The organism is Acinetobacter sp. YH12052 (assembly GCF_013419835.1).
Taxonomy (GTDB): Bacteria; Pseudomonadota; Gammaproteobacteria; order Pseudomonadales; family Moraxellaceae; genus Acinetobacter; species Acinetobacter amyesii.
The window spans coordinates 57,672-112,711 of record NZ_VOZI01000014.1; the positions used below are offsets into that span (position 1 = coordinate 57,672).

Below are 55,040 nucleotides of genomic sequence, written 5' to 3' on the forward strand. Positions count from 1 at the left end.
TGTTGTTCTGTACAAATTTCTTTCCAATACTGATGTCCTGCGGAAGCTTCATCAGCAGGATGTAAAACCTGTACAAAGGCTGGCTGTTGTTTTAGCCAATTTAATAAAGTTAAAGCACTTTGTGACTGGTGTTCATAGCGCAGGCGCATAGAAGCCAGACTGCGTTGTATTTGCGCGGCATCATCACCAGAGATGCTAATGCCTTGAATGGCGTGCGCACGAAACAGTTTGTGATGAAGCTTTTTATCTCGTGTAATTACCGAACCCATCAAAATATCCCCGCCGCCACTTGGGTATTTGGTCAAGGCATGCACACTGATATCGACACCCAGGTGCTCAGCACTAAAATCAAAAGCATTAAAGGCAAGTCCTGCGCCCCACGTATTGTCCAGTGCAGTGAGAATGTTCTGCGCTTGAGCTTTTTTGACCAAGCCGACTAAATCTGGAAACTCTAAAGTGACAGAACCCGCCGCTTCTAACCAGATAAGCTTGGCTTGCGCTGAAGGGCTAAATGAATCGACATCAATAGGGTTATAAACCTTGATCACGATGCTATAGCGGGTTTCTAAATTGCGTAAATGGTCCATATTTGGGCCATAGATATTATCTGCGACCCACACTTCATCCCCTTGACTTAAAAAACATGAATTGACCAAATTAATTGCAGATAAACCGCTTGGTGCGAGTAAGTGATACAAGCCACCTTCAATCTGAGCAATCTGATCGCCTAGGGTAAATGTAGTGGGTGTGCCATGTGTTCCATAGCTATAGTCATAATCATCAGTCCAATGGCGATTAAATAGCGCATCTGTATTTTCGAAAATTATAGTGGATGCACGAAACAGGGGAGGTTGAACACTATTGATGTATTGCGGTGCCTTTCTTGGTGCATGAATGAGTTCGGTTTGAGGATTCTTTTTCACGTGGCGCTCTGAAATGATCAAAATAATAATGAATGTTCAAAAGAATACGACTAAAACGCATGGATTTACGATGCTTTTGTATAGAAAATTAAGTGAAAAGCAAAGTTGGCTTCATTCTTGCAAAACCGATAACAGAGCAACAACAATAGGTTTAGCGCATGAAGTCGCATTTAAAAGTACATTATTTTCAGCATATTGCTGGTGAAGGGTTCGGCAGTTGTTATGAATTTTTAAAACAGCATCAGGCCAAAATTACGGCCACAGAATTCTTTGCATTACCTGTCGATCAAGCCTTAGATCTCGAGGCTTTGCCGCATGTTGAAGATGTCGATTTACTTATCATTATGGGTGGAACCATGAGCGTAAATGATGAGGCAAATTTCCCATGGTTAAAAATAGAAAAGCGTTGGCTGCGACGCTATTTAGCCCTCGGTAAACCCGCAATCGGGCTTTGTTTAGGTGGGCAATTGATTGCCAATGCCTTGGGTGGGGCGGTGAGTCGAAATGCACAACAAGAATTGGGTTGGACGACCATCCGTAAGGTCGCAAACGTACCGCATGACTGTTTCAAACTACCTGAAGAGTTTAAAGTCATGCAGTGGCACAGTGAAACATTTGAAATTCCCAAAGGAGCGGTATTACTGGCGGAAAATGATGCATGTCGTAATCAAATGTATCAAATTGGACAAAATATTTTGGGCTTTCAATTTCATCCTGAAATTACCCCTGAAGTACTCGATTTATTTTTGGAAAATGATGAAGAGGTGGCATTTTTTTCAGGAACACATGTACAGCCAGTACATGATCTGCGGAAAAGCGCAAAAAACAAATTTATTGAGGGAAATCAAATACTAAACCAAGCAATAGAGTATGTATTAAGAAAAAATGCCTATTGATTAAAAGTTAAGCAATTGATCTTGCATAAAAAATGAAAAATATAAGAAAAACAGCAAAAGGGATTTGCTTATGCATTAAACAATAGCTATAATGGGCGACCCTTTGATGAAGGGGGTTAGCTACGAATAAAGTAGTTAACATCGTGACAGTCACGGCATCGATCGTGACCTTAGTGATATTTCACTGCTCTTGACACTTGCCTCTTTTAAAGTGGGGTGAGATGCGTCAAGGGTGATTCTTTATATATTTGGCTTGGAGTTAACTGGTATGTCTAACCAGAGAATTCGTATCCGTCTTAAGTCTTTTGATCACCGTCTAATTGATCAATCAGCTCAAGAAATCGTAGAAACAGCAAAACGTACTGGTGCACAAGTTTGTGGTCCAATCCCGATGCCTACACGTATCGAACGTTTTAACGTTTTAACATCACCACACGTTAACAAAGATGCGCGTGACCAATACGAGATCCGCACTTACAAACGTTTGATCGACATCGTTCAACCTACAGATAAAACTGTTGATGCATTGATGAAGTTAGATCTTGCAGCTGGTGTTGATGTTCAGATCGCTTTGGGTTAAGGCTTTCGGTTAATTAACGCTCTAAGTTAATTAGGCCGCTTTTTTAGAGGTTTATGCACATGGCTATTGGTTTAGTCGGTCGCAAGTGCGGTATGACACGTATCTTTACAGATGCTGGTGTTTCTGTACCTGTAACAGTGATTGAGGTTGATCCTAACCGCATCACACAAATCAAAACGCTTGAAACTGATGGTTATCAAGCGATTCAAATCACTACTGGTGAACGTCGCGAATCTCGCGTAACTAACGCTCAGAAAGGTCACTTTGCGAAAGCTGGTGTAGCTGCTGGTCGTCTAGTTCAAGAATTCCGCGCTACAGAAGCTGATCTTGAAGGTCGTGAAGTTGGCGGAACTATCGGTGTGGATGTGTTCACAGTGGGTCAAATTGTTGACGTTACTGGTACATCTAAAGGTAAAGGTTTCCAAGGTGGTGTTAAACGTTGGAACTTCCGTACTCAAGACGCTACACATGGTAACTCTGTATCTCACCGTGTTATCGGTTCTACAGGTCAAAACCAGACTCCTGGTCGCGTGTTCAAAGGCAAAAAAATGCCTGGTCACTTAGGTGCTGAACGTGTAACTACACAGGGTCTTGAAATCGTTGCTATCGACGCAGAACGTTCAGTTCTAGTTGTTAAAGGCGCGGTTCCTGGTGCTACTGGTGGCGACGTTACTGTTCGTCCTACTATCAAGGCCTGAGGGGAAATAACGTGAATTTAAATACTGTTTCCGGCTCTGCTGTTGAGTTATCTGAAGTTGCGTTTGGTCGTGATTTTAACGAAGCTCTTGTACACCAAGTTGTTACAGCTTACTTAGCTGGTGGTCGTCAAGGTTCTAAAGCGCAAAAATCACGTGCTGACGTTTCTGGCGGTGGTAAAAAACCTTTCCGTCAAAAAGGTACTGGCCGCGCTCGTGCTGGTTCTATTCGTAGCCCAATCTGGGTTGGCGGTGGTAAAACTTTTGCTGCTCGTCCACAAGACTGGTCTCAAAAAGTAAACCGTAAAATGTATCGCGGTGCTATGCAATGCATCCTGGCTGAGCTTGTTCGTCAAGATCGCCTTGTTTTAGTTGAAGAGATTGCTGTTGCAGCTCCAAAAACTAAAGAATTGCTTGCAAAACTTAACGACTTGAATGCACCTCGTGCATTAATCGTTACAGATGCTGTTGATGAGAACTTGTATCTTGCTGCTCGCAACATTCCACACGTTGATGTGGTTGATGCTGCTGCAATCGATCCTGTTAGCTTGATCGCGTTCGATAAAGTTGTTATGTCTGTTGCTGCTGCTAAGAAAATTGAGGTAGAACTCGGATGAACAACGAACGTATCTATCAAGTCCTACAAGGACCTGTATTCTCAGAAAAAGCACAAGTTTTAGGCGAAACTGCTGGTGTTCAAGTGTTCAAAGTTGCACTAGATGCAAACAAACTTGAAATCAAAAAAGCTGTTGAGCAACTATTTGGTGTTCAAGTTGTTAAAGTTAACACAACGATCACTAAAGGTAAGACTAAACGCTTTGGTAAAACATTAGGACGTCGTTCTGATGTTAAAAAAGCATACGTCACCCTGAAAGCTGGCCAAGATGTTGAAATGGCTGACTTGGGCGATACCGCTGAAAACGCAGCGGAATAAGGACGAAAATTATGCCGATTCAAAAATGTAAGCCAACGTCTCCAGGACGTCGCTTTGTAGAGAAAGTGGTTCATAACCACCTTCACAAAGGCGCGCCATATGCTCCGTTGGTTGAAGCTAAAAAACGTACTGGCGGTCGTAATAACAACGGTCACATTACAACTCGTCACGTTGGTGGTGGTCATAAACAGCACTACCGTATCGTAGACTTCAAACGTAACAAAGACAGCATCCCTGCTGTAGTTGAGCGTATTGAATACGATCCAAACCGTACAGCTCATATTGCTTTATTGAAATATGCTGACGGTGAACGTCGCTATATTATTGCACCTAAAGGCCTTCGCGCTGGTGATCAAGTTCAATCTGGTAACGATGCTCCAATCCGTCCAGGTAACTGCTTACCACTTCGCAATATGCCTATCGGTTCTACTCTTCACAACATCGAGCTTAAAATCGGTAAAGGCGCACAATTAGTACGTTCTGCTGGTACATCTGCTCAATTGTTGGGTCGTGACGGTTCTTACGCTATCATTCGTCTTCGTTCAGGCGAAATGCGTAAAGTACACGTTGAATGCCGTGCTGTGTTAGGTGAAGTTTCTAACTCAGAAAGCAACCTTCGTTCACTTGGTAAAGCAGGTGCATCACGCTGGCGTGGCGTTCGTCCTACCGTACGTGGTATGGCGATGAACCCAGTAGACCATCCACATGGTGGTGGTGAAGGACGTAATAAAGGTATTCAACCTGTAAGTCCATGGGGTCAAAAAGCTAAAGGGTACAAAACACGTACCAACAAGCGTACGACTAAGATGATCATTCGCGACCGTCGCGTTAAGTAACAAGTAAAGGAATCTGACAATGCCTCGTTCTCTGAAAAAAGGCCCATTCGTCGATGCGCACTTGTTCGCTAAGGTTGAAGCGGCTATCGCGGCTAATAACCGTAAGCCGATCAAAACTTGGTCGCGTCGTTCGATGATCTTACCGGATTTTGTTGGTCTAACAATTTCTGTACACAATGGCCGTAACCATGTTCCAGTGATCGTATCTGAGCATATGGTTGGTCATAAATTAGGTGAATTCGCGCCAACTCGTACCTATCGTGGTCACGGTGTTGACAAGAAGTCTAAACGTTAATAGGTGCTATGATGGAAGTAACTGCTAAATTACGCGGTGCCGCTATCTCGGCACAAAAAGCACGTTTGGTTGCAGACCTAATTCGCGGCAAATCTGTTGCGCATGCTTTAAATATCTTAAACTTCAGCAACAAAAAAGCTGCAGTTTTAGTTAAAAAAGCATTGGAATCTGCGATTGCAAACGCTGAACACAATAACAGTTTAGATGTAGACGACCTTAAAGTTTCTACGATCTACGTTGATGAAGGCATGAGCCTGAAACGTATTTTGCCACGTGCTAAAGGCCGTGCAGATCGTATTACTAAGCGTACTTGTCACATTACCGTTAAGGTAGGGGTTTGATATGGGTCAGAAGGTTCATCCAATCGGTATCCGCCTAGGTGTTGTGAAACGTCATAACGCTAACTGGTATGCGAATCCGAAACAATATGCTGAATATTTGCTAAAAGATCTTCAAGTTCGTGAGTTTTTAACTAAAAAACTTAAGAATGCGATGGTAAGCAATATTCTTATCGAACGCCCTACAGGCGCAGCTAAAGTAACTATTAGCACTGCACGTCCTGGTATCGTGATCGGTAAAAAAGGCGAAGACATTGAGAAATTACAACGCGAATTAACAGCCATTATGGGTGTTCCTGCGCAAGTAAGTATCAACGAAATCGATCGCCCAGATTTAGACGCTCGTTTAGTTGCTGAAGCAATCGCTTCTCAATTAGAAAAACGTGTAATGTTCCGTCGTGCTATGAAGCGTGCGGTTCAAAACTCTATGCGTGCTGGTGCTAAAGGTATCAAAGTAGAAGTTTCAGGCCGTCTAGGTGGTGCTGAGATTGCTCGTACTGAATGGTATCGTGAAGGTCGTGTACCTCTTCATACTCTTCGTGCTGACATCGACTATGCTACTATGCGTGCTGAGACTACTTACGGTACGATCGGCGTTAAAGTATGGATCTTCCGTGGTGAGATCTTGGGCGGCATGAAACAAGTCATGAACCCAGCTCCAGCTGAAGAACGTCCAGCTAAACGTGGCCGTGGTCGTGGTGAAGGTCAAGAGCGTCGTGGTCGTCGCAATGATCGTTCTGCTGAAAAAGGAGAATAATCCATGTTACAACCTAAACGTACTAAATTCCGTAAAGTGCAAAAAGGCCGTAACACTGGTCTAGCACATCGCGGTAGCTCAGTATCTTTTGGTACTATTGCACTTAAATCAGTTGAACGTGGTCAAATGACCGCACGTCAAATTGAAGCAGCGCGTCGTACAATCAGCCGTCGTATTAAACGTGGTGGTAAGATCTTTATCCGTGTTTTCCCAGACAAACCAATTACTGAAAAACCATTAGAAGTTCGTATGGGTAAAGGTAAAGGTTCTGTGGAATACTGGGTTTGCCAAATCAAACCAGGTAAAGTCTTATACGAAATTGATGGTGTTAACGAAGAACTTGCTCGCGAAGCGTTTACGCTTGCTGCTGCAAAACTTCCGTTTAAAACCACTATCGTGACTCGGACGGTAATGTAATGAAAACTAATGATCTACGTGAAAAGTCGGTAGAAGAGTTGACAGCTTTGCTTGATGAGCAACAGCTTAACCAATTCCGTCTTCGTATGGCGAAAGCAACTGGTCAATTGGGTAAATCGCACGAAGTTGCGCTTACTCGTAAGACAATTGCTCGTATTAAGACCCTCCTTACCGAAAAACAGGGGAACGGACAATGAGTGAACAAACAGTTCGCACGTTAACCGGTAAAGTAGTTAGCGACAAGATGGACAAGTCTATCGTTGTTCTTATCGAACGCCGCGTTCAACACCCGTTGTATGGCAAATCAATCCGCCGTTCAACTAAATTACACGCTCATGATGAAAATAATGTTGCTAAAGTTGGCGACGTAGTAAGCATCAAAGAAAGCCGCCCAATTTCTAAAACTAAGTCTTGGACTTTAGTTGAAGTTGTTGAAGCTGCTGCTGAGTAATTAAACGTTCTTGCATCATCGGTCAATTTCGAGTACTCTTTGAGCCTTTCGAAATTGCGACCGGTGATGCTCGGTTTTGGAGTAGGGCAATGATTCAAACCGAAAGTATGCTCGACGTAGCAGACAACAGTGGTGCTCGCCGCGTACAATGTATTAAAGTACTTGGTGGTTCACATCGTCGTTATGCTTCTGTTGGCGACATTATTAAAGTTACTGTAAAAGAAGCTATTCCACGTGCACGTGTTAAAAAAGGTGACGTGATGAATGCTGTAGTTGTACGTACAAAATTCGGCATCCGTCGTGCAGATGGTTCAGTTATTCGTTTCGACGATAACGCAGCTGTTATTTTGAACAACAACAAAGCGCCGATTGCAACTCGTATTTTCGGACCAGTGACTCGTGAACTTCGTACTGAACAGTTCATGAAAATTATTTCATTGGCTCCTGAAGTTCTATAAGAGGCACTCATGGCTAAGATTAAAAAGGGCGATCAAGTAATTGTGATCGCAGGTAAAGAAAAAGGCAAACAAGGTACTGTTTTGTCTGTTTCAAATGACCGTGTTAAGGTTGAAGGCCTTAACTTGGTAACGAAGCATCAAAAGCCTAACCGAGCTACTGGCGCTGAAGGCGGCATCGTAACTCAAGAAGCTGAGCTTCATATCTCTAACGTGGCAATTTTTAATGCTACAACCCAAAAGGCTGACCGTGTTGGTTACCAAGTGATTGAAGGCGTGAAAACTCGCGTATTCAAATCTAATGGTGAATCAGTGGCGGTAGCGAAGTAATAGGTTGACTAGGCAATGGCCAGACTTAAAACGCGTTACAACGACGAACTTAAGGCTCAATTAAAAGAAACATTGGGCGTTAAGAATGTGATGGATATTCCTCGCATTACAAAAATCACCATCAACATGGGTGTTGGTGCTGCATCAGCTGACAAGAAATTGTTAGATGGCGCTCTTTCTGATATGCAAGCAATTGCTGGTCAAAAACCAGTACTTACTTTAGCTCGTAAATCTATCGCTGGTTTCAAAATCCGTGATGGTTGGCCGATCGGCTGTAAAGTTACTTTACGCGGCGAACGTATGTACGAATTCTTAGACCGTTTGATCTCTATCGCGATCCCTCGTATCCGTGACTTCCGTGGTTTCTCTGCGAAATCATTCGATGGTCGTGGTAACTACTCAATGGGTCTTAAGGAACAAATCATGTTCCCTGAAATCGATTTTGATAAGATTGATCGTATTCGTGGTATGGACATTACCATCACTACGACTGCTCGCACCGATGACGAAGGCCGTGCGCTTATGCGTGCATTCGGCTTCCCGTTCAAATAAGAGGTCGATATGGCTAAGAAAGGTATGATTAATCGCGAATTGAAACGCGAAGCTACTGTTGCTAAATACGCTGCGAAACGTGCTGAATTAAAAGCAATTATCGCAAACGTTAATGCATCAGACGAAGAACGTTTCGAAGCGATGATGAAATTTCAAGCATTACCACGTAATGCGTCTCCAGTACGTCTACGTAACCGTTGTGGTTTAACTGGTCGTCCTCATGGTTACTTCCGTAAGTTCGGCTTAAGCCGTAACAAATTACGTGAAACAGTAATGCAAGGTGATGTACCGGGCGTTGTTAAGGCAAGCTGGTAAGGAGCACTATAAATGAGTATGCAAGATACCGTTGCCGACATGCTAACACGTGTTCGTAACGCACAAATGGCAAAGAAACAAACTGTTTCTATGCCAAACTCAAAGTTGAAAGTTGCGATTGCTAACGTACTTCAACAAGAAGGTTATATCGCTGATGTAGCTGTTGCTGACAATGAAGGCAAAGCGACTTTAACGATTACTTTAAAATATTTCGAAGGCAAACCAGTTATCGATACTGTGAAACGCGTAAGCCGTCCTGGTCTACGTCAATATCGCGGTAAAGATGCACTTCCTAGCGTTAAGCAAGGTTTAGGTATTGCAATTGTTTCTACAAGCAAAGGCATCATGACTGATCGCGCTGCACGTGCTGCAGGTATCGGTGGTGAAGTTATTGCTTTTGTTTCTTAATAGGTGATTCCTCATGTCTCGTGTGGCTAAAGCCCCAGTAACTGTACCTAACGGTGTTACAGTTACTCAGAACGGCCGGCAGGTCGAAGTGAAAGGCAGCAAAGGTACATTGTCTTTCAACCTGCATGCGCTGGTCGAGCTAAAACAGGAAGACGGTACTCTAGTTATTGCTCCTAAAGCTGAATCTAAAGATGCTTGGATGCAAGCTGGTACTGCTCGCGCTGTGCTTAACAACCTTGTAAAAGGTGTTAACGAAGGTTTCGAACGTAAGTTACAGCTTATCGGTGTTGGTTATAAAGCTGCGGTTAAAGGTAACATTGTTAACCTTAACCTTGGTTTCTCTCACCCGATCGACTACAACCTTCCTGAAGGTGTAACTGCAGAAACTCCTACTGCAACTGAAATTGTACTTAAATCTGCTGATAAAGCTAAATTAGGTCAAGTTGCTGCAGAAATCCGTGGTTACCGTCCGCCAGAGCCTTATAAAGGTAAAGGTGTTCGTTATTCTGACGAAGTTGTACTTCGTAAAGAAGCTAAGAAGAAATAAGGCGCGAGGTTCTTATGAACGAAAAGAAACAATCCCGTTTGCGTCGTGCGAAAAGCACACGCTTGCACATCCGTGCATTGGGTGCGACTCGTTTGTGTGTAAACCGCACTCCGCGTCACATCTATGCTCAAGTTATCTCTGCAGATGGTGGCAAAGTATTAGCGCAAGCTTCTACTTTAGACGCTACTCTACGTGCTGGTACTACTGGTAACGTTGAATCGGCTCAGAAAGTTGGTGCTTTAATTGCAGAACGTGCTAAAGCGGCTGGTGTAACTAAAGTTGCATTTGACCGTTCTGGTTTCAAATATCATGGTCGTATCAAAGCCTTGGCTGATGCTGCTCGTGAAAACGGCTTGGAGTTCTAATCATGGCTAAAGTTGAACAAAACGAAGGTCTTGTTGAAAAGCTGGTTGCCGTTGATCGTGTAGCCAAAGTTGTTAAGGGTGGTCGTATCTTCTCTTTCACAGCATTAACTGTTGTGGGTGATGGTAATGGTCGCGTAGGTTTTGGTCGTGGTAAAGCACGTGAAGTTCCAGCTGCTATTTCTAAAGCACTTGAAGCTGCTCGTCGCAACATGATTACTGTTGACCTTGTTGACGGTACTGTTCAGCACCCTATCAATGCTCGTCACGGTGCAAGCCGCGTTTACATGCAACCTGCTTCTGAAGGTACTGGTGTAATTGCTGGTGGCGCTATGCGTGCAGTTTTAGAAGCTGTAGGTGTACGTAACGTATTAACTAAGTGTTATGGTTCTACTAACGCTGCTAACGTAGTAAACGCAACTTTTAACGGTTTGCGTGATATGACTTCTCCTGAGAAAGTTGCTGCGAAACGTGGTTTATCAGTAGCACAAATTCAAGGGTAATCAATCATGAAAACGATTAAAGTTACCCAGACTAAATCTTCATCGCACCGCTTGAAAAATCACAAGCTTAGCCTTAAAGGTTTAGGTCTGCGTCGTATTGGTCATACAGTTGAAGTGCAAGATACGCCTTCTAACCGTGGTATGATCAACCAAGTTTACTATATGGTTAGTGTAGAGGAATAAGCCATGACTCTGCGTTTAAATACAATTGCACCTGCAGAAGGTGCTAAGCGTGACAACCTTCGTTTAGGCCGTGGTATCGGTTCTGGCGTTGGTAAGACTGGTGGCCGTGGTGTCAAAGGTCAAAACTCACGTAAGAGCGGTGGTACACGTCCTGGTTTCGAAGGTGGTCAAACTGCGTTATACCGTCGTTTACCTAAATTCGGTTTCACTAGCCAAATGGCTTTGAAAACTGCTGAAGTACGTTTATCAGAACTTGCTAAAGTTGAAGGCGACATCGTGTCTCTTGAAACTTTAAAAGCTGCTAACGTTGTACGTAAAGATATGTTGCGTGCACGCATCGTACTTTCTGGTGAAATTACTCGTGCATTCACTGTTCAAGGTGTTGCATTGACTAAAGGCGCTAAAGCTGCTGTTGAAGCTGCTGGCGGTAAAGTCGAGGAGTAATCCCCAGTGTCTATGACTCCTAGTTCGACAGGTCATGTTAACATGATGAAAGGCCAACCTTTTCATGTGAAATATCGTGAAATTATTCGCCGTATGATGTTCCTCATCGGGGCGTTGTTGGTTTTTCGACTGGGAGCACATATTCCAGTACCGGGCATTAACAATGCCGCACTAGAGAATCTGTTTAATGCAAACCAAGGTACGATCCTTGGTTTGTTTAACATGTTCTCAGGTGGTGCATTAGAGCGTATGTCAATTCTTGCTCTTGGGATTATGCCGTATATCTCTGCATCGATTATCGTGCAGTTAATGTCTACGGTTGTTCCTTCGCTGGAAGCTTTAAAGAAAGAAGGCGAACAAGGTAAGCGTAAGATCAATCAATATACGCGACAAGGCACATTGTTTCTTGCACTTGTGCAAGCCGTTGGGATGTGTGCAGGTCTGATTAGTCAAAATATTACTTTGACTAGTGGACTTGCTTTTTACGTTCCTGCTGTAACTTCTTTGGTTGCAGGTACAATGTTCCTGATGTGGTTAGGTGAGCAAATTACTGAGCGTGGAGTAGGGAATGGTATTTCCATGATCATCTTCGCTGGTATCGTTGCTGGTTTGCCGAACTTGGTTCTGCAATCTTTAACCTCAGTAGATAATGGCCAATCAAGTTTAATTGGTCTTGCAATCTTTGCATTGCTATCTGTTGCAGTGTTAGCAGCAATTGTGTTTATTGAGAAGGCGCAGCGTCGCATTCCAGTAAACTATGCTCAAAAACAGCAAGGTCGTCGTGTATTTACTGCTCAGCAAACACATTTGCCATTAAAAATTAATATGGCGGGTGTGATTCCTGCAATTTTTGCGAGTTCATTGCTATTGTTCCCAGCGAGCTTAGGGCAATGGGTTGGCAGTGCAGACCCAAATGCTGGCGTGATTAAACGTGGCCTACAAGATTTGGCACTCGTATTGTCGCCGGGTCAACCGATGTATTTGGTGCTATTTGGTGCATTAATTATCTTCTTCTGTTACTTCTATACTGCGCTAGTATTTAGTCCGAAAGAAGTGTCAGAGAATTTAAAACGTAGTGGTGCTTATGTACCGGGTATTCGTCCTGGTGAGCAAACTGCACGCTATTTAGATCATATTTTGAATCGTTTGACTTTTATTGGCGCGGTTTATATCACAATCATCTGTTTAATGCCGATGATTCTACAAAGCTCATTTGGTATTCCATTTAGCTTAGGTGGTACGTCTTTACTGATCGTAGTGGTGGTGGTGATGGACTTTATGGCTCAGCTCCAAGCTCATCTCACATCGCATCAATATGACAATCAATCGTTAATGCGTAAAACGACTGCTCATCCGAAAGGATAAGCGCACTTAGAGGTTTCATTATGAAAGTTCAAGCTTCTGTAAAGAAAATTTGTGGTAGCTGTAAAGTTATCCGTCGTAATGGGGTTATTCGCGTAATTTGCAGCGCAGAACCTCGTCATAAGCAGCGTCAAGGTTAATCTGATCAAGACCTGTTGATTTCAGTAGGCTAATTAGGTTATTATCCGCCCCTCAAAGATTTTGTCGGGCGGTTGATTATCTTAACTGCCTTTTTGGAGAAAATTGAATGGCTCGTATTGCCGGTGTAAACATTCCGGATAACAAGCATGCTGTTATCTCTCTAACGTACATTTTTGGTATTGGTCGCCACACTGCAAAAGCTATCTTAGCTGCTGCTGGTATTGCACCAACAACTAAAATTCGTGAATTAGATGACGCTCAGCTTGATGCGATTCGTGCAGAAGTTACTAAGGTTCCTACCGAAGGTGATTTACGTCGCGAAATTTCCATGAACATTAAACGTTTAATGGATTTAGGCTGCTACCGCGGTCTTCGTCATCGTCGCAGCTTGCCTGTCCGTGGTCAACGCACCAAAACTAACGCACGTACCCGTAAAGGTCCGCGCAAACCTATTAAGAAATAAGATTTCTGGAAGCTAAAAGATGGCTAAAGATACTCGCACACGCAAGAAGGTCACTCGTACCGTCTCTGAAGGTGTTGCACACATTCACGCTTCTTTTAATAACACCATTGTGACTATTACCGATCGTCAAGGTAATGCACTGGCTTGGGCTACCTCTGGTGGACAAGGCTTCCGTGGATCACGTAAATCAACTCCGTTTGCTGCTCAGGTAGCTGCTGAAGTTGCTGGTAAAGCTGCTTTAGATTACGGTTTGAAAAACTTGGACGTCCTTGTAAAAGGTCCTGGTCCAGGTCGTGAATCTGCGGTTCGTGCTTTAGGTGCAGTGGGTTATAAAATTAACAGCATTACCGATGTGACGCCAATCCCGCACAACGGTTGCCGTCCACCTAAAAAACGTCGCGTGTAAGGAGAAACATTCATGGCTCGTTATATTGGTCCAAAATGCAAACTCTCTCGCCGCGAAGGGACAGACCTGCAATTAAAATCTGGCGTTAAACCATTTGACGTCAAAACAAAAAAAGCTGCTAAAGCACCTGGCCAACATGGTGGCGCTCGTGGCGGCAAACAATCTGAGTACTCACTACAATTACGTGAAAAACAAAAAGTACGTCGTATGTACGGTGTTTTAGAGCGTCAATTTAGTAACTACTACAAAGAAGCTGCTCGTGTTAAAGGCGCAACAGGTGAAAACTTGTTGAAACTTCTTGAAAGCCGTCTAGATAACGTTGTTTATCGCATGGGTTTTGGTTCTACACGTGCAGAAGCTCGTCAGCTTGTATCTCACCGTTCAATCACTTTAAATGGTCGTCGTGTTAACATCGCGTCTATCCAAGTTAAAGCTGGTGACGTTGTTGCAGTTCACGAAGGTGCTAAACAACAATTGCGTATCAAAAACGCAGTTGAGTTAGCGACTCAACGTGGCATTCCAGCTTGGATTGAAATTGATCATTCTAAATTGGAAGGTACGTTCAAAGCTGCACCAGATCGTTCTGATTTACCTGCTGAAATCAACGAAAGCTTGATTGTAGAATTGTATTCTAAATAATCCTTGAGGTAGCAATAATGACGCGTACTGCAAATGAGTTTCTAACTCCGCAAGCGATCAAGGTCGAAGCGGCAAGCGGGACCTCGGCAAAAGTTATTCTAGAACCATTAGAGCGTGGCTTTGGTCATACTCTTGGTAATGCTTTACGTCGTATCCTTTTGTCTTCTTTACCTGGCGCAGCCGTGGTTGAAGTAGAGATTGAAGGTGTCGAGCACGAGTACAGTACTTTGGAAGGCTTGCAGCAGGACATCGTCGAGCTCTTGCTGAACCTAAAAGGATTGTCTATTAAGCTGTTCGATCAAAATGAAGCTTATCTGACATTGGAAAAACAAGGTCCTGGCGACGTTACAGCCGCTGACCTTCGTTTACCACACAATGTTGAAGTGGTTAACCCTGAACACTTGATCGGTACTTTAAGTGCTTCTGGCTCATTAAAAATGCGCCTGAAAGTTTCTCAAGGTCGTGGTTATGAGACTTCTGATTCACGCTTCCCTGAAGGCGAAACTCGCCCAGTGGGTCGTTTACAATTAGATGCTTCTTACAGCCCAATCAAACGTGTGTCTTACACAGTGGAAAACGCTCGTGTAGAACAACGTACTGACCTTGATAAATTGATCATTGATCTTGAAACCAACGGTACTGTTGATCCTGAAGAAGCAATCCGCAAAGCGGCAACAATCTTGCAACAACAAATTGCAATTTTTGTTGATCTTCAGAAAGATCAAGCACCAGTTGCTCAAGAACCTCGTGAAGAAGTTGATCCGATTTTGCTTCGTCCAGTAGATGATCTAGAGCTTACTGTTCGTTCTGCTAACTGTTTGAAAGCAGAAAATATTTACTACATTGGCGATCTTGTTCAACGTACTGAAGTTGAGTTGCTTAAAACTCCTAACTTAGGTAAAAAATCGTTGACTGAGATTAAAGATGTTCTGGCATCGAAAGGCTTGCAATTGGGCATGCGTTTAGAGAACTGGCCACCGGCTAGCCTCCGCATGGACGATCGCTTTGCTTATCGTAGCCGTTAATTAAGTAGGACTATCACCATGCGTCATCGTAATAGTGGTGTGAAATTAGGCCGTACAAGCAGTCATCGTAAAGCGATGTTCCAAAACATGGCTAATTCTTTGTTCGAACACGAGTTAATTAAAACTACTGTTCCTAAAGCAAAAGAATTACGTCGTGTTGCTGAGCCTTTAATCACTTTAGCTAAAGTCGATTCTGTAGCAAACCGTCGTTTAGCGTTTGCTCGTACTCGTTCAGCTGCAACTGTTGGTAAATTATTTACCGTTCTTGGCCCTCGTTACAAAGAACGTAACGGCGGTTATCTACGTGTTCTTAAAGCGGGCTTCCGTGCAGGTGATGCTGCACCGATGGCTTACGTTGAGCTAGTAGATCGCGAAGTTAACTAATTTCGTGAAGAGCAGCGTACGTTGTTCTAAAAAAGGTCGGTTTTTAACCGACCTTTTTTAATGCCTGCAGTTTTGTTTTGGCTGTATATTGTTAGACAATAATTCAATTTGTCCTTAAAAGATAAAAATAAATCGCATTTTGCTTAAACTTGACATTGTGCATTGTCAAAAATGTGATTTAATAAATATAAATCTAAGATAGTTTAAAAGAACAACATGGAAAAACAAGTTGATATTCTCATTGTAGGTGCAGGGATCTCTGGTGTAGGTTTGGCTGCTCATCTTTCAAAAAATTGTCCAAATCGTTCATTTGAAATTATTGAACGACGTGAAAGTTTCGGTGGTACATGGGATCTTTTTAAATATCCGGGTATTCGTTCTGATTCGGATATGTCAACTTTTGGCTTTAATTTTAAGCCGTGGAAAAAATCTAGTGTGCTTGCTGATGGGTCTTCGATTAAAGGCTACCTTTCTGAAGTGATTGACGAATATAAGATCAAAGAAAAAATTCATTTTCAGCAGCGTGTTATGAGTGCGAACTACGATTCACAAACTCGTAAATGGTCTGTTGTTATTGAAGATGCGAAGAAGAAACAACAAACCTGGGTTGCAAATTTCGTCTTTGGCTGTACGGGTTATTATAATTATGACCAAGGTTTCCAACCTGAGTTTAAAGGGCAGGAAAACTTTAAAGGTACCTTCATTCATCCACAACATTGGCCTGAAAATTTTAATTATGCAGGCAAAAAAGTGGTGATTATTGGTAGTGGCGCAACAGCAATTACCCTTGTGCCAGCTATGGCAAAAGGCGGTGCAGGGCATGTGACTATGCTACAGCGCTCTCCGACCTATATTGCCTCAGTACCTTCTATTGACATCATTTACGACAAAATGCGTAAAGTATTACCTGAAGATGTTGCTTATAAACTTACCCGTGCACGAAATATCGGTGTCCAACGGGCTGTTTATGCTGTTGCACAAAAGCAACCTAAATTACTCCGTAAATTTTTATTAAAATCAATTGAGTTGCAGTTGAAAGGTAAAGTGGATATGAAGCACTTTACCCCAGATTACAATCCTTGGGATCAGCGCCTTTGTGTGGTGCCAGATGGTGATTTGTTTAAAATTTTACGCGAAGGCCGTGCATCTGTTGAAACCGATCAAATTGAAAGTTTTACTGAAAATGGCATTCAATTGAAATCAGGTAAACATCTTGATGCAGATGTGGTGATTTCAGCTACAGGTCTCAACATTCAAATTTTAGGTGGCATCAGTGCCACAATCGATGGTCAGCCATTAAATACCTCTAAGCATATGCTGTACCGTGGTGTCATGGTAAGTGATGTACCAAATATGGCGATGATTATTGGCTATATTAATGCTTCATGGACATTAAAAGTCGATATTGCTTCTGAATACATCTGTAAATTGATTAACTATATGGATCAAAATGGTTATAACCAAGTGATTCCACAAGGCGATGCGACCGAGTTGTTAGAAGATACAGTAATGGGAAGCTTGACTTCAGGCTATATTGCACGTGCAGCAGATGTGATGCCAAAACAGGGTAAACATGCACCGTGGAAAGTCAGCAATAACTATTTGGCAGATCGTAAAGAATTAAAGCATGCTTCATTTGAAGATGGGGTGCTGAAATTTGAAAAAAAGTCTGATCAACTAGCGGCTAAACCCAGATTAGTTTCTTAAGTCAGTTACATAAAAAAGGAGCATCATGCTCCTTTTTTTTGCTTTAGATATGTGACTTTAGGGTTTTATTTGATGCGCATTATTTGTTGAAAAATATATCATGTTGAAATAAGGAAAAGTACACAGGGTTAATGTGAATATTCAAGAACATTCAGAATTTATAAAATTAAATGCTTATGAGCTATATACCAAAGCTTGGCAGCCTGAAACTACAGATAAAGATGCAACTTTGGCTCCGATTATATTGATGCATGATTCACTAGGCAGTGTTGATTTGTGGCGTGATTTTCCTGCGCAATTGGCTGCTGAGTCTTGCAGAACGGTGATTGCCTATGATCGGTTGGGCTTCGGGAAATCATCAGCGAACCCTGATCCATTAAGTACTGATTTTGTCTATGCTGAAGCACAGCGGAGCTTTAGGGCGCTTCTTCAATATTATTCCATTCAACAGTTTATTGTGATGGGACATAGTGTCGGTGGGGGAATGGCAGTCGTCATTGCCAGTGAATATACTGAACAATGTCGAGGTCTGATTACCATAGCAGCACAGTATGAAGTGGAAGAACTCACATTATCGGGTATACGTGAAGCTAAAACAGGGTTTGCGCAGCCGGGACAGCTTGAACGCTTGGCTAAATACCATGGGGATAAAGCCCAATGGGTTTTGGATGCTTGGACGGAAACTTGGCTTTCACCGAGTTTTCGTCAATGGAACCTTGAGCATTATGTTGGAAAAGTACAGTGTCCAAGCTTGGTCATACATGGAGAACTGGATGAATACGGGACGACAGCACAAGCTCAGAAACTTTTTTCGGGTATACAAGGTGATGCTGAGCTAGAGATTTTGGAAGGGCTTCATCACATGCCGCACAAAGAGCAACCCGCATTGGTCGCTGCACTCATCTGTGATTTTGTGAATGATTTAAGTTGATATCGAAAGAATATAAAAGCCCATCCGATGATGGGCTTTGTTGTTATAAAGAGCGGGAAATCAGCTCTTTCATAATTTCATTGGTACCGGCATAGATACGATTGGCACGGTTGTCGATATAAGCCCGTGCAATTGGATATTCAAGCATATAGCCATAGCCGCCATGCAACTGCAGACATTCATCCACGACTTTGGAGAACATTTCTGAAATTTTGTATTTAGCAGCTGCGGCTGCGTCAATACCGAGCTGTTCCTCAAGTTGCAGCTCCATACAACGGTCTAGATAAGTTCGACAAAAATCGATTTCAGTGCGTAGCTCTGCCAATTTAAAACGGGTGTTTTGGAAACTAGATACGGTCTTGCCAAATGCCTTACGCTCTTTGGTGTATTGAACAGTGTGCGCAAAGGCTGCTTCTGCACCGGCTTGGCAAATAATCGCGACCAACATACGTTCCCAAGCCAATTCCTTCATCAGCATCATAAAGCCCATACCTTGCATGCCAAGTAAGTTGCTTTTAGGGACGCGGACATTGTCAAAGAACAGTTCACAGGTATCCTGACCTTTCATGCCAATTTTGTTTAAAGGTTTGCCTTTACTAAAACCGACGCGATCTGCCTCGACGATAATTAACGATAAATTGGCAGAGCCTTTTTCACTATTGCCTGTCTTACAGACCACAATCGCCATGTCACATAAATAGCCATTGGTGATAAAGATTTTTGACCCATTAATAATATAGTCATCACCATCTTCTGTAGCTGTCGTGCGTACGGCTTGTAGGTCTGAACCTGTGCCCGGTTCGGTCATTGCAATGGCAGTCACGGTTTCGCCAGATGCCATTTTCGGCAGCCAATGCAGCTTTTGTTCTTCATTGCCAAAGTTATGAATATAATTGGCCACAATGTCGGAATGCAGTGAAAAGCCGGTAGAGGAGTCCATAGCATAGGCCTGCTCTTCAATCAGAATCATGCTATAGAGTCGGTCTACACCATAGCCACCGTAAGCTTCGGGCATGGTCGGGCAAAGCAAGCCCATGGCACCAGCTTTATTCCATAAGTCACGGTCAACATGTTGTTGTTTTTCATATTTTTCGATATTGGGTACAACTTCTTTTTCATAAAATTTTCGTACTGTTTCACGAAATGCATCATGCTCTGCATTAAATAATTGACGTGGCAGCATGTTATTGAGTGGGCGAATCGCTCCAGATTGCATTTTGAATATCCTATTCATTTTTATGGCTTTGTCTTCAAGTTATAAGATGCAGCGTGTGACTGCAATGTGCAGAACATTCAAAAGCAAGAATTGCGTTGAAGCATTCGGTCAATCTTTGAAAACACTCCACTTCAATGGGGTGGATGAGTTACACTAGACGGGTTCAACGATTGGGGAAGACAATGACTGATGAAATCAGCTTAGAAGAGCGTAAAGTGATCTACCGCGCACGTCGTGGTTTAAAAGAGATTGATGTTTATTTTGATCCCTACGTCAAAAATTACTATTTACAAGCCGATGCAGCTGAAAAAGACATGTTTGCAGAACTCGTTGCTGCAGAAGATCCAGATTTGTTGGATTGGTTTATGGAAGTTAGTGAACCGCCACGTCCTGAATTAAAAACGTTTATTCAAAAATTAAAACATTACGTTCATGGATAATCGGCAATTCAAACTGAAACGCAGTTTTTTATCGCATGCGTTTCAGTTTTTTATTTTTGCGGTATTGATGACGCTGCTTTATCAGTTACTAACACCTATGCTTTGGGGGGTATTTTTCCTCATTGGACTAGTGGTTTATGTACTGTTTTTCCGTAAGCATTTACACGTCACCAGTCTAGATTATTTGGATGGAACTTATTGGTCTTTGCAACGACTCAACCGTCCGGTGCAACGCGTTCAAATTAGCCATATTTTGGATCATCAAATGTATATCGTGGTGTATTTTATGCATGCGCGTGCAAAACCAGTGATTATTTGGCGCGATCAATTGTCCTTGAAACAGTGGAAATCACTCAAAGTATTGGCCAAAATGATCTAATTGTTAGACAGCCTTAATTTTTAAAATTCAATAAAATGAAAATATTTCATTATCTTATATTGCAGGTAAAATAATCTTGTCTGACAGGATTGGATTTTATTGGCAAAATATTTAAATTGTCTGACAATTTTAAGCTGTGCGGTGATTCTCTGCCTATATATTAGCCTTACCAACAGCCGTTAAATGAAATCATCATGATGATGCCAACTTGGATGTTTCTGGTAATAGCGATTGTGTTAGCAATTGTTATAGGACGACTAGGAACAGTGCTGAAGGAACAGTTAACTCAAAAATAAGCAGTCAAACGCTTTCACAGTTAATAAGTAGCATGTGCCGAACCGTCGCTATGCTACTTTTTTTTTGCCTAAAATTTAGTCTTTCTAAAAAATCAGTCAATTGCATTCAGCGTGATTCATGGCACAGTGTGTCGTTCAAATTAGAGCAAATACTCTTTTATTCATTTTTTGCTTCTGATATGTTTGTCGTGATGGACATAAACACAATTATAGAGGACAGGAAAATGTCGAGCGTCCAAAAAATATGCCAGGGTGTGGCAGTTGTAGCAATAACAAGTACATTATTCGCGGGTTGTTCACAGGTTGTAAAAACCGGTGCTAATGTTGCACTCGGATTTACCGAAAAACATATTGTGCCACCAATTTTAGCCATGGAAGATGCTGAAATGGTGTGTAATTCAGGTAATTCATTAACCCCAGCCATTATGGCCACCAAAGATATGGGCGCAGACCCAACACGTGTGGCTGTGTTGATGTATTCAGCAGCAGGGATTTGTGCAGAACAAAAAGCCTTGGATGCAGAGTTACGTTATTTACGTGCATCTAAAGCTAACCAAGTAACCGAAGCACAGGATGCCCGTGTTGAGCAAAAGCGTTGGGCGGCACTTGCGGCACAGCGTCAATATACCGGCTATCAATTATTTCAAGATCGTTTTGAAAAGAAGTATAAGAAAAGTCTAGGTGAAGGCTGTCCAAAAATGAACAGCGACATTGACCAAACAGTGTATATGTTGGGAATGTTAAGTGGCTTACAGGCCATGACCAATGATATTAACTCAGGTGGGGCGGTAAACGTTCCTAAAGACATTGCTGCGATTGTTGAACGCGGTATGGTGTGTCTGAATAATGAAAAATTCTGGGGCGCACCAAATGCAACCCGCGCTGTGATCTGGACGTTATTGCCGGGTGCAGGTGATGGAAAACCTGATCCATACCAAACATTGAAACAATCTACGCAAATTGGTGAGCAAAAGGGTGTGAGACTGTCACATGCTTTATATGCGGTTGCTGCACAAGCCAGTGGCGATGATGCGAAAATCCGTGATGCCTTACGTACCTTTGCACAAGCGCGTAGCGATGAGAAACCTGTTAATCCACAATTTAAGCTCATCGATAGCATGGCTGAAACCATGGTGAAAGGGATTTCAGATCGTTATTGGACTGAACATACAGGCGTTCGTACGGCTGATGATGGTATGGAACATTTCTGGGATGAAAGTGCCAATAGTTCTGAACTCGATGATTTGTTTAGTGGTGATATTGAAACCAGTGGCACAGCTGCAAATTAATCTTTGCAATAGCGTTTAAAAGTGAGGTACAGGAGGAGCGAAAATGAAACTACAATTTTTAATACCGAAAATTGTCTTTCTTGCCCTATTCGTTTCGATCTGTGCCTCGCTACAGGTATTTAAAGATTATTTTATCTATTGGCAAGATGACTTATTTCATGATTTTTGGCGCTTATGGACCGCACATTGGGTTCACGTCGGTTGGATTCATTTTGTTTTAAATATATTGGCCTTTATTTGCTTACCGTTTATTTTCCCACGAGTTTCGACATGGCATTTTGTTGCCATTTTATTGATTTTATCTCCTTTAATCAGTCTAAGTTTCTATTTTTTCTTACCCGATATTGAAGCCTATGCCGGATTATCTGGTGTCTTGCATGGTGCCTATGTCGCGGTCGCTTGTGTGCATTTGATGTATCGACGGGAGCGAAATTTTGCAGCCTTTGTATTGTTGCTGATTTTGGCAAAATTGGTGTGGGAAAATACCGTGGGCAATACGGGAACGGCTGAATTAATTGGAAGCCCCATTTTAGTCGAAGCACATTTATTGGGGGTGATTTGGGGCATTATCATCGCCTTGTTCTATCTTGTTGGCAATTATTTCTGGGATCGTTAGCTCACTTTAGGTGATTGGGTTGACAAAAAAAACCGAAAAGAAAATACATATTGTCATTTTAATGTTTTGAATATTGATGCAAATTTAAACGTAATAATAAAACAGTTAGGTCAGGGAAAGGAACTTCTCGAACCGATAAGGAAGAGGATGCTTAGTCCAGCTAGGCTCCAAAATAAAAATAGGAAGACTCATGCAAAATGATGCACAAAACAGATCCAGCATCGTTGGTCTGTTACGTTATGTCTGGACAGAATGGATTTCGACTCTAGTCGTATTGATCTTGCTTCTGCTTACACTAATTATCGGTACAGGGGAGATGATCCATGGGCAGTTGCTCCGTATGGGAGAGCGACTGTATGGTGACACTGCAACAGGTATGCAGTACTCTTTTTTAAGGGCTGAGCCTGCCAAGCCTGAATGTGACCGTAACCCGAATGTCGATGCGTTGGTGAAAACTCAAATGCAAGCCAATGCAGCAGATGAGTTTGCTGATTTTTTTGGTACGGCATCTGAGAATGACGTTCGTTCGTCTATTTTAGCGGGTGTGCAGCAGTGTGAAGAAAAGTATCAATTTTATGATAAAGCCATGCAACATATGGAGAAGCATCCGAGTATTCGCGCCTATCGTAATTTTGAAACAAGCTTCTTCGGTATCTTTAAATTTGGTACTGAAAATCGCGCCATTTTGTTGATTTTTATGGTGGTTATAGCTGCGATTAGTGCGACATTGAAAATTCATCATATTGGTCTACGCGGTCCTGCAACCAAGAAGGATTATCGTGTTTATAGCCTGATGATGAGCTTCGGTAATGGACTGTTAACCTACTCAAGTATCAGCCAATTCAATTCAGTGAAAAATTCGGGAGTTCCAATGACTACCGAAACTGAACTGATTTATTGGATGTGGATGACGCTGTTCTCAATCCTGACATTGATCAGTGTTTTGCAATTGTTTAGTCCGCCAAAAGATGCCAAAGAGGGCGGTAGTCTTAGTTTCGCGTTCCTAAGCGTGCCTTTATATGCGTATATGGCGTTGATTACAGGTATCGCCTTTATCTTCTTTATGGACTACCCGATGGGTCAAGGTATCTATTTAGGGCAATTGGTCGAGTTTTCAAGTATTTTCCTGAATCTAGCGTTATTCATTTGGGCGGGTATGTTGTTGAAGCAAACCCGTGTCGTAGATTTATTCTTGAATATTTTACGCCCATGGAACTTAGCTCCTGAGACTTTAACATGGCTGATTTTAATCGCAGCAGCATTGCCTACAGCCTATACTGGCGCATCGGGGATCTTTGTCATTGCGGCAGGCGCGATTATTTATAAGGAAGTGTGGAACGCTGGCGGACGCCGTCAATTTGCCTTGGCTGCAACAGCAATGTCCGGTTCGCTTGGGGTGGTTTTACGTCCATGCTTATTGATTGTGGTTGTTGCATCGCTAAATAAAGAAGTGACCACGGATCTGCTTTATCAATATGGTATTTATACGTTCTTGCTGACATCTACGATGTTTTTAATTGTGTCGTTATTTTTTGCAGAACATAAGTTCCGTATTGCTCAAGCCAATGTGGCAGCGCCGCAGTCAGGACGTGCCTTCTTAGCCGTTATTCCTTATATTGTGATTTTCGTGCTGATCTGGATGTTCTATAAATATTTATTGAATACAGATTTAAATGAATTTACTGCACCAGTCATGATGCCTGTTATTCTGCTGATGATCGTTTTAGTGGATAAATTACGTCATCAGCCAGCACCATTGTCAGCAGTTGGGCATTGGGATGAAACACTAACAGCAAATTATAGTGCGAATGCTGAACCTGCTTTAGCCGGCGCACAGGTTGCACATGCAGAATACCGTGAAGGATTACATGGCAATAGCACAGATGATGGGCAGGCTGCGAATCATACAGTGGCTCAATCCAGCTCTATGCAGATTCTACGTCAAGTTGGTTTTTGGAAGTCGATGCATATTTCGACCAGTGAAACCGTTGGACATATCGGTGCTTTGGTTATTTTGATGGCGCTTTCGGTAAGCGTTGGTGGATTGCTAGAGCGTACTGAAGTCATGAGTTTATTCCCAACTGATATCAGCAGTACTTTTTTGGTTATCACATTGATTGTCGGATTGATGGTCTTTGTGGGTATGATTATGGATCCGTTTGGCGCAGTCATTTTAATTTCTGCAACTATTGCTCCTGTAGCCTATCAATACGGTATTCATCCTGTGCATTTTTGGATGATTACACTCATTGGTTTTGAGCTAGGTTATGTTACGCCTCCAGTTGCATTGAACCACCTCTTGGCCCGACAGTCGATAGGGGATGCTGAAGTAAATGAAGCGGATGCTGAAGTTCGTCACTTGTCGTTTTATTACCGTTATGAACGTTGGATTTTGCCGCTGATTGTGCTGTTCCCTGCAATGTTGATTATTGCGTATCTGCCGTATTTCTTTAAGCTGTTTGGTTGGTATCAATAAATTAATTTTGAAGCATTAAAAAAGCACCTTCGGGTGCTTTTTTATTGAATAAGGGGCTGTGCATTTGATGGTAAATGGTTTGAATCTTTATGACTTTTTAAACTTATTTTGTAGGATTGGACTACAGAGCAAAATCGCTAAAAATATAAAAGCAAAGCCGAATAGGCTGTAAATGTCTGGCAGTTCCTGCCAAAGAACAAAGCCCCAAATACCTGCAAAAATAATCGTGATATAGTTCACGGGGCCAATTTGACCTGCGGGTGCGAGCTTATAGGCATTGGACATAAAAATTTGACTGATATTGGCCAAAAGTCCCGCTGTAATCAGAAAAGCTAACTCTTTTAAACTATAGGGACGCCAGAGCCAAAACATTGGGATCATGGAAATAAGTGTGCCAAAAAAGCAGAAATAAAACACAATGCGTTCAGGCGGTTCTGTTGCTGTAAGCGCACGGACAGTGACAAATGCCATGGCTGCCAAGAAGCTTGCGCTCAGTCCGATGAGTGATAACTGATTGAACATTCCTGCATCGGGCTTTGCGACGAAGAGCACGCCGATTAAACCAATGACTGCGGCAATGAGCATACTCAGGGTCATTTTTTCTTTTAAAAATAACCATGCAATTAAGGGGATAAAGATCGGTGAGGAATAGGTGAAGACCATGGCATTGGAGAGTTTTAAGTGTGCAATGGCATAAAAAAAGCCATACATTGCCACCAAGCCTACGATTGAACGCCATGTATGCATCCACAGTTTTTCAGTTCTAAAAAATGTGCTCCCTTTTTGCAGGATCAAAGGGAGAAAGATCAATAAGCCAACCGCATTTCGAAAAAATACGATGGTGGCATTATCTACCGTGTGAGATGCGTAGCGTATACAAACCCCCATGATGGAAAAAAGCAGCGCTGACAGCATGAGAAAGCCAATTGCTTTGGGGATATTCTGTGGTGTAGTAGTGGACATAACAAAAAGGCTAAAAAATCTGATGATATTCTAGCCTATAAGTACGCAGGGTGTAGCAGAAGTCGGTTATTTTGCTTGTTGTGCTAACTGGGCTTCGAGTAATTTAATTTGTTCTTCTTTCAGTTTAATCAGCTCATCTGCATCTGAATGCTGCTGTTTTAAGCTTTGTTCCTGATCATTCAATTGCTGTTGAATGTCATCTAATTTGGCAATTTCTTCTTTGGCTAAAGAGGCATTTTCAGGCACAGCTGCATCTAAAATGTCTTCTTCGACCAATTTAATGGTGTCAGTCTCTGCGGTAGGGACTGATGCTTCAGTTTCAGATTGGACAGGGACTGCAACAGGCGGTTTAGCCGGTGCAGCGACCATTTCTTCTTGAAGTACAGATTTATCAGCTGTACTGCTGCTTAACCATTGATATGCAAAAAAGATAGCAATCAATAACGTTAAGCCCCCAATGATTCCAACTAACAGTTTTGGATTATTTCTTTGATCTACTAGCATTATGTGACCTTAATTTTTATTTAGGCTGGCGCGGCTTAAATTGGATCACACCGATATCATCTGGCACGGCTGGTTGTTCAGGTTGATCGACATGAGTCGGTCGATTTTCACTGTAACCACAATCAATGCATTCGATCCATTCGTCTTCGCCAGAGGTCAGCATGACAACCCGGTCCATCGCTTGGCATTTTGGACATTTTGCACCTGCAATGAAGCGTCGTTTAATGGTCATCATACTTACCTTGAATCTAACTAAGGTCACTAGTTTAAGCGTTTTTAGATGCGTTCGTCCAACCTTGATGACGCAGCAAAGCATCTATTTTTGGCTCGCGTCCACGGAAATTGATAAATGCGTCAAGTGCCGTATCTTTTCCGCCAACTGCTAGAATAAATTGTCTAAACGACTTGCCAGTCGAAGTATTAAAAATTCCTTCATTTTCGAATCGGTCGAAGGCATCACTTGCCAAAACCTCTGCCCATTTGTATGAATAATAACCAGCAGCGTAACCACCTGCAAAGATATGACTGAAACCATGTTGGAAACGGTTGTACGAAGTAGTGGGTGCAACTGCATATTTTTGACGAATATCATCTAAGGTTTGTTGGATGCCTGCAGCGTCCAAAGCAGGGTTGGCCTTATGGATATTTAAGTCAAACATGGCAAATTCAATTTGACGTAAAGTTTGCATCCCAGACTGGAAGAAACGTGCATCTTGTAGTGCTTTTAACAGATCGGCTGGTAAAGTTTGTTTTGATTCGATATGTTCACTGAGTAAATCTAAACTTTCTTGATCCCAAGTCCAAAATTCCATGAATTGACTTGGTAGCTCTACTGCATCCCACGCCACGCCATGTGTACCTGCGACAGCAATATTATCGACTTCCGTGAGCATGTGATGTAAGCCATGACCAAATTCGTGGAACAGCGTTGTTACTTCATCATGGGTAAGTAAAGCAGCTTGCTCACCGACAGGTGGAGTGAAGTTGCAGACCATGTAGCAAATTGGTTTTTGCAGACCATTTTCAGTTTGCATGCGTGAACGGAAGCCGCTCATCCATGCGCCGCCACGTTTCCCACTTCGTGCATACAGGTCAAAGTAGAATCCGCCAATCACGCTGCCTTGATCTTCAAGTTCAAAGTAACGTGCATCGGGATGCCAAACAGGCGCTACACGCTCGATTACATTGATGCCATAGAGACGATTTACAATGCTGAACAAGCCTTGAATAATTTTAGGTGCAGGGAAGTAGGGCTTCAGGTCTTCTTGTGACAAATTAAACTGTTGAACTTTGAGTTTTTCTGAGTAGAAAGTGGCATCCCACGGTTGTAACTCAGTGATACCGTCTTGCGCTGCAATGGCTTTCAGTTCAGCGATTTCTTTCTCTGCTGGCGCACGCGCATGTTCTGCCAGTTCAATTAGGAACTGATCAACAGTTGCCACATCGGGTGCCATTTTGCTCGCTAAAGACAATTCGGCGTAGTTGCTAAAACCAAGCAGGCTAGCCATTTCCTGACGCAGCTTCAAGATTTCTTCCATGACTGCTGTATTGTCAAATTCAGCAGCGTCTGCCTGATCAGAAGCACGTGTGGTATAGGCTTTATAGAGTGCTTCACGGACTTCACGGTCTTCGGCATAGGTCATAATGGCAATATAAGACGGGAAGTCGAGTGTTGCTACAGCCTGTTCGAGTTCGCGTTGCTGACCGTATTGTTTCAGAAGTTCAATGCTACCTTGAGGTAGTCCTTTGAGCTGCGCTTCTGTTAAAGGTTTGAAGTAGGCTTGGGTGGCATCCAATACGTGGTTGGAAAAGTCTGATGATAATTGTGAAAGGCGTGCAGATATTTCTGCATAGCGTTTTTTCGCTTCACCTTCTAAGGCTACGCCTGAAAGTTTAAAGTCTCGTAACGCAAGTTTAATTGCGCTTTGCTGTGCCGCAGGCAGCGTGTCAAATACACTGTTGTCATGTACGTGCTGATACGTTTGATACAACGCTGTGTGTTGACCTAGCTGCGTATAGTATTCACTCAGGCCGGGTAATAAAGATTGGTAGAGTTCACGAGTTTCAGCATTATTCATCACGGCATTTAGATGCGAGAGCACGCCCCATGCTTCACTCATATTGTTTTCAAGATCATCGACCTGTTCTAACGTATTCAGTTGTTTTTGTACCGAATCTGGAACAACCGTCAGTTCATTTAGAAATTGTTGACCGTGTTGAATCGCATTTTGAATTTTTTCTTTGAGTTGATCTAAGGTAATTTGATCAAATTGAGGAACGGGCAAAGTTGCCTTTTCTAAAGTCATATTTTCTACTTCATATAAATCCTGAGTTATTTATAGATGTAGGGTTTGTTACGGGTTAAATCAAGACTAAATCAGGAATTATTCATCTTCTGCAGAGGTCACTCAGCCTTTACTGACCTGAAGAATCAAAAAGAGCGCCGAAGCGCTCTTGATTTAAACCTTAATCCGCAGATGATTTTGCATTGGATTTTTTCTTTTTTACTTTTAACTTTTTCTTCACTTTATCTTTAGCCTTCGCTTCAGACTTTGTTGCAGATTTTTTAGCAGGTTTTTGGCTGTAGGAGCTGGGTTTTCCTTTGTCTTTTTTGCGTCGTATGGGCTGTTCTCCATCTTCAGCAACGTTGGTTTTACGCTCTGAAAAGACTTCTTCTTTGGCTGTGGGTTTTGCAACACGAGGGGCACGCGCGCGAATAGCACGGCCTGCATGGCTCAATTGTTGAATCAATTCAAAGTCGATTTTGCGCTCTTCTAGATTTACACCAGCAACTTTAATTTTCACTTCATCGCCGAGACTGAAAACTTGACCGCGAGATTGACCAATTAAGCTCTGACTTGGTTGGTCATAGACAAAGAAGTCATCACCCAATTGGCTGACGTGGATCATGCCATCAACATATAAGTCTTTGAGCGTTACAAACAGGCCAAATTCAGCAGTTGCACTGATGGTACCGACAAACTCTTCACCCAAATGCTGCTGCATGTAATGGCACTTCAACCATGTAGTGACAGAACGTGAAGCTTCATCAGCACGGCGCTCGGTCGCAGAGAAGTGTTCACCTGCATCATCCAGCGAAGCACCAGAAATTGGATAAGGTTTTTTCTTCAATTGTGCTTTGATGGCACGGTGCAGTAACAAGTCTGGATAACGACGGATTGGAGATGTGAAATGCGTATACGCTTCATAAGCCAAGCCAAAGTGACCTGCATTGTTCGCGCCATAATAAGCTTGCATCATTGAGCGGAGTAAAACGGCATGAATGCTTGGAGCATCAATACGGTCTTTGGTGGCATCAATCACGGCTTGATAGTCAGCTTGAGTCGGCTGTTCAGGGAATGGCAGCCCCAATAACTTCACAAAATCACGAACCTTTTGAATACGTGAGAACTCAGGTGGTTCATGCACACGGTACAGCATCGGAATTTCGTTTTTTAATGCATATTCTGCCGCTGCGACGTTTGCCAACAACATGCATTCTTCAATTAACTTATGTGCATCATTACGGCTACGCGGTAAGATTTCATTAATACCGCCAAGCTCATCAAAAGTCATATAAGTTTCAACGGTTTCAAATTCCATCGCGTGGCGTTCAGCACGTAAGCCTTTCAACACTTGATACAATTGGAATAAGGTATTGACCGATTTACGCACATCACGGTCTTCAGGAATCGCTTGACTATTACCTTCAAAATATTCGGCAACTTGGGTATAGGTCAAACGAGCTTTTGAATGCATCACACCTGGGTAGAATTCAAACTTGGTAACACGGCCTGCGCGAGATAAGTTTAAATCACAAACCATACATAAGCGGTCTAGGTGTGGGTTCAAAGAACATAAACCATTCGACAGCGCTTCAGGCAACATCGGCAATACAAAATGAGGGAAGTACACCGATGTACCGCGCTCTTGAGCTTCGTCATCGAGCGGTTTACCCGGACGTACATAATGGCTGACATCGGCAATTGCCACGACAACACGATAACCACCACCCGGACGTTTTTCCGCATACACGGCATCATCGAAGTCGCGGGCATCTTCACCATCAATGGTGACAAGCGCTAAATCACGTAAGTCGACACGATCTTCACGATCTTGTTCTGAGGGTTCTTTAAAGCTGTTGGCTTCTTGTTGTACCGCTTCAGGGAATTCGTAAGGTAAACCAAACTCTAAAATGGTTTGTGGAATAATAATTTCAGTGTCTGCTTTATCTGCCATCGACTGAACAATATGACCTGTCGCAAATTCTTCTTTGGTTGGGTAGCTGTCAATCGCAATACGCACAGAGTCGCCGAGTTTGACTTTGGCATGCTCGATTAATTCTTTTTCTAAAGTAATCGGTTGGTGTGCATTGGGATTTGCCGGTTGAATAAAATATTCACCTTCATATTCAGACACTTTACCAATAATTTCTTTGACACGATGCTGTAGAACTTCAGTAATAAAGCCCCATGCCTTGCCTTTACGGTCTACCGATGTTTGGCGGACTTTAACACGGTCACCATTAAACACCTGACGCAACTCACGTTCAGGAAGTAAAAGGTCATCTTCACCGCTAATATTGGCTGTGCCTAAACCTTTTGAGTTGATATAAACCGTTGCTTCATGAGTCGGTTGCTCAGCTGCAAGCTGGAACTTAAATCCATCTTTCATCAACTGACCATCTCGAACCATCGCAATCAGACGATGACTCAGTGCATCAATACTTTTTTGATCGGCAATTTCAAAATGTTCTACAAGATCGGCATGCGACATTGCAGTTTTCAGTTGTTCAATCGTCTCTTGAATTAGAGTACGGCTTGGAATTGGATTGTCATAACGTTCGGCTTCAGCTTTTGCTTCAGGATCGACCCAGTTTTTCATATGTATTTGGCTTCAAATCAGAAGATTAGGATTAGCATAAGTCATGCAAGCAGATACTGCACGCAATTGATTGCAATAAAGTGTTTTATGCCGATATTTTATAAGGTTTAAAGCTGAAAAGTAGAGGACAGCAGTGCGTGCTGAACTAATTTTGCACTAATTTTTTGAAAATCGTTTAAAAAATATCTAATTGAGTAAAAAAATGAAAAAAATATAACGACTGTGCTTGCAGTCGTATCATGATCTTTGTATTATGGCGGCACGTTACGGTGAGATGGGTGAGTGGCTGAAACCACATCCCTGCTAAGGATGCATACGGGCAACTGTATCGAGGGTTCGAATCCCTCTCTCACCGCCACGATTTACTTATGTCGCGCTCATAGCTCAGCTGGATAGAGCACTTGGCTACGAACTAAGGGGTCGGGAGTTCGAATCTCTCTGAGCGCACCAATAAGTAAATCTGAAAACGTAGTCTTTTAAGACGACACAAGTTACGCGCTCATAGCTCAGCTGGATAGAGCACTTGGCTACGAACTAAGGGGTCGGGAGTTCGAATCTCTCTGAGCGCACCAACTTGAACAAATTACCGCACATGTTGCGGTTTTTTTGTGCCTGTGATTTATCGTTTTGATGCAGCCTGTCTTTTGTCTTTTGTCTTTTGTCTTTTGTCTTTTGTCTTTTGTCTTTTGTCTTTTGCTTTTATAAAGCGTTCTATTCCATTTGCTTTCTTCAACAGATTAACGCTTATTTCAGATGTTCATGGTGATGCATTTTTTTAAAGCTAAGATAAAGAAAAGTTGGGTGAGTTAAAGCCGTGATTCAATGAGGGCAATATATTTGTTATCCATTTTGAGCATTTATACGTGAGTATTGCTAAGTTTAAATTTCAAACTTGTGATTCAAAAGCCATTAAAAAAGTAAATCAGGATGATTTTGAACGTGTTTAAAGAGTAATTGTTTATTTGCTGTGCGTTTAGTTAAATTTATATGAAAAAGCTCTTAACAAAAAATAAAAATCACGTATAATGAGCCTCATCAAGACGTCGCGCTCATAGCTCAGCTGGATAGAGCACTTGGCTACGAACTAAGGGGTCGGGAGTTCGAATCTCTCTGAGCGCACCAACTTGATCAAGATTGAAAAAACCGCACATGTTGCGGTTTTTTTGTGTCTGAAATATAGCTAAAAACAATAAATTCAGCTCATCACTCAAGGTTCTAACTTAACTTCTGTTTAACTTTGAGTGCAAAGACCGTATTTCCGCCTAAAGCCGGTAACATGTCGTGATACGGCATACTGCGCATAGCACGAAGTAAAAACGGTGCTTTGTCATCAATCTTCACCGCACTGGTCAATTGTAATAACGACCCTTGTTGTAAGGGGCGAATATGCATTGCACCTCGGACAAACTTTAAGTCCCCACCTGTTGCGGTGTATTGATTTTGCAGTAAGTCGGGATAGTTAAAACGCATCTTAAAATCAAAGGGAATATTGATCACACCTAAACCCACCGAAATTTTATAGTCGGCATCCATGAGGTGCGGATTAATTTTCTGCACTTGCATATGTTTGACTTGTCTTGGAAATAAGTGCTTGAACGAAGACACATTAATCCAGCGCTGTAAGCTCGAAGGCTCTTGTGCATAATATTGAAAACTGGTGCTAAAGCGCATCAATTCATAATTTTGCCCAAAGGGAACGCGCTGCGCTGTCAAAATAAAGGACACAGGTTCTTTCGAGCTTTGACTTAATTGAGTGACCTTGTCGATTTGAGAGGCATTTAATTTGAGTTCAGGCAATTGATTTGCAGCGAGAGTTTCACTGCTAAAGGTTTTAAATCGGCGCTGTAACGATTCGAGTAAAAAACCATTGGTTCCCGCAGGAATCCCTAATTTGGCATCGGGTAAGGCATTTAATATTTTGCTAAACAAAAAACCTTTGGGCTGATTTAAATCGCCCCATTGGGTCACACTAATCAAGGTGTGTTGTGCGTCAATCTCAAACCATTCAATTTTCCCTGCACCAAAGGGCACTGGTGCTTCTAGAACCAAACTATTAATGCTGTTGTGCTGAATTTGGTGCTGTATCACCACGGTTTCTTTAAAGTTTAAAACCGGAATTGGTGTCGGGATATGGATTCGATATTCAACTTGGCTGGTTGAACCTTGTTGTTGCAAAACCTCAGCAGATTTTAGCGTGGGAAATAAGCCAGCATAGTTTGGATAATTACTGAGTAATCTCGCCACATTTTTACTGTTGGTTGGGACAACCACGGCGGCACTTTGAAATTTACCAATGACTTTTTGACCTGCTTTCATCGTGGGTAGACTAATCTGCTGTGAGGGATGTGCAAAAATCACGATGTGATCACCGGCAAGATTTGCCAAGGCTTTGGCATTGCCATTAAATAAGTCCAAACTACTGGGGATCTGGGGCTGCCATTGAACGAATTTGGCCCAACTGGTCGATATGCTCAGTCCACTCAGAAACACCAGCACCATGATTATTTTTGTTATCTGCATGTCACATCCTGCGTATGCAATCTTTTATTTGTAGCTGTTTTTAACGTATTTCTAGATCGAAGGGAAGTGTTACAACCGACTATTAAAAAGCATGAAGCAAGTTTGAATTGTGGTGTAGTATTTAGCGCAATTCATTTTTAAATATTCATACGCTTATGTCTGAAAATCTACCTGCATTATCGCTGCGCTATTTTTTAAATCTAGAAGAATCACAGGATGGTTTTGCACTAGCAACTTTTGGCAAAAAGCAATTTACGCGTTTTTTAACGCCAGCCATTAGCTTTGGGATTATCATCTGGGGTTTTTACTTGGGTGTAGATGGTGTCGGTACCTACTATGTTGGGCTGGGTGCTTTCTTTTTACTTCTTCAAGGTATCATGCGTTATTGGTTTTTACCGATGATGTTTAAACGCCAGTTTGTAAAGTACCAATTAGGTAAAAGTGAACAAGGTATTGATTTATTTCAAGACTATGCAGAAATTCATGCCAATGGTCGTAAGAATATCTTCCATTATGCTGAAGTGGCCAATTTTGCTGAAGGCAAATTGACTTATATGCTTGAGCTGAAAAATAAAACCGTGATTATTGTGCCGAAAAGTGCATTTAAAGATACTGCGGACCAAGCGATTTTTACCAATACTTTTCAGCACTAAGACAATCTATTCATAACAAAAGAGGGAGTAGTATGCAGTCACGTCCATCTAAAATTGTTTGCGTCGGTCGTAGTTATGCAGATCATGCCAAAGAATTAGGCAATGCAATTCCTGACCGTCCTGTGCTTTTTATGAAGCCGCCAAGTGCATTAACCGCATTAGAGCAAGGCATCTCATGGAATCCTGCATGGGGCAGTTGCCACTATGAATGCGAATTAAGTTTACGTATTGATCGTCCTTTATCGGCTGAAACTGATCCACGCAAAGCCTTAGAAGCAGTCGGAGCTGTGACTTTGGGGCTAGACCTGACCTTGCGTGATCTACAAGATGACTTAAAGAAAAAAGGTCAGCCTTGGGAGCGTGCCAAAGCTTATGATGGTTCTTGCATCCTTGCGGATTGGGTCGATGTTCAAGAGGTGGTTCAAGATTGGAAAGATGTGCATTACACCTTGCATGTCAATGATGAACTGCGCCAGAACGGTGATACTGCATTGCTGATTTTTGATGTGGGTACTTTGTTGGCAGATATTAGCCAAGTGTTTAGTCTTGAAGCGGGTGATGTGGTCATGACGGGTACGCCTGCGGGTGTCGCGGCACTACAGTCAGGTGAGCAGTTGAAAATGACCCTGAAAGGCAAAAATCAGGATTTTGTTTGGACAACTTTTGTCAAATAATCTGTGAAAAAAATACAAAAAAGGCTGCTTAATGCAGCCTTTTTTGATTGATCTATTCGGTACTGCTTGATGGCGGTGGCTCATTCGGTTGTAAAGGACCAGTATCTTTCCATGCTTCATAGGTCTCGGCCATATGCTGTGAGTCAGTGTCTCCCAATGCACCTGCTTTGGCATACCATTGTCGCGCTTTTTCACCATCTCGAATATCATAATGATAATAATGTGCCATTTTCATCGCCGCGTCAGCATCTTGCCCTTGTTCTGCGGCATAGCTTAAATATTCAGCTGCTTTGTCGGGTGTAGACGAAGGATGTTCAGAAAAATAATGTTGATTTCCCAAGACTTTGATTGCTTCGACATTCTTTTGTTTGGCAGCTTTTTCATACCAAATTTGCGCTTGGTGCTTATCTTGAATTAAGCCTTTTCCAGTGTCGTACATCCAACCAACGGTATATTCAGCAGCAGGATCATGAGTCTTTTTTGCAAGGTCTAGCACCCAGTGTGCAAGGAAAATATTGCCATCTTGCTGCATCTTTCGAATCACTTGATCTGCATGCGGGTTGCCTTGATAAGCTTGGGTCATCAACCATGCGAATGCGTCCGTAGTGCCTTGATCCGCAGCAGCTTTGTACCAATGTACACTTTGTTCGATATTTTGTTCTGTGCCCGTTCCACTGAGGTATAAATCACCCACTTTCATTTGCGCAGTCGCATCACCACTTTGAGCGGTTTTGAGTGCAGATTTAAATTCACGCTGTTCTTTGGAACTACAAGCCGTTAAAAATACGGCAGATAAACACAGCGCTAAAATGGTTTTTTTATTCATTTGAAATGGAATTATTATCATTTTCGTAGATTTTTTGATCTTAACGGATTGTTGAATCACTTTATAGAGACACTTATAGCTAAATTTAAACACATTTAGGGCTTTAAAACGGATTTCCTAAACTGATCTGGGGTGCAAAGCATCCATTTTTTAAACATATTTATAAACGCTGAGGCATTGGCATAGCCAAGTTCTAAGGCAATATTTTCGACGGTTTGGCCTGCGTTGAGCATGGACATGGCTTTCATGACTTTGAGACGTTGTCGCCATTCATGCAGGGACATCCCAAGTTCTTTTTGACAATAACGCGCCAGAGTACGTTCCGTCATATTTATCCGCTTTGCCAATTGCTCAAGCGCGCTCTGATCTGCAGGATGTTGATGTAAATAATCAAGCAGCTGTTTGAGGGCAGGGTGATCCGAATGCGGTAAATAACTACTGACCAGTTTGGCTTGATGCAGTTGATCTAAGATCACATGGAGTAAGCGTTGATACTCGGCGGTATTTTCCATGAGATCGGCTTGTTGATGCAACAGACGCAAATGGCTGAATATCGCTGTAACTAAAGGTGAGCTGAGTAAAATCCCCGGTTGTTTCGGCAAGTGGGTGCATAGAGATTCATGTACATATAAGGTGCCATGTGAAACTGCAGTACGATTTAAACCACTATGTTCTAAGTGTGGGGGAAGCCAAATGCCATAAGGCGGTGGAGTAATATAGTCTATCTGATTGATGTTTACTTCCATCACGCCATTAAAGGCATAGACAAATTCACCCCAAGCATGACCGTGGACGGGATAAACAGACAATGCAGGATCGTCACGAAAACTGATCCATAGCGCTGCTTGAATTTCATCGTTGGTGGGAAGTTGTTGGAACTGCGTATGATCTGCACGAGCTTTATGACGCATGAGAAATTTTGCCTGAATAAGAAGATCACTTGTCTATTTTGAAGTATATATTTTATTTCTGACAGTTCTATAGTGTTGCTTGTCGTATTGTTGAGTAAATAGTGTGGAACAGCGTAAGGCGCTAGATGCAAAAGCTTCTGGTCTGATGATTATTTTGTGCATGATTTTAGGGATTCAACAGGTCATTTTGAAATTGGCCGCGGTTGATATTGCGCCGATCATGCAAATTGCCATTCGATCGGGTTTGGCTGCGCTGTTGGTCTTTCCACTGATTCGTCTCAAGCCGGGGACACATTTATATACACGCGAATACTTGCTACCGGGTATCTGGTTGGCGTTTTTATTTTCAGCTGAATTTATTTTAGTGGCAGAATCCCTGCGCTATACCTCTGCATCACATACTGTTGTCTTGCTCTATACCGCACCGATATTCGTGGCATTAGGTTTACATTGGAAGTTGCCTGAAGAAAAGCTTACAGCGATCCAGTGGGTCGGTATTTTTATTGCCTTTTCAGGTATTGTCCTGTCGTTTATGGGACGTGAAAGTAGCACTACAGTCAACACTCAAGCCCTGTTGGGTGATGCGATGGCATTACTTGCAGGGGTGATGTGGGCCTTGACCACCATTTCATTAAGACTCACCAAACTGTCTGATGCACCTCCGACTCAGACCTTGTTTTATCAGTTGGTTGGTGGTTGTGTATTTTTATTACCCGTGGCGTGGCTGACAGGACAAATGACTGTACATTGGACGGTGCTGTCCATCAGCAGCATGATTTTTCATGTGCTCATTATTTCATTTTTCAGTCTGATGCTGTGGTTTTGGCTGTTAAGTAAATATCTGGCCAATGGTCTGGGCGTATTTTCATTCCTTACCCCAATCTTTGGTCTGGTCTTTGGTGTATTGATCTTAAACGAAACGATTGAACTGAACTTTATCTTGGGGACGGCCTTAGTAATGGTCGGGGTGATGACGGTAACCTTGCATCGATGGTTAGCTAAATTGATGGGACGTCAGCGCACAGCGACCTAAGATCATGTATAAATAAAAAAGGAGAGCTACGGCTCTCCTTTTTTTATTTACGCTTATTTTTCTTCAAAAATAGTCGCAAGTGGAATCGAGAGTTTGGCCGCGAGATAATCATCCGATTCGACCAGTTGCGGCCCAATTTTTTCCATCCAAACATCATCTGGATCGACGCGACCTAAATCTTGCCGTTTAGGGAGCGGATAGGGCAGCTTACTGTAAAAACTCCAAAAGTCCACTTGGGTTAAATTACGAACTAAAACATAATGATCATCATCTGTACGTTTAATCAGGTGTTGCTCTTCAAACAATAAAATATAGCTTGGCAGGCGGCCGATTTCATCACGCCCTAAAACCTCAAGCGCTTCTTTTTCTGTCACGCTCTGACCGAGTTTTTGCTTTTTATAAAATAATTCAAGCAAATCCATCAACATAATAACAGGATGACGTTTTTGGTCGTTGCCCGAATTGAAAGCGGTCAGTGCATAACTAATTTCTACCCCAATCAGTACGATATTCCATGAAAGGAATATCCAAAGCAGGAAAATTGGCACTGCAGCAAAAGCACCGTAAACGATTTGATAACTGGTGAAATTTGACATGACAAAACCAAAGAGGTTTTTGAGTAATTCAAATACCACGGCACTAAAGACACCCGCGATCAGCGCCGCCTTAATCGGCACACTGCGGTTGGGAATCGTCCAATACAGAATGAAAAAACCTAAAATGGTCAATGAAAAAGACAAGATCCACAGCAGAAAAGCCCCATCCAGTTCATAGCCGGCAAAATTATTGCTGAGGACATTCATAGAGGCCAAGGTAGATGACACAACAAATGCGCTACCCAGTAAGATTGGGCCTAATGAGATAATAGTCCAATAGCGCATAAAGCCAATAATGCCGCCACGTGTCTCACGCACCCGCCAAATTCGGTTAAATACTGTCTCAATGCTGGTCAGCATCATAACTGTGGTAATGAATAAAAACAGTACACCAATAACAGTCAGGTTACTGGATTTATCGGTGAATGCATTCAGTGCTTTATCAAAAGCAATTGTCGTTTTCGGTAGGAAATTACTATAAATCAATTGTTGAAGCTGTTGACGAGCAGGTTCTAAAGCTTTAATTGAGGAGATGATGACCAAGAATACGGTCAACATGGGTACCACTGCAAACAAGGTGGTATAGGTTAATGATCCTGCTTGTTCACGGCAGCGATCGGCTTCAAAACGTCGAATGACAAATAAAACAAACTGAAACCATTTCTTGTCGTAAAAGGGAAGTTTTTTTAAAAATGCTTCGATCATTCGTTCAAGTCTCGAGTTATTTTAGTCATGTTTATGCAATTTTCATCACTTAGCTTAACCAAAAAATAGGAAAAATACCGTATAGTTTTCTTTTTTCATTGAATTTATAAAAATGACGCAAGCTTATGTACTGGTGTTGTATTACAGCAAATATGGTTCAACACGTGAGATGGCACATTTAATTGCCAATGGAATTGAAGCGTCTGGAATGGCAGTAAAAATACGAACCGTTCCAAATTTATCTACTGTGGTGACTGACGTGCAGCCCAGTATTCCTGCCGAAGGCGATATTTACTGTAGCTTAGATGACTTAGCGCATTGCTCAGGTTTAGCCCTTGGTTCGCCAACACGTTTTGGTAATATGGCGTCGGAAATGAAATATTTCTGGGATCAAACCACAGCGCTTTGGCTCAATGGCGCATTACATGGCAAACCTGCCTGTGTGTTTACCAGTTCAGGTTCAATGCATGGCGGACAGGAAAGTACTTTGCTGACCATGCTGCCGCCTTTGTTCCATCATGGAATGATGGTTATGGGTTTAAGTAATGCCCATCCTGCATTATCGAATACCAAAACGGGTGGTACGCCCTATGGTGCAAGCCATGTCAGTGGTCCGCGCCATGATCAGTCATTGAGTCAAGATGAGCGAAACTTATGTGAAGAGCAGGGTAAACGCCTAGGCGAAGTGGTCAAAAAGTTGATTTGATACTTACTTGCTCTAGGAAGTTGCGCTAACTTTGTAGCGAACGGGCAAGAAAAGGCTTAAATATTGCACTTTTCTTGCTTTTTTACGTGTGATTTCTTTTATTTACGATATTGTATTTGCGCCCAAAAATATAAAAATAAATCTGTCGAACTATTCTTAAAATACCCAAAATAAGTGATATCAATAACATATTGAAAGTTTTTAAATACAGCCTGCTCAGTGATGGCCTTGAATCGATTTTTGCTGTCTTTTTGGGCGCGTTATTTTTATTTTTTGATTACATGATTTGTATTTAAATTTCTTCTTTGGGGTGTGTGATGTCTTTTATTAATTTTCGAATGATTTTCCTGTGTTCCGTATTGGCTGCATCTTCCTTGTGTACGGCAATGCCAGTTTTGCACAGTATGGATTTCCCGCAAGAGAAAAAAGCTGAAGAAAAAGAATTTTTGGCGAAACAAGATCAAGTTAAAGTGGACTCAAAATCTTTAACTGATGTTTCAAAATAATTGATTCGCCATGGTTTTCGAATAGTATTTCAATAGACTAGAAATACATATTAGAAAAACAATAACCTATTAAAAAAGAGCGCTGATGCGCTCTTTTTTAATATCGAAATTAGTCTTGATCCGAAGTCTTTGCAGCGTCTTCAGGCTGTTGCTCAACTTCAAAGCGCTGTTTGCAATCTAAACATTGGTAGTCGAGAAAAATATTTTGATCGACGATCACGCCGGCTTTTTTACCAAAACGGTGTCCGAGGAAACCGCCTGTGATACCGACGCTAATTGCACCAACAAAAGTCCCGATGGTTCCGCCCATAATCACGCCAAGTGGGCCAGCAGTCACACCACCAATCGCAGCACCAATAGATGCGCCAGATGCCGCACCACCGACAGTCCCTGCAGCAGTTCCTGCACCACTGAGTAAGACACCACCAATTTTTTGTAAGTTTTGTTCATGGTTACGCTTTTCAATATGGGTTGATCCACATTTTGGACATTTAACTGTCGTTTCCATGTTTTGCTCTTCTGTATTCATAACTTTCCATAGCCTTAAAAAATAAAGTGGCCGAATTTATGGTGCAGCATAATGTAATTTGACAGATGAGTAGTTGACCCATTCGATCAAATGCAACGATTTTCCTGAATTTTATCGAGTTTTGCACACCGATGTTTTGTCTGCTTGTAACTAAGGCGTTAAAAAGTGCGCTTTATGTCACCTTAATGGCAAATTTTTAGCAAAAAAAAGAACACCCGATGTGTTCTTTTTTCTTTTGAACGCAAACTTAGTCACGAACAAATTCAACTGTACCATTCGCCAGTGATTTCACACGTGCCAATGATTCAACGCGATAACCTTTTTCAAGCAAAATATCACGACCAGGTTGGAATGATTTTTCAATCACGATACCGATACCCAATACTTCAGCACTTGCTTGATGAATAAGATCTGCAAGACCTAAAGCCGCTTGACCATTGGCCAAGAAGTCATCAATCACTAAAACTTTATCTTCAGCATTGATGTGCTTTTTAGAAATCGCGATCGTGCTTTCAGTTTGTTTGGTAAAAGAAAACACTTTTGAGCGATACAAATCATCTTTTAAGGTCAAAGATTGATATTTACGTGCAAAAATCACAGGAACACCAAGTTCAAGACCAGCCATTACTGCAGGTGCAATACCTGATGCTTCAATCGTAATGATTTTTGTGATGCCAGCATCTTTAAAAAGACGGGCAAATTCTTGACCAATTTGTTGCATCATCACAGGGTCAATTTGGTGGTTCAGGAAAGAATCGACTTTCAGAACTTCTTCAGAGAGAACGATACCTTCAGCTAAGATTTTCTGTTCCAGAGCGTGCACGGGAGAATCCTCGAGGGGCAGGTGCTTTTTAAAGCAAAAGCGTATTTTAAAAAGCACCGTGAAAAATGCAAGCGAAATTGATCAAATCAATTAATTTGTTGCACCTTTATAGCCCGTTAACAATAAACCGTAAGAGGTTTTATTGTCTTGGTGGGAAACTTTGACAGGTAGATAATCCAGTTTTGGCGCTAACCAGAAAGTCGTTTGACGGCCTGGTTTGTCATGACGCATCACAACTTTCACGGTATCAAAAGTGCCGTAAGTGGTTTTCACTTTTTCAGTGCCTTGTTTCACGAACTTACGAGCTTCAACCTCTTTGGCATCGGCAATGTAGTAATTCGATTTCAAACCACCATTTTTTAAATCTTCACGAATTTGCAATTCAGCATTGAGTTCATCTAACACACCAGCTTTCCACGCAAATGAACGCGCTTTATCATCTTTTTTGGTATTAATGGTTTTTGCGCCCGCATTAAAATTAATATTCATGGTGTTGTTGTGCACCAAAATTTTGCTGCTGCGGCTAAAGCTGTTCGAGTGAATTTGGCTGCCATTTAAACTAAAACGACTGGTTTCAGTTGCAGAGGCCATCGCACCAGCTTTTGCTGCGAAAACATACGTCCAGTTATTCCCAGATTGTTTTAGGGTACGTGTTGCAGAACCCAAGTTTTTGCCGTTGTAATTAAACTGGTAGCTTGCTTGGAATGGACTCATGGCAAATGACTGACTTGAGAAACCAGTCAAAAGCAGTGTAGTCGATACCCCAGCAACAAGACCTAAATTTTTCAAAACTGAATGTGCCATAAGTATGGTTTTCCTATTCAATAGAAGTGCGGTGGGCTAAACCACCTGATATGTTTATTATGCGGCTGGATTGTGGAGAATCACGTCACAAATCCGTGCCTAATGTATATATTGTGTAGCGTTTTATAGGCTCAAGATATCTAAGTACAGGATAAGTCTAGCTTTCCTTTTGCTTTATAGGCGTGACTTCATCATCTTTTAAATTTGAATCATCCCAGTCTTCAATCCGTTCTTGCGACATCTTGGTGAACAATGCGGTTAAATTAACATTACCAATCACCACCAATTCGGCCTCACGTAAAACAGCATGGTTGACATGGACTTTGCCCAGTGTGTCGATAATTGATCGATTTTTACCGAGCCAGCGATTCAGGTCTAAATACAGTAAATCATCTTTAACTTTGATCACATTGAGCTTTTCCAAAATCATACCCAATGGATCTTGGTTGAGTACTTTTTGATAGAACCATAACGCCATGCGCACGCCCATCTTATACAGAACATTTGGATACTTCGCTTCAATCACTTGTGTATCACTAATTTGTTCAAATACGATCAATTGGGTTTGTTTGTTGAGTTCCATCTGTACCAGTTTTAAATCGACAGAGAGTGTTATGATCAGCCCGTTATAATCCAATGTGGCATACAGTCGAAGCCAGTCATCATGCAGGTCAGCATGCAAGTCTTTGAGCATTTTCACATTATCGGTCACAAAGCGCTGAAATGTCGCATTTAAAAACACTTGAGACATTGGGAATTCACGCTCATCTTCAATAAATCCTTCAGCTTTTTGGTACACTTGACGTATACGTTTAGCGATATTGGAAACTAGCGTTTGCATAAGAAGTGCATCCTGACAAATTATGTTTTTTAACGATGTTTATCTTGTCGATTTCTATAAAAACACAAGGTTTTGATCTTGCAGTTTAGCAAAATAAATTGCACCATTTTCATGATTTTAATTGTGCATTATCGATGTGTTGATGGATTTCTCGTTTTCATCAAAAAATGAATACGAGTTTTATTTTATACTGTTTTAAGCAGTTTGGGGAATGCGGCAAATTGTCGGTTTAATGAGATGCTGAAAAAAATAACGTTCATGCCCTTGATGAAAGAGTGGTGGAAAGATCCCATATTTGCAACTGCGTTGGCGTTTGCTGCTGTGTTGCATTTGGCATTTTTAACCATGCAATTTACCCTGCCCCAAGAGGCTGACTATAACACCAAAGAAATTGCAGTTTCTTTACGTCCAACGACGGAAAAAATTGAACATGCAGACTTTTTAGCGCAAGCCGATCAGCAGGGCTCGGGGACATTCCGTGAGTCGCATCGGATGTCGAGTGACATGCCTGCACCGATGATTGAACAAAAAGCCGGTGAGCAAAAAAGTGAAGCTTTAGAACAACTGCAACAAAAGAAAGAGCTCAGCTTTGAAGATAAAGTGTTGATGACAACTTTGAGTTGGCAAAAACAAGCGGAAGAAAACAGTCGCAAAAAAGCCGTTGAGGAGTTGAATAGTCAGTTTCAGGCTAAGGCTGCGATGGTGGCGAGTATCGAAGCTCAATATTTACAACGTCAGCAAAACTTTAGCCGTCAGCAAAAAATTAAAACCATTGATGGTATTCAAGCCAAGCAAGATGTTTCTGCGGCCTATATGGAAAAATTCCGCGAAAAAGTCGAGTTTTATGGCAACCGTTATTATCCTGAAGCGGCAAAACAGCAGCAGCTCCGCGGTGAAGTACGTTTAATGGTTATTTTGAACAGTAATGGCGGGATTCGTGCCATTCGTTTGATCGAAAGTTCAGGTTCAAGCTTATTGGATGAAGCTGCAAAAACCTCTGTGCGTAAGGCGGCACCTTTTGGTTTGTTTGATGCCAAAATGAAAGAAATCTCAGAACTTCGTATTGTGCGTACTTGGCGCTTTGATCCTGCAGAAGCAGAGTTTGAGGTGCGTTAATCAGTTGTGATAGCGTCGCAAAACTTCGCAGATTTCGACGCTAAAACTCGCATACCATTGGTTTTTCCCCAATTGTTGCGCGACCAGATGTTGTGCATCTTGTTGCCAAGCTCGAATGTCTTCTAATGTATTCCAGTAGGAAAGGGCGATTTCATGCTCACCCTCTGTCAGCGCTTCAAAATGTTGACAGTTAAAGTGTGTCAAGGCTTTGTCTCTAAGCTGCTGTGCAGTCGAAAAATACAGCTCATCAAGCGTACGAATGCGTGCTTTAAAAATCACGACATATTGCATATCTTTCCTTCCTTGTTTTTTATGACGATAAAAAAAGCGAGCCGGAGCTCGCTTTTTTAGTTCTTAATCTCTTTCCAGATAAGGGTTATCAAACCCCAATTTGGCTAAAATCTCGATTTCCAACGCTTCCATTTCTTCAGCATCTTCATCAGAGGTTTCATGGTCATAGCCCATGAGATGCAACGTACCGTGTACCAGCATATGCGTAAAGTGGGTCAGGGGTGCTTTGCTTTGTTCTTGTGCTTCACGAAGAACCACAGGAATACAAATCACCAAGTCGCCAATCGGAAATGAGTCTAAAACTGCTGCCATTTCATCGGGGAGATCGCTCGGAAAAGACAACACATTAGTCGGTTTGTCTTTACCACGATATTCCAAGTTCAATTTGTGGCTTTCGTCATTGTCCACACATGCAATACCGATCTCACAATCACTTTGTGTATCGATATGACGTAAAGCCGTTTCCACGACTTTTTTGATATGCGCACGTTTCACCACCAATTCAGGTGACTGAAAATTTTGCTGCAAGGAGAGATTAAGTTTCAAAATGAATCCTTAAATGTTTTCGTCTTGATGCTGCCCATCAGCTTTAGCATCATTGTCCGCCACCAAGGCTTCCTGACGTGCTTTACGTTCTGCACGTTGTTCAGCTGTAAGGCGATGTTGTTCGCTGTCCCATCCCTCATAGGCTTCAACAATTTTTTGAACCAATTGATGACGTACCACGTCACGAGAGTGGAAGCGAGTAATATGAATTTCTTTGATTTTTTCAATCACACGTAAGGCATGTGCCAAACCAGATTGTTGACCACGAGGTAAATCGACCTGTGTAATGTCGCCAGTGATTACCGCACGAGAACCAAAGCCTAAACGGGTGAGGAACATTTTCATCTGTTCAGGGGTCGTGTTTTGTGCTTCATCTAAAATCACAAAAGAATGATTTAAGGTACGACCACGCATGTAGGCCAGTGGTGCAACTTCAATCACTTGACGTTCAATTAGTTTAGCGACTTTTTCAAAACCGAGCATTTCATACAAAGCATCGTATAGCGGACGTAAGTAAGGGTCAATTTTTTGGCTCAAATCACCGGGTAAAAAACCCAATTTTTCACCGGCTTCAACCGCAGGGCGAACCAATAAAATGCGTTGAATTTCGTTACGTTCTAGCATATCTACAGCAGCGGCGACCGCGAGATAAGTTTTACCTGTACCCGCTGGGCCGATACCAAATGAAATATCGCTTTGTAAAATACGCTGTACATAGCGTTTTTGATTGGCACCACGTGGGTTGATCCGACCTTTACGGGTTTGTAGATAAACATTGTCTAAACCGGTATGCTCATTTTCAGAAAAATCTTCCTGAATTTCGCGGTCAGTCTGACTGCCTTGAATCATCATGTGTAAAATGTCCGCACTAATCTGTGGATTGGTTTCGGACTCTTCATAAAGACGGTGAAGGAGACTTTCGGCTCTCTCTACCGCATCGATTTCCCCATCGACAAAAAAAGCATCTGCACGATGAGAAATTTTGACATCTAAACGTTGTTCAATTTGTTTGAGATGACCGTTATAGGCACCGAGCATGCTTTGTAAACGGTCAAGTGGAATACCAGCAAAAGTTACAGTACGTCGAATCGCTGCAGTCAAGAGAATTCCTTTAAATTGGTCTGACGATTAAGCTTACATTACGCCACGTCAGGCTCAAGATTCAAGAGTTCACCGTAAACAAACTTCAAAGTTTTAATATCGGTCACTTCAATCTCTGCAAAACGCCCAACCCATGCAGGATCACCGATAAAGCTAACCAAACGTGTATTGTCTGCAGTACCAATCAGCAAGTTCGGATCTTTGTCTGAAACAGACTCAATCAAGACACGTTGAATGGTTCCTAGCATTGCATCAGTTTTATCAATACTAGATTGTTTAATCCATTGTTGAACTTTGGCAAGACGTTCTTTTTTCACATCTTCAGGGGTCGTGTCTTCAAGTTCTGAAGCAGGAGTACCCGGACGTTTTGAGTAGATGAAACTGTATGAATGATCGAAATCCATATCTTGGATAAATTGATAAGTTTCTTCGAAGTTTTCGTCAGTCTCACCCGGGAAGCCAATAATAAAGTCACTAGATAAATGCATATCAGGGCGAACTTGACGTAATTTAGCAATTTTATCGATATATACATCAATCGTGTGGTTACGTTTCATGGCTTGTAGCACGTCATTCGAACCACTTTGAACTGGTAGATGCAAGTGAGAAACCATTTGCGGTAAGTCACGGTAGCACTGAATCAAGTCATCGTTAAATTCAAGCGGGTGCGATGTGGTGTAACGAATACGGCCAATCCCCGGAATCTCAGCGACTAAACGTAATAAGTCTGCAAAGGTACAGATTTCACCTTCAAAGGTTTCACCACGGTAGCCATTCACGTTTTGACCGAGTAATGAAATTTCTCGTACGCCTTTTTCAGCTAAAGTGGCAATTTCAGCCAATACGTCATCGAGTGGGCGAGAAACTTCTTCACCACGGGTGTAAGGAACCACGCAGAATGAACAGTATTTAGAACAGCCTTCCATGATAGAAACAAAGGCTTTAAAACCTTCCACACGCGGTTCAGGTAAAAAGTCGAATTTTTCAATATCAGGGAATGAAATATCCACCAATTGAATTTTTTCTTTTTTCGGTTTGACCACTTGCTCAGTATGCTGATCTAACATTTGCGGTAAACGGTGCAAGGTTTGTGGACCAAAGACCATATCAACATACGGTGCACGTTTTTGAATGTTGTCACCTTCCTGAGAAGCAACACAGCCACCGACACCAATTACCAAATCTGGATTTTTTTCTTTCAGCTTGCGCCAACGGCCTAACTCAGAAAATACTTTTTCTTGTGCTTTTTCACGAATAGAGCAGGTATTCATCAGGAGAATATCGGCTTCTTTAGGGTCGTTCGTCAGCACATAGCCGTGAGAATCACCTAAAAGGTCGCCCATACGTTGACTGTCATACTCATTCATCTGACACCCTTGCGTTTCGATGTACAGTTTTTTCACTGCTCCATCTTGAGCTGGGGTGTGCTGTGGCTGGGTAACAGTGTTATCTGGGGCAGCTTGGGCACTATTGGGGATGAAGGTTTGAACCGTCATGTAGGCTCCTAAAGGAATTTTATGAAAATCAATAACCATACGTGGCTGACAGACAATTCAATCAGTCGAATTGTGCAGCTGCGGAGGTCAAAAAAGGGGATTTTAAGAATGGGCAATATTTTAGCAGTAATTCACTAGAAACTTACAGCCTAAAATTACAACTCTGCCATATTGATTTATGAAGTAAAAATGTTTGAAAATTAATATTGGCTAATCATAAGGTTACATAACAGAACACAATGCAGAGTTTAGAATTATTAAACTAATTCCTAAACAAAGTTCGATGTGCTGTAACTGAGCAGAATGACATGAAAGAAGGCAAGTGGATGTTAAAACATAATTTTAAACAGAAAAATTACGCTAAATTACTTGCTTTGAGTGTCGGGCTCTCCGGAATTTCTGCGTTTGTCCAAGCCGCAGATGAGCAGTTTAACGATGCTTTACGTGCTGCGAATGCAGGCAATATTAGTTTATTACAACAATACCAATCATCCATGCAAAATGACGTTTTGGGCTATTATCCAGAATATTGGTTACTGAATAACAATTTGGCTTCACAGCCAGCAAGTGCCATTATTAATTTTGCACAGCGCTATCCAAATTCGGCAATGGCAGAAAAATTAGCCGCAGATTATGTTGAAGAAAAAGTCAAACAAGCTGATTTCGCTACAGCACAGCCTGTCTTGCAATATGTGACTAATGCTGACCGTGCTGAAACATGTGCCATGGCTCAAGTCCGCGCAAAGTCGGGCGACCCTCTGGTTTACGCAGAATTTAAAGATGTATGGTTGACCACAAACTCACAACCTGACTCGTGTACGGGCTTGGGCCGTATGATGCTGTCGAGTCCTTTAATGACTCAAGATGACCGCCATCAACGGATGTGGGGACAGTTAAGAGCGGGTCAGTCAGGACAAGCGATTGCGACTGCGCAAACCATTGGCGTGAATATTAATTTGTCACAACTCAACACCATTCAAGCCAATCCACTGAATTATTTATGGTCTGCACCCAAAGCCACAGCTGAAGATCATGCATACCTGATTTATGCGATGGGTCGCTTGGCCGATAGCGACTTAAATGGCGCGATTTCTTCGGTGAAACGTGCAGCAGAAGGCACACCAGCCGATGTACAAAAAGCCCTATACCGTAGTGTCGGGTATATCGGTGGTACAACGGTAATGAAAAACAATTTCAACCGTGAAGTTCTAAATTATCTTGATTTGAGTTATGGACTGCCTTTTAGTGCAGAAGAAGCCGAGATTTATGCGCGACAAGCCATTCGTTTTGGCGCATGGGAAAGTGTCATTCGTGCAATTGATGCGATGAGCGTTTCGCAAAAGCAAGAAGATCGTTGGCAATATTGGTTAGCACGTGCCTCTGAACAACGTGGAGATGCCTCATCTAAACGTGCGGCTAAAGAAATTTATCGCAAGCTTACCATTGGCGATGATTACCATAATTTGTTAGCACGTGACAAAATTGGTCAGTCTTATAACAATATTCCGTCAAATGTGCAGCCTTCGTCACAAGATGCGCAGCGTCTCAGTCAGGATATTCACTTCCGTCGTGCCTTTGCATTGCGCAATATTAATGCATCTGACAGCTATATTAACCGTGAATGGAACTGGGCAGTGCGTCAAGCCTACTTAAAGCATGATGATGGCATGATTCTTGCCGCAGCTAAACGTGCAACTGATATGGGTTGGTATGATCGGGCGATTTATGCGGCAGATCGAACCACTAAACAGCATAATTATTCTTTACGTTATGCAATGCCACATCAAAATTATGTGGTGAGTCATAGTCGTAATGCCGGCATTGACCCTGCATGGGCTTATGGTTTGATGCGTCAAGAAAGTCGGTTTGTCACTAGCGCACGTTCACATGTCGGTGCCGGTGGTTTAATGCAAATTATGCCAGACACCGCAAAATTGGTGGCTCGTCAGATGGGGGAGAGTTATAACCCCGCTGCATTAACGGATATGAATACCAATATTCGTTATGGCACTTTCTATTTATCGATGATTCAACGTCAATTGAGTAATAGTCCAGTCTTAGCGACCGCAGGTTACAATGCGGGTCCAAATCGTGCTCGACGCTGGCAGCCTGAATATCAAGCAATTGCAGCGGATCAATATACGGAATCGATTCCATTAACGGAAACTCGAGACTATGTAAAACATGTGATGACCAATGCAACCCATTACGGCCTTTTATTAGGTCAGGGGCCACAATCGATTGAAAAAAGAATGCAAATGATTCCATTACGGAATGCGCAATAAATTTTAAAGCAAGATGCGCCTGTTTTTAGGCGCAATATGGGTAAATGATGAATGCCGAAAATGGACATTAGACCTGCTTATCGAATACTGACATCACTGCTCATCGGCAGTGGTGCAGGCTTTGGTATGTCTATGCTTTCGGCTGCACCGGTTGTAAAAGGGTATGTGATGGATGTGCAAATGGTGCCTGCTGTTTGCGCCTATGACCCATTAAAAAGTAAAAAACGTAAATGTTTAGAAGGGTATTCACTCAATATCACGGGTCTATATCCAGAAACCTCTACACGTGATTGCACGACCAATAGTTCAGCTAAACTTTCTCCGTTGCAAGCGAAAGTGGTTGCACGGATTATGCCTGATGAAAATGCTCGCGTGGCTCTTTGGCACACTACCGGCGGCTGTGTCCCAATGAATGCTAGCCAGTATTTCAGAACCATTATTAATCATGCAGATAAGCTAAAAATTCCAGATGAATTGACCAGTCAAGAAACCCAATCCATTCAAGCCAATGTCTTGCGTAATAAAATGTTGCGTATGAACAGCGGATTGGTATCACAAAGTATTGAATTTAACTGTATGCAAACCCGTGGTGGTAGTCTGCTGACTGAGATTAAAATTTGCTATAAAAACAATGGTCAGTACAAAAGTTGCCCTGCGACTATCGTCGGAAATTGTCCTGCAACTTTCATAATTAAAGGTTCTTTCTAAGCTTTTTTCGGCATTTTATTTATATTTCCTATCATACTTTTGTTGAAAAGCATTCTCTTTTACATGCAAGCGTCAAAAGATTGGAGTACAATCTTTGCCGTTTATGATTATTAAGATTAGATAGAACAGCTATTTAATCATTATGACCTTCCTCAATTGGAGATAATTACATGAAGCAAGCAGTTCGTGTTGCCGTTACTGGCGCAGCTGGTCAAATCGGTTATAGCTTATTATTCCGTATCGCAAGCGGTGAAATGTTGGGTAAAGACCAACCAGTTATCCTTCAATTATTAGAAATTCCAGTTGAGAAAGCTCAACAAGCGCTTAAAGGCGTAATGATGGAACTTGATGACTGCGCATTCCCTCTTTTAGAAGGTATGATCGGTACTGATGATCCTAAAGTCGCATTCAAAGATGCTGACTACGCTCTTCTTGTAGGTTCACGTCCACGTGGTCCTGGTATGGAACGTGCTGACCTTCTTAAAGTAAACGGTGAAATCTTCATCGGTCAAGGCCAAGCGCTTAACGAAGTTGCTAGCCGTGACGTTAAAGTTCTTGTTGTAGGTAACCCTGCAAACACTAACGCTTACATCGCAATGAAATCTGCTCCAGATCTTCCAGCGAAAAACTTCACAGCAATGTTACGTCTTGACCACAACCGTGCGTTAACTCAACTTGCTCAAAAAGCAGGTGTTGCAGTTTCTGACATCGAAAACATGACAGTTTGGGGTAACCACTCTCCAACGATGTATGCTGACTACCGTTTTGCAAATGTAAACGGCGAAAGCTTAAAAGACAAAATCAACGATGCTGCTTGGAACAAAGACGTATTCCTTCCAACTGTTGGTAAACGTGGTGCTGCGATCATCGAAGCACGTGGTCTTTCTTCTGCTGCTTCTGCTGCAAACGCTGCAATCGACCATATGCGCGATTGGGCTCTTGGCACAAACGGCAAATGGGTAACTATGGGTATTCCTTCTGACGGTTCTTATGGTATTCCTGAAGGCGTAATGTTCGGTTTCCCTGTAACAACTGAAAACGGCGAATACAAAATCGTTCAAGGTCTTGAAATCGACGAATTCAGCCGTGAACGTATCAACTTCACTCTAAACGAGCTTGAAGAAGAACGTGCAGCAGTTGCTGACATGGTTAAATAATTTAATTTTTTAAATTAAATTATAAAAAGGCACTCCATTTGGGGTGCTTTTTTTATGGCCTGCGAAAAATACCACGCTTAATTTTTGAACAAAAAATAACACGTTGAGATGCTGTTGCAACTGACAAAGTCAAATAAACAGATAACTATAAAGATGAGAGAAATGTTATAGGCTTGAGGAGAACGGCAATGTTTGATCAACAACCGACGTTGGAACTATTTTTTGAACAATTGGGGTTAGATGCAAGTCCGGAAGGCATTGATCAATTTATCGAAACGCATCAAATCACCATGGATGTTCCATTGCATGAAGCGCCATTTTGGACGAAGTCACAGCGTGACTTCATTATCAGTCATTGGAAAAAAGATGATGACTGGGCCATAGTGGTCGATATTTTAAATGAACAATTGCATACAGAACATAAGCTTTCCGGATCATGCAAAATCTAAATACAATTTGAAACAACAAACCTAGTTTTAACGCTAGGTTTTTTTAGCTTCATCATATAAGTTAATTAAATAATAAATGACAGATTAGTTGATAAGGAGGGCGAGATGCTCAATCAAAATAAACCATCCTTAGCTTTATTGTTTTCTCAATTGGGGTTAGCTAGCAGTCCAGCTGCGATCGAGTTATACGTGCGTACGCATCAGCTTGCTGCAAGTGAAAATTTACATGATGCGCCGTTTTGGAATAAAGCGCAGCGTGATTTTCTAATCAGTCATTTAGTACAAGATGATGATTGGGCTATATGGATTGATGAGCTGAATCAACAGTTGCATATGGATGCATATAAGCTGCAGCCGGCATAGATTTCATTTTTCCACAAATAAAAAAACACCTCCTCAGAGGTGTTTTTTTATTTAGTGCAGTTTGCTTTGGCGTAACTCAGCAAACCAATCTTCTTGGCGATATGGATTAAATGCAGGATGCTCAAGTAATGTGGTAAGTTTGAATTCTTGAGATTTGCAGTATTTATTTAACCAGTGGCGGGTTAACGCAGGTTCCTGTTTTACCGCAGAGGCATAGGCCAAGTAGAAGTAAATGTCGCCATGTTCAGCTTTGGACATCGGTTTCATAATCTGCTGGGTAATCAGGGCATAGCGCTGCTCTTGGGTAATTTCAAAAAATATCATATAAGCTTTGGCTAAATGTACAGACAAATTGATGTATAGCTCAATCGGCATTTCTTCAAATTCAATCCGGCTTTGCTCAAGTAGAACAATGGCTTCTTGCAGAAAATACACTTGTTCTTGATGGTTCTTACTTAAATTAACCAATTGCAGGCGTAAGTCTGCACGCTCAAGAGCAAGTTCAGGGCTGTTGCCTTGTAGAAATAATTGATCGGTTTCGCCAATACGCTGAATAATTTTATGACTGTTTTGACGCATCGGGTACATCCTCATCTATGAATGACTCATATATGAGGATAGTTTAAGGGATTTAAAGGAGGAATCTCGAATTACCACATCGAGTTGTCATTACGTAGCCAAGCCGTAATCGATAAACGTTGATGTTTTGCTTCGAGTACCTCGTGTAATAGGTCACTTTGGAATAACGCAATGCGATTCGGTTTAGGTTCTAAAATATGCCAAACATCATTCTTATCTTGTAAGCGCAATTCACCGCCCCAGTCAGCTTGCCAATATTCATGCAAATAATAAACCGCTGAAATGACACGTCCATTTTTGCCTTGAGGATTATCTTTGTGTAGTGCATAAAACTCACCTGCGTTATAACAAGCAAAATGTGCTTCGACTTCGTGAATGTTAGAAAAAAATGCGCGATTAAATTGTTCTGATAAATGTTCTAAGGCTTGAACGTGTTCTTGTGCGACATCTAATGTGTCGTTAATCCATAAAATATGATCACTTCTAATTTTACTGATGACTCCATTTTGTACGGCTGCATCCCTGAATTTATTTAAATTTGACATACATTCTTCAACAAGTGCATGTATATATTCTGCAGGATAAGCGTCATCAATAATGCTAAAACCGTGTTGATCTAAATCATCGAGGATTTGATCAACCGGCCAAGACTTTGGGAGAAAGGCTGTTTCCATATACGATCCATAAAGTTGTGGAAAAAAAGGTGACGTATTCTAGAGCAAGAATAGCATCGGAATGAAACTATTTTTCATGCTAAAATGTCCGTTGATATTAGGAATTAAAGAAACATGAATTACCGTCACCATTTCCATGCAGGCAACTTTGCCGACGTGATGAAGCACGTTTTGCTGCTTCAGTTATTAAGTCGACTGAATGCAAAAGATAAACCTTATCGCTATGTAGATACACATGGTGGTGCAGGTAAATATGATCTTTCGACCTCTGAAGCACAGAAATCAGGTGAGTTTTTAAATGGTATTCATCGTTTAGTTAAGCTCGATGATTCAATTAAACGCAATGCGCCTGAAGGTGTTCAACAATATTTAAAAGTTGTTGAAAAAATGCGTGAAAACTTTGGTAAAGGCGCTTATCCAGGCTCTCCGTGGTTCGCACTTGAAGGCATGCGTGAAACTGATAAAGCCACGATTTTTGAAATGCAGCGCGATGTATTCCAACAATTGCGCCACAATATTTTTGATAAACGTGCAGGCTTGCATGAACGTGATGCTTACGAAGGTTTATTGGGCGTAATTCCACCAAAAGAAAAACGTGGTTTAGTCATGATTGACCCGCCTTACGAATTAGAACGTAAAGATTTTCCACAGCTTGTAGAATTGTTGGTGGCTGCTTATAAAAAATGGCCGACAGGCGTTTTTGCGGTATGGTATCCAATTAAAGACCGCGCGATGATTGAACGTTTTGAAAAGAAAATGTACAAAACCGGCATTCGTCGTCAGTTGGTTTGCGAAATTTGTGTATG

The 55,040-nt window shown here is 42.0% G+C and carries 69 protein-coding genes and 4 tRNA genes (2 of these 73 cut by a window edge); 52 read left to right on the forward strand and 21 right to left on the reverse strand.

Annotated features, from left to right (window positions below; genetic code table 11):
• Positions 1–923 carry the 5' portion of a PLP-dependent transferase gene (locus FTU06_RS11765; protein ID WP_180146810.1) on the reverse strand. 280 nt of this gene lie to the left of the window's left edge, so only the first 923 of its 1,203 coding nucleotides appear in the window; it begins with the start codon at positions 921–923; the stop codon falls past the left edge of the window.
• A gap of 158 nt (positions 924–1,081) precedes the next feature.
• Between FTU06_RS11765 and FTU06_RS11770 the strand changes: the two genes are divergently transcribed.
• From FTU06_RS11770 to FTU06_RS11920, 31 genes are all read left to right on the forward strand, one after another.
• Positions 1,082–1,819, forward strand: a complete 738-nt coding sequence (locus FTU06_RS11770; RefSeq protein WP_180089573.1) for a type 1 glutamine amidotransferase — start codon at positions 1,082–1,084, stop codon at positions 1,817–1,819.
• A 268-nt stretch (positions 1,820–2,087) separates the two neighbouring features.
• The gene (gene rpsJ / locus FTU06_RS11775) at positions 2,088–2,399 is read left to right on the forward strand and encodes a 30S ribosomal protein S10 (RefSeq protein WP_000070912.1); all 312 of its coding nucleotides are present in this window, start codon (positions 2,088–2,090) and stop codon (positions 2,397–2,399) included.
• Positions 2,400–2,458: 59 nt separating this feature from the next.
• Positions 2,459–3,097 carry a 50S ribosomal protein L3 gene (gene rplC / locus FTU06_RS11780; RefSeq protein WP_078189280.1) on the forward strand — a complete coding sequence of 213 codons (639 nt, stop codon included), beginning with the start codon at positions 2,459–2,461 and terminating at the stop codon, positions 3,095–3,097.
• A gap of 11 nt (positions 3,098–3,108) precedes the next feature.
• Complete coding sequence (rplD, locus tag FTU06_RS11785; RefSeq protein WP_078189279.1) at positions 3,109–3,711, forward strand: 50S ribosomal protein L4; 603 nt, start codon at positions 3,109–3,111, stop codon at positions 3,709–3,711.
• Entirely contained in the window at positions 3,708–4,028 is a 321-nt protein-coding gene (gene rplW, locus FTU06_RS11790) for a 50S ribosomal protein L23 (protein WP_005012992.1), read from the forward strand. The genes rplD and rplW overlap by 4 nt, the downstream gene beginning before the upstream one ends.
• A gap of 11 nt (positions 4,029–4,039) precedes the next feature.
• The gene (rplB, locus tag FTU06_RS11795; RefSeq protein ID WP_078189278.1) at positions 4,040–4,864 is read left to right on the forward strand and encodes a 50S ribosomal protein L2; all 825 of its coding nucleotides are present in this window, start codon (positions 4,040–4,042) and stop codon (positions 4,862–4,864) included.
• Between the two features lie 19 nt (positions 4,865–4,883).
• A complete protein-coding gene (rpsS, locus tag FTU06_RS11800; protein WP_004281508.1) occupies positions 4,884–5,159 on the forward strand; it encodes a 30S ribosomal protein S19 in 276 nt (91 codons plus the stop codon).
• Positions 5,160–5,170: 11 nt separating this feature from the next.
• On the forward strand, positions 5,171–5,500 hold the full coding sequence (gene rplV / locus FTU06_RS11805) for a 50S ribosomal protein L22 (protein WP_035265103.1): 330 nt from the start codon (positions 5,171–5,173) through the stop codon (positions 5,498–5,500).
• A 1-nt stretch (position 5,501) separates the two neighbouring features.
• Positions 5,502–6,254 (forward strand): 30S ribosomal protein S3, encoded by a 753-nt coding sequence (gene rpsC / locus FTU06_RS11810; RefSeq protein WP_078189277.1) that lies wholly within the window; start codon positions 5,502–5,504, stop codon positions 6,252–6,254.
• Positions 6,255–6,257: 3 nt separating this feature from the next.
• Complete coding sequence (rplP, locus tag FTU06_RS11815) at positions 6,258–6,671, forward strand: 50S ribosomal protein L16 (protein WP_068909575.1); 414 nt, start codon at positions 6,258–6,260, stop codon at positions 6,669–6,671.
• On the forward strand, positions 6,671–6,868 hold the full coding sequence (gene rpmC, locus FTU06_RS11820; RefSeq protein ID WP_005012982.1) for a 50S ribosomal protein L29: 198 nt from the start codon (positions 6,671–6,673) through the stop codon (positions 6,866–6,868). Before rplP ends, rpmC begins: the two co-directional genes overlap by 1 nt.
• Positions 6,865–7,122 carry a 30S ribosomal protein S17 gene (rpsQ, locus tag FTU06_RS11825; RefSeq protein WP_078189275.1) on the forward strand — a complete coding sequence of 86 codons (258 nt, stop codon included), beginning with the start codon at positions 6,865–6,867 and terminating at the stop codon, positions 7,120–7,122. Before rpmC ends, rpsQ begins: the two co-directional genes overlap by 4 nt.
• Before the next feature lie 89 nt (positions 7,123–7,211).
• On the forward strand, positions 7,212–7,580 hold the full coding sequence (gene rplN / locus FTU06_RS11830; RefSeq protein ID WP_005012978.1) for a 50S ribosomal protein L14: 369 nt from the start codon (positions 7,212–7,214) through the stop codon (positions 7,578–7,580).
• A 9-nt stretch (positions 7,581–7,589) separates the two neighbouring features.
• On the forward strand, positions 7,590–7,907 hold the full coding sequence (gene rplX, locus FTU06_RS11835) for a 50S ribosomal protein L24 (RefSeq protein WP_078189274.1): 318 nt from the start codon (positions 7,590–7,592) through the stop codon (positions 7,905–7,907).
• A 15-nt stretch (positions 7,908–7,922) separates the two neighbouring features.
• Positions 7,923–8,459: a 50S ribosomal protein L5 gene (rplE, locus tag FTU06_RS11840; protein WP_067762907.1), complete on the forward strand. Its 537-nt coding sequence runs from the start codon at positions 7,923–7,925 to the stop codon at positions 8,457–8,459.
• A gap of 9 nt (positions 8,460–8,468) precedes the next feature.
• Positions 8,469–8,774, forward strand: coding sequence for a 30S ribosomal protein S14 (gene rpsN, locus FTU06_RS11845; RefSeq protein ID WP_067762906.1), 306 nt, complete (start codon positions 8,469–8,471; stop codon positions 8,772–8,774).
• Between the two features lie 12 nt (positions 8,775–8,786).
• On the forward strand, positions 8,787–9,182 hold the full coding sequence (gene rpsH / locus FTU06_RS11850; protein ID WP_078189273.1) for a 30S ribosomal protein S8: 396 nt from the start codon (positions 8,787–8,789) through the stop codon (positions 9,180–9,182).
• Positions 9,183–9,195: 13 nt separating this feature from the next.
• Positions 9,196–9,729: a 50S ribosomal protein L6 gene (gene rplF / locus FTU06_RS11855; RefSeq protein WP_078189272.1), complete on the forward strand. Its 534-nt coding sequence runs from the start codon at positions 9,196–9,198 to the stop codon at positions 9,727–9,729.
• A gap of 14 nt (positions 9,730–9,743) precedes the next feature.
• Positions 9,744–10,094 carry a 50S ribosomal protein L18 gene (rplR, locus tag FTU06_RS11860; protein WP_067762903.1) on the forward strand — a complete coding sequence of 117 codons (351 nt, stop codon included), beginning with the start codon at positions 9,744–9,746 and terminating at the stop codon, positions 10,092–10,094.
• A gap of 2 nt (positions 10,095–10,096) precedes the next feature.
• Positions 10,097–10,594, forward strand: a complete 498-nt coding sequence (gene rpsE / locus FTU06_RS11865) for a 30S ribosomal protein S5 (RefSeq protein ID WP_067762902.1) — start codon at positions 10,097–10,099, stop codon at positions 10,592–10,594.
• A 6-nt stretch (positions 10,595–10,600) separates the two neighbouring features.
• On the forward strand, positions 10,601–10,777 hold the full coding sequence (rpmD, locus tag FTU06_RS11870; RefSeq protein ID WP_005012961.1) for a 50S ribosomal protein L30: 177 nt from the start codon (positions 10,601–10,603) through the stop codon (positions 10,775–10,777).
• A 3-nt stretch (positions 10,778–10,780) separates the two neighbouring features.
• On the forward strand, positions 10,781–11,221 hold the full coding sequence (gene rplO, locus FTU06_RS11875) for a 50S ribosomal protein L15 (RefSeq protein WP_078189271.1): 441 nt from the start codon (positions 10,781–10,783) through the stop codon (positions 11,219–11,221).
• Between the two features lie 45 nt (positions 11,222–11,266).
• The gene (gene secY, locus FTU06_RS11880) at positions 11,267–12,586 is read left to right on the forward strand and encodes a preprotein translocase subunit SecY (RefSeq protein WP_171263746.1); all 1,320 of its coding nucleotides are present in this window, start codon (positions 11,267–11,269) and stop codon (positions 12,584–12,586) included.
• Positions 12,587–12,606: 20 nt separating this feature from the next.
• Positions 12,607–12,723 carry a 50S ribosomal protein L36 gene (rpmJ, locus tag FTU06_RS11885; RefSeq protein ID WP_000867907.1) on the forward strand — a complete coding sequence of 39 codons (117 nt, stop codon included), beginning with the start codon at positions 12,607–12,609 and terminating at the stop codon, positions 12,721–12,723.
• A gap of 107 nt (positions 12,724–12,830) precedes the next feature.
• Entirely contained in the window at positions 12,831–13,187 is a 357-nt protein-coding gene (gene rpsM, locus FTU06_RS11890) for a 30S ribosomal protein S13 (RefSeq protein WP_078189269.1), read from the forward strand.
• A 19-nt stretch (positions 13,188–13,206) separates the two neighbouring features.
• A complete protein-coding gene (rpsK, locus tag FTU06_RS11895; RefSeq protein WP_001040166.1) occupies positions 13,207–13,593 on the forward strand; it encodes a 30S ribosomal protein S11 in 387 nt (128 codons plus the stop codon).
• 12 nt (positions 13,594–13,605) lie between these two features.
• Positions 13,606–14,232 (forward strand): 30S ribosomal protein S4, encoded by a 627-nt coding sequence (gene rpsD / locus FTU06_RS11900; RefSeq protein ID WP_078189268.1) that lies wholly within the window; start codon positions 13,606–13,608, stop codon positions 14,230–14,232.
• Between the two features lie 17 nt (positions 14,233–14,249).
• Positions 14,250–15,257 (forward strand): DNA-directed RNA polymerase subunit alpha, encoded by a 1,008-nt coding sequence (locus FTU06_RS11905; RefSeq protein WP_004650465.1) that lies wholly within the window; start codon positions 14,250–14,252, stop codon positions 15,255–15,257.
• A gap of 18 nt (positions 15,258–15,275) precedes the next feature.
• Positions 15,276–15,641, forward strand: coding sequence for a 50S ribosomal protein L17 (rplQ, locus tag FTU06_RS11910; protein WP_005012953.1), 366 nt, complete (start codon positions 15,276–15,278; stop codon positions 15,639–15,641).
• A 216-nt stretch (positions 15,642–15,857) separates the two neighbouring features.
• A complete protein-coding gene (locus tag FTU06_RS11915) occupies positions 15,858–17,348 on the forward strand; it encodes an NAD(P)/FAD-dependent oxidoreductase (protein ID WP_180146814.1) in 1,491 nt (496 codons plus the stop codon).
• Between the two features lie 133 nt (positions 17,349–17,481).
• Positions 17,482–18,279, forward strand: coding sequence for an alpha/beta fold hydrolase (locus FTU06_RS11920; protein WP_373684705.1), 798 nt, complete (start codon positions 17,482–17,484; stop codon positions 18,277–18,279).
• A gap of 43 nt (positions 18,280–18,322) precedes the next feature.
• On the opposite strand, the gene FTU06_RS11925 is transcribed toward FTU06_RS11920, so the two are convergent.
• Complete coding sequence (locus tag FTU06_RS11925) at positions 18,323–19,495, reverse strand: acyl-CoA dehydrogenase family protein (RefSeq protein ID WP_180055988.1); 1,173 nt, start codon at positions 19,493–19,495, stop codon at positions 18,323–18,325.
• Positions 19,496–19,677: 182 nt separating this feature from the next.
• Here FTU06_RS11925 and FTU06_RS11930 point away from each other — a divergent pair, with 182 nt between their 5' ends.
• The 5 genes from FTU06_RS11930 to FTU06_RS11950 all read left to right on the forward strand — a co-directional run bounded on the left by FTU06_RS11930 (position 19,678) and on the right by FTU06_RS11950 (position 24,991).
• Entirely contained in the window at positions 19,678–19,935 is a 258-nt protein-coding gene (locus FTU06_RS11930; protein ID WP_078189264.1) for a succinate dehydrogenase assembly factor 2, read from the forward strand.
• On the forward strand, positions 19,928–20,314 hold the full coding sequence (locus tag FTU06_RS11935; protein ID WP_180146817.1) for a hypothetical protein: 387 nt from the start codon (positions 19,928–19,930) through the stop codon (positions 20,312–20,314). The genes FTU06_RS11930 and FTU06_RS11935 overlap by 8 nt, the downstream gene beginning before the upstream one ends.
• Before the next feature lie 520 nt (positions 20,315–20,834).
• Positions 20,835–21,899 carry a hypothetical protein gene (locus FTU06_RS11940; protein ID WP_180146820.1) on the forward strand — a complete coding sequence of 355 codons (1,065 nt, stop codon included), beginning with the start codon at positions 20,835–20,837 and terminating at the stop codon, positions 21,897–21,899.
• A gap of 43 nt (positions 21,900–21,942) precedes the next feature.
• Positions 21,943–22,515, forward strand: coding sequence for a rhombosortase (gene rrtA / locus FTU06_RS11945; protein WP_180146823.1), 573 nt, complete (start codon positions 21,943–21,945; stop codon positions 22,513–22,515).
• Positions 22,516–22,705: 190 nt separating this feature from the next.
• A complete protein-coding gene (locus tag FTU06_RS11950) occupies positions 22,706–24,991 on the forward strand; it encodes a TRAP transporter large permease subunit (protein ID WP_180146826.1) in 2,286 nt (761 codons plus the stop codon).
• Positions 24,992–25,078: 87 nt separating this feature from the next.
• Here the strand turns inward: FTU06_RS11950 and FTU06_RS11955 are convergent, their stop codons facing one another.
• The 5 genes from FTU06_RS11955 to rnr form a co-directional block, all read right to left on the reverse strand.
• Positions 25,079–25,954 carry a DMT family transporter gene (locus FTU06_RS11955; protein WP_180008432.1) on the reverse strand — a complete coding sequence of 292 codons (876 nt, stop codon included), beginning with the start codon at positions 25,952–25,954 and terminating at the stop codon, positions 25,079–25,081.
• 66 nt (positions 25,955–26,020) lie between these two features.
• The gene (locus FTU06_RS11960; protein ID WP_111885422.1) at positions 26,021–26,458 is read right to left on the reverse strand and encodes a hypothetical protein; all 438 of its coding nucleotides are present in this window, start codon (positions 26,456–26,458) and stop codon (positions 26,021–26,023) included.
• Between the two features lie 16 nt (positions 26,459–26,474).
• Positions 26,475–26,684, reverse strand: a complete 210-nt coding sequence (locus FTU06_RS11965; RefSeq protein WP_171256675.1) for a YheV family putative zinc ribbon protein — start codon at positions 26,682–26,684, stop codon at positions 26,475–26,477.
• A 40-nt stretch (positions 26,685–26,724) separates the two neighbouring features.
• Positions 26,725–28,764, reverse strand: coding sequence for a M3 family metallopeptidase (locus FTU06_RS11970; protein WP_180089582.1), 2,040 nt, complete (start codon positions 28,762–28,764; stop codon positions 26,725–26,727).
• A gap of 160 nt (positions 28,765–28,924) precedes the next feature.
• Positions 28,925–31,342, reverse strand: coding sequence for a ribonuclease R (gene rnr, locus FTU06_RS11975; protein WP_180146829.1), 2,418 nt, complete (start codon positions 31,340–31,342; stop codon positions 28,925–28,927).
• A 268-nt stretch (positions 31,343–31,610) separates the two neighbouring features.
• On the opposite strand from rnr, the gene FTU06_RS11980 reads away from it, so the two are divergent.
• The 4 genes from FTU06_RS11980 to FTU06_RS11995 all read left to right on the forward strand — a co-directional run bounded on the left by FTU06_RS11980 (position 31,611) and on the right by FTU06_RS11995 (position 32,464).
• A tRNA-Ser gene (locus FTU06_RS11980) sits at positions 31,611–31,700 on the forward strand.
• 15 nt (positions 31,701–31,715) lie between these two features.
• Positions 31,716–31,792: transfer RNA gene (locus FTU06_RS11985), tRNA-Arg, on the forward strand.
• Positions 31,793–31,837: 45 nt separating this feature from the next.
• A tRNA-Arg gene (locus tag FTU06_RS11990) sits at positions 31,838–31,914 on the forward strand.
• Positions 31,915–32,387: 473 nt separating this feature from the next.
• Positions 32,388–32,464, forward strand: a tRNA-Arg gene (locus tag FTU06_RS11995).
• A 93-nt stretch (positions 32,465–32,557) separates the two neighbouring features.
• Here the strand turns inward: FTU06_RS11995 and FTU06_RS12000 are convergent.
• On the reverse strand, positions 32,558–33,862 hold the full coding sequence (locus FTU06_RS12000) for an SRPBCC family protein (RefSeq protein WP_180146833.1): 1,305 nt from the start codon (positions 33,860–33,862) through the stop codon (positions 32,558–32,560).
• A 155-nt stretch (positions 33,863–34,017) separates the two neighbouring features.
• Between FTU06_RS12000 and FTU06_RS12005 the strand changes: the two genes are divergently transcribed.
• Positions 34,018–34,515 (forward strand): YcxB family protein, encoded by a 498-nt coding sequence (locus FTU06_RS12005; RefSeq protein WP_180146836.1) that lies wholly within the window; start codon positions 34,018–34,020, stop codon positions 34,513–34,515.
• A gap of 8 nt (positions 34,516–34,523) precedes the next feature.
• Positions 34,524–35,189: a fumarylacetoacetate hydrolase family protein gene (locus FTU06_RS12010; protein ID WP_313044169.1), complete on the forward strand. Its 666-nt coding sequence runs from the start codon at positions 34,524–34,526 to the stop codon at positions 35,187–35,189.
• Positions 35,190–35,241: 52 nt separating this feature from the next.
• Here the strand turns inward: FTU06_RS12010 and FTU06_RS12015 are convergent, their stop codons facing one another.
• Positions 35,242–36,015, reverse strand: coding sequence for a tetratricopeptide repeat protein (locus tag FTU06_RS12015; protein ID WP_180049291.1), 774 nt, complete (start codon positions 36,013–36,015; stop codon positions 35,242–35,244).
• Positions 36,016–36,110: 95 nt separating this feature from the next.
• Positions 36,111–36,926 (reverse strand): helix-turn-helix domain-containing protein, encoded by an 816-nt coding sequence (locus tag FTU06_RS12020; protein WP_180146840.1) that lies wholly within the window; start codon positions 36,924–36,926, stop codon positions 36,111–36,113.
• A 103-nt stretch (positions 36,927–37,029) separates the two neighbouring features.
• Here FTU06_RS12020 and FTU06_RS12025 point away from each other — a divergent pair, with 103 nt between their 5' ends.
• On the forward strand, positions 37,030–37,959 hold the full coding sequence (locus tag FTU06_RS12025; RefSeq protein ID WP_373684706.1) for a DMT family transporter: 930 nt from the start codon (positions 37,030–37,032) through the stop codon (positions 37,957–37,959).
• 53 nt (positions 37,960–38,012) lie between these two features.
• Here FTU06_RS12025 and FTU06_RS12030 read toward each other — a convergent pair whose 3' ends face one another.
• On the reverse strand, positions 38,013–39,260 hold the full coding sequence (locus tag FTU06_RS12030; protein ID WP_078192438.1) for a YihY family inner membrane protein: 1,248 nt from the start codon (positions 39,258–39,260) through the stop codon (positions 38,013–38,015).
• 112 nt (positions 39,261–39,372) lie between these two features.
• On the opposite strand from FTU06_RS12030, the gene wrbA reads away from it, so the two are divergent.
• A complete protein-coding gene (gene wrbA / locus FTU06_RS12035; protein WP_078192437.1) occupies positions 39,373–39,966 on the forward strand; it encodes an NAD(P)H:quinone oxidoreductase in 594 nt (197 codons plus the stop codon).
• A 317-nt stretch (positions 39,967–40,283) separates the two neighbouring features.
• On the forward strand, positions 40,284–40,472 hold the full coding sequence (locus FTU06_RS12040; protein WP_180146843.1) for a hypothetical protein: 189 nt from the start codon (positions 40,284–40,286) through the stop codon (positions 40,470–40,472).
• 109 nt (positions 40,473–40,581) lie between these two features.
• Here FTU06_RS12040 and FTU06_RS12045 read toward each other — a convergent pair whose 3' ends face one another.
• The 4 genes from FTU06_RS12045 to FTU06_RS12060 all read right to left on the reverse strand — a co-directional run bounded on the left by FTU06_RS12045 (position 40,582) and on the right by FTU06_RS12060 (position 43,469).
• Positions 40,582–40,980 (reverse strand): hypothetical protein, encoded by a 399-nt coding sequence (locus FTU06_RS12045; RefSeq protein WP_180049320.1) that lies wholly within the window; start codon positions 40,978–40,980, stop codon positions 40,582–40,584.
• A 268-nt stretch (positions 40,981–41,248) separates the two neighbouring features.
• On the reverse strand, positions 41,249–41,824 hold the full coding sequence (locus tag FTU06_RS12050) for a xanthine phosphoribosyltransferase (protein ID WP_078189246.1): 576 nt from the start codon (positions 41,822–41,824) through the stop codon (positions 41,249–41,251).
• Between the two features lie 90 nt (positions 41,825–41,914).
• Entirely contained in the window at positions 41,915–42,628 is a 714-nt protein-coding gene (locus tag FTU06_RS12055) for a DUF3108 domain-containing protein (protein WP_180146846.1), read from the reverse strand.
• Positions 42,629–42,785: 157 nt separating this feature from the next.
• Positions 42,786–43,469 (reverse strand): hypothetical protein, encoded by a 684-nt coding sequence (locus tag FTU06_RS12060; RefSeq protein ID WP_180146849.1) that lies wholly within the window; start codon positions 43,467–43,469, stop codon positions 42,786–42,788.
• Positions 43,470–43,727: 258 nt separating this feature from the next.
• On the opposite strand from FTU06_RS12060, the gene FTU06_RS12065 reads away from it, so the two are divergent.
• Complete coding sequence (locus FTU06_RS12065) at positions 43,728–44,585, forward strand: energy transducer TonB (protein ID WP_218954116.1); 858 nt, start codon at positions 43,728–43,730, stop codon at positions 44,583–44,585.
• Here the strand turns inward: FTU06_RS12065 and FTU06_RS12070 are convergent, their stop codons facing one another.
• The 4 genes from FTU06_RS12070 to miaB form a co-directional block, all read right to left on the reverse strand.
• Positions 44,586–44,876: an antibiotic biosynthesis monooxygenase gene (locus FTU06_RS12070; protein WP_078189242.1), complete on the reverse strand. Its 291-nt coding sequence runs from the start codon at positions 44,874–44,876 to the stop codon at positions 44,586–44,588.
• Positions 44,877–44,939: 63 nt separating this feature from the next.
• Positions 44,940–45,422 carry an rRNA maturation RNase YbeY gene (gene ybeY, locus FTU06_RS12075; protein ID WP_078192431.1) on the reverse strand — a complete coding sequence of 161 codons (483 nt, stop codon included), beginning with the start codon at positions 45,420–45,422 and terminating at the stop codon, positions 44,940–44,942.
• A gap of 9 nt (positions 45,423–45,431) precedes the next feature.
• Positions 45,432–46,523 (reverse strand): PhoH family protein, encoded by a 1,092-nt coding sequence (locus FTU06_RS12080; RefSeq protein WP_111885944.1) that lies wholly within the window; start codon positions 46,521–46,523, stop codon positions 45,432–45,434.
• A 38-nt stretch (positions 46,524–46,561) separates the two neighbouring features.
• A complete protein-coding gene (miaB, locus tag FTU06_RS12085; protein WP_078192429.1) occupies positions 46,562–48,019 on the reverse strand; it encodes a tRNA (N6-isopentenyl adenosine(37)-C2)-methylthiotransferase MiaB in 1,458 nt (485 codons plus the stop codon).
• 308 nt (positions 48,020–48,327) lie between these two features.
• Between miaB and FTU06_RS12090 the strand changes: the two genes are divergently transcribed.
• The 5 genes from FTU06_RS12090 (at position 48,328) to FTU06_RS12110 (ending at position 52,981) form a co-directional block, all read left to right on the forward strand.
• A complete protein-coding gene (locus tag FTU06_RS12090; RefSeq protein ID WP_180146855.1) occupies positions 48,328–50,304 on the forward strand; it encodes a lytic transglycosylase domain-containing protein in 1,977 nt (658 codons plus the stop codon).
• Between the two features lie 126 nt (positions 50,305–50,430).
• The gene (locus FTU06_RS12095; protein WP_257220819.1) at positions 50,431–51,012 is read left to right on the forward strand and encodes a ribonuclease I; all 582 of its coding nucleotides are present in this window, start codon (positions 50,431–50,433) and stop codon (positions 51,010–51,012) included.
• A gap of 170 nt (positions 51,013–51,182) precedes the next feature.
• A complete protein-coding gene (locus tag FTU06_RS12100; protein ID WP_078189236.1) occupies positions 51,183–52,169 on the forward strand; it encodes a malate dehydrogenase in 987 nt (328 codons plus the stop codon).
• Between the two features lie 188 nt (positions 52,170–52,357).
• A complete protein-coding gene (locus FTU06_RS12105; RefSeq protein WP_078192425.1) occupies positions 52,358–52,618 on the forward strand; it encodes a DUF2789 family protein in 261 nt (86 codons plus the stop codon).
• A 105-nt stretch (positions 52,619–52,723) separates the two neighbouring features.
• Complete coding sequence (locus FTU06_RS12110) at positions 52,724–52,981, forward strand: DUF2789 family protein (RefSeq protein WP_078189234.1); 258 nt, start codon at positions 52,724–52,726, stop codon at positions 52,979–52,981.
• 51 nt (positions 52,982–53,032) lie between these two features.
• Here FTU06_RS12110 and FTU06_RS12115 read toward each other — a convergent pair whose 3' ends face one another.
• Positions 53,033–53,560 (reverse strand): hypothetical protein, encoded by a 528-nt coding sequence (locus FTU06_RS12115; protein ID WP_180035684.1) that lies wholly within the window; start codon positions 53,558–53,560, stop codon positions 53,033–53,035.
• A 71-nt stretch (positions 53,561–53,631) separates the two neighbouring features.
• Positions 53,632–54,234: a 2OG-Fe(II) oxygenase gene (locus FTU06_RS12120; protein WP_111885952.1), complete on the reverse strand. Its 603-nt coding sequence runs from the start codon at positions 54,232–54,234 to the stop codon at positions 53,632–53,634.
• 114 nt (positions 54,235–54,348) lie between these two features.
• Here FTU06_RS12120 and FTU06_RS12125 point away from each other — a divergent pair, with 114 nt between their 5' ends.
• On the forward strand, positions 54,349–55,040 hold the 5' portion of the coding sequence (locus FTU06_RS12125) for a 23S rRNA (adenine(2030)-N(6))-methyltransferase RlmJ (protein WP_078189232.1). It continues 166 nt past the right edge of the window; 692 of the gene's 858 nt are visible here — the first part of the coding sequence; it begins with the start codon at positions 54,349–54,351; the stop codon falls past the right edge of the window.

Bases quoted from the DNA above. Each gene is read 5' to 3' on its own strand.
- FTU06_RS11770 (WP_180089573.1), top strand. From the start codon at position 1,082: ATGAAGTCGCATTTAAAAGTACATTATTTTCAGCATATTGCTGGTGAA.
- rpsJ (WP_000070912.1), top strand. From the start codon at position 2,088: ATGTCTAACCAGAGAATTCGTATCCGTCTTAAGTCTTTTGATCACCGT.
- rplC (WP_078189280.1), top strand. From the start codon at position 2,459: ATGGCTATTGGTTTAGTCGGTCGCAAGTGCGGTATGACACGTATCTTT.
- rplW (WP_005012992.1), top strand. From the start codon at position 3,708: ATGAACAACGAACGTATCTATCAAGTCCTACAAGGACCTGTATTCTCA.
- rplB (WP_078189278.1), top strand. From the start codon at position 4,040: ATGCCGATTCAAAAATGTAAGCCAACGTCTCCAGGACGTCGCTTTGTA.
- rpsS (WP_004281508.1), top strand. From the start codon at position 4,884: ATGCCTCGTTCTCTGAAAAAAGGCCCATTCGTCGATGCGCACTTGTTC.
- rplV (WP_035265103.1), top strand. From the start codon at position 5,171: ATGGAAGTAACTGCTAAATTACGCGGTGCCGCTATCTCGGCACAAAAA.
- rpsC (WP_078189277.1), top strand. From the start codon at position 5,502: ATGGGTCAGAAGGTTCATCCAATCGGTATCCGCCTAGGTGTTGTGAAA.
- rplP (WP_068909575.1), top strand. From the start codon at position 6,258: ATGTTACAACCTAAACGTACTAAATTCCGTAAAGTGCAAAAAGGCCGT.
- rpmC (WP_005012982.1), top strand. From the start codon at position 6,671: ATGAAAACTAATGATCTACGTGAAAAGTCGGTAGAAGAGTTGACAGCT.
- rpsQ (WP_078189275.1), top strand. From the start codon at position 6,865: ATGAGTGAACAAACAGTTCGCACGTTAACCGGTAAAGTAGTTAGCGAC.
- rplN (WP_005012978.1), top strand. From the start codon at position 7,212: ATGATTCAAACCGAAAGTATGCTCGACGTAGCAGACAACAGTGGTGCT.
- rplX (WP_078189274.1), top strand. From the start codon at position 7,590: ATGGCTAAGATTAAAAAGGGCGATCAAGTAATTGTGATCGCAGGTAAA.
- rplE (WP_067762907.1), top strand. From the start codon at position 7,923: ATGGCCAGACTTAAAACGCGTTACAACGACGAACTTAAGGCTCAATTA.
- rpsN (WP_067762906.1), top strand. From the start codon at position 8,469: ATGGCTAAGAAAGGTATGATTAATCGCGAATTGAAACGCGAAGCTACT.
- rpsH (WP_078189273.1), top strand. From the start codon at position 8,787: ATGAGTATGCAAGATACCGTTGCCGACATGCTAACACGTGTTCGTAAC.
- rplF (WP_078189272.1), top strand. From the start codon at position 9,196: ATGTCTCGTGTGGCTAAAGCCCCAGTAACTGTACCTAACGGTGTTACA.
- rplR (WP_067762903.1), top strand. From the start codon at position 9,744: ATGAACGAAAAGAAACAATCCCGTTTGCGTCGTGCGAAAAGCACACGC.
- rpsE (WP_067762902.1), top strand. From the start codon at position 10,097: ATGGCTAAAGTTGAACAAAACGAAGGTCTTGTTGAAAAGCTGGTTGCC.
- rpmD (WP_005012961.1), top strand. From the start codon at position 10,601: ATGAAAACGATTAAAGTTACCCAGACTAAATCTTCATCGCACCGCTTG.
- rplO (WP_078189271.1), top strand. From the start codon at position 10,781: ATGACTCTGCGTTTAAATACAATTGCACCTGCAGAAGGTGCTAAGCGT.
- secY (WP_171263746.1), top strand. From the start codon at position 11,267: ATGAAAGGCCAACCTTTTCATGTGAAATATCGTGAAATTATTCGCCGT.
- rpmJ (WP_000867907.1), top strand. From the start codon at position 12,607: ATGAAAGTTCAAGCTTCTGTAAAGAAAATTTGTGGTAGCTGTAAAGTT.
- rpsM (WP_078189269.1), top strand. From the start codon at position 12,831: ATGGCTCGTATTGCCGGTGTAAACATTCCGGATAACAAGCATGCTGTT.
- rpsK (WP_001040166.1), top strand. From the start codon at position 13,207: ATGGCTAAAGATACTCGCACACGCAAGAAGGTCACTCGTACCGTCTCT.
- rpsD (WP_078189268.1), top strand. From the start codon at position 13,606: ATGGCTCGTTATATTGGTCCAAAATGCAAACTCTCTCGCCGCGAAGGG.
- FTU06_RS11905 (WP_004650465.1), top strand. From the start codon at position 14,250: ATGACGCGTACTGCAAATGAGTTTCTAACTCCGCAAGCGATCAAGGTC.
- rplQ (WP_005012953.1), top strand. From the start codon at position 15,276: ATGCGTCATCGTAATAGTGGTGTGAAATTAGGCCGTACAAGCAGTCAT.
- FTU06_RS11915 (WP_180146814.1), top strand. From the start codon at position 15,858: ATGGAAAAACAAGTTGATATTCTCATTGTAGGTGCAGGGATCTCTGGT.
- FTU06_RS11925 (WP_180055988.1), bottom strand. From the start codon at position 19,495: ATGCAATCTGGAGCGATTCGCCCACTCAATAACATGCTGCCACGTCAA.
- FTU06_RS11930 (WP_078189264.1), top strand. From the start codon at position 19,678: ATGACTGATGAAATCAGCTTAGAAGAGCGTAAAGTGATCTACCGCGCA.
- FTU06_RS11935 (WP_180146817.1), top strand. From the start codon at position 19,928: ATGGATAATCGGCAATTCAAACTGAAACGCAGTTTTTTATCGCATGCG.
- FTU06_RS11940 (WP_180146820.1), top strand. From the start codon at position 20,835: ATGTCGAGCGTCCAAAAAATATGCCAGGGTGTGGCAGTTGTAGCAATA.
- rrtA (WP_180146823.1), top strand. From the start codon at position 21,943: ATGAAACTACAATTTTTAATACCGAAAATTGTCTTTCTTGCCCTATTC.
- FTU06_RS11950 (WP_180146826.1), top strand. From the start codon at position 22,706: ATGCAAAATGATGCACAAAACAGATCCAGCATCGTTGGTCTGTTACGT.
- FTU06_RS11955 (WP_180008432.1), bottom strand. From the start codon at position 25,954: ATGTCCACTACTACACCACAGAATATCCCCAAAGCAATTGGCTTTCTC.
- FTU06_RS11960 (WP_111885422.1), bottom strand. From the start codon at position 26,458: ATGCTAGTAGATCAAAGAAATAATCCAAAACTGTTAGTTGGAATCATT.
- FTU06_RS11970 (WP_180089582.1), bottom strand. From the start codon at position 28,764: ATGACTTTAGAAAAGGCAACTTTGCCCGTTCCTCAATTTGATCAAATT.
- rnr (WP_180146829.1), bottom strand. From the start codon at position 31,342: ATGAAAAACTGGGTCGATCCTGAAGCAAAAGCTGAAGCCGAACGTTAT.
- FTU06_RS12000 (WP_180146833.1), bottom strand. From the start codon at position 33,862: ATGCAGATAACAAAAATAATCATGGTGCTGGTGTTTCTGAGTGGACTG.
- FTU06_RS12005 (WP_180146836.1), top strand. From the start codon at position 34,018: ATGTCTGAAAATCTACCTGCATTATCGCTGCGCTATTTTTTAAATCTA.
- FTU06_RS12015 (WP_180049291.1), bottom strand. From the start codon at position 36,015: ATGAATAAAAAAACCATTTTAGCGCTGTGTTTATCTGCCGTATTTTTA.
- FTU06_RS12020 (WP_180146840.1), bottom strand. From the start codon at position 36,926: ATGCGTCATAAAGCTCGTGCAGATCATACGCAGTTCCAACAACTTCCC.
- FTU06_RS12030 (WP_078192438.1), bottom strand. From the start codon at position 39,260: ATGATCGAAGCATTTTTAAAAAAACTTCCCTTTTACGACAAGAAATGG.
- wrbA (WP_078192437.1), top strand. From the start codon at position 39,373: ATGACGCAAGCTTATGTACTGGTGTTGTATTACAGCAAATATGGTTCA.
- FTU06_RS12040 (WP_180146843.1), top strand. From the start codon at position 40,284: ATGTCTTTTATTAATTTTCGAATGATTTTCCTGTGTTCCGTATTGGCT.
- FTU06_RS12045 (WP_180049320.1), bottom strand. From the start codon at position 40,980: ATGGAAACGACAGTTAAATGTCCAAAATGTGGATCAACCCATATTGAA.
- FTU06_RS12055 (WP_180146846.1), bottom strand. From the start codon at position 42,628: ATGGCACATTCAGTTTTGAAAAATTTAGGTCTTGTTGCTGGGGTATCG.
- FTU06_RS12060 (WP_180146849.1), bottom strand. From the start codon at position 43,469: ATGCAAACGCTAGTTTCCAATATCGCTAAACGTATACGTCAAGTGTAC.
- FTU06_RS12065 (WP_218954116.1), top strand. From the start codon at position 43,728: ATGCCCTTGATGAAAGAGTGGTGGAAAGATCCCATATTTGCAACTGCG.
- FTU06_RS12070 (WP_078189242.1), bottom strand. From the start codon at position 44,876: ATGCAATATGTCGTGATTTTTAAAGCACGCATTCGTACGCTTGATGAG.
- miaB (WP_078192429.1), bottom strand. From the start codon at position 48,019: ATGACGGTTCAAACCTTCATCCCCAATAGTGCCCAAGCTGCCCCAGAT.
- FTU06_RS12090 (WP_180146855.1), top strand. From the start codon at position 48,328: ATGAAAGAAGGCAAGTGGATGTTAAAACATAATTTTAAACAGAAAAAT.
- FTU06_RS12095 (WP_257220819.1), top strand. From the start codon at position 50,431: ATGTCTATGCTTTCGGCTGCACCGGTTGTAAAAGGGTATGTGATGGAT.
- FTU06_RS12100 (WP_078189236.1), top strand. From the start codon at position 51,183: ATGAAGCAAGCAGTTCGTGTTGCCGTTACTGGCGCAGCTGGTCAAATC.
- FTU06_RS12105 (WP_078192425.1), top strand. From the start codon at position 52,358: ATGTTTGATCAACAACCGACGTTGGAACTATTTTTTGAACAATTGGGG.
- FTU06_RS12110 (WP_078189234.1), top strand. From the start codon at position 52,724: ATGCTCAATCAAAATAAACCATCCTTAGCTTTATTGTTTTCTCAATTG.
- FTU06_RS12115 (WP_180035684.1), bottom strand. From the start codon at position 53,560: ATGCGTCAAAACAGTCATAAAATTATTCAGCGTATTGGCGAAACCGAT.
- FTU06_RS12120 (WP_111885952.1), bottom strand. From the start codon at position 54,234: ATGGAAACAGCCTTTCTCCCAAAGTCTTGGCCGGTTGATCAAATCCTC.